The sequence below is a fragment of the Streptomyces sp. NPDC048504 genome (genome assembly GCF_043200035.1).
Lineage (GTDB): Bacteria > Actinomycetota > Actinomycetes > Streptomycetales > Streptomycetaceae > Streptomyces.
Genome location: NZ_JBICXA010000013.1, coordinates 228,267 through 284,656 on the forward strand (window position 1 = coordinate 228,267; position 56,390 = coordinate 284,656).

Consider the following 56,390-nt stretch of genomic DNA (forward strand, 5'->3'; position numbering starts at 1 on the left):
GGTCTTCGGCGACCTGGAGACCTCGGTCCTCGACCAACTCCCGGCCGGCCGCTCACCCATCGCCAGCCACGTGGTCCCCGCCGCCGACAAGCCCCACTTCCTGGCCCGCGCCTGGGAGCGCGTCCGCGAGGAGGTGGGCAACGGCCACCAGGCATACGTCGTCTGCCCCCGCATCGGCGACGAGGACGACGACCCCAAGAAGGCCGGCAAGACCAAGAAGAGGTCCCCCGAGGACGAGGCGGAGAAGCGCCCACCGCTCGCGGTCCTCGACATCGCGGCCCAGCTCGCCAAGGGCCCCCTCCAGGGCTTGAGGATCGAGGTGCTGCACGGCCGTATGCACCCCGACGACAAGGACGCCGTGATGCGCCGCTTCGCCGCCGGGGACACGGACGTCCTGGTCGCGACGACGGTCATCGAGGTCGGCGTCAACGTGCCCAACGCCACCGCCATGGTGATCATGGACGCCGATCGCTTCGGGGTCTCCCAGCTCCATCAGCTCCGTGGCCGAGTGGGCCGAGGCTCGGCGGCCGGTCTCTGCCTCCTGGTCTCCGAAATGCCCGAGGCCAGCCCCGCCCGCCAACGCCTCAACGCCGTCGCCTCCACCCTCGACGGCTTCGAACTCTCCCGCATCGACCTCGAACAGCGGCGCGAGGGCGATGTGTTGGGACAGGCGCAGTCCGGTGCCCGTACGTCCCTGCGGGTGCTGTCGGTCATCGAGGATGAGGAGGTCATCGCGGAGGCGAGGGAGGAGGCGACGAAGGTGGTGGAGTCCGACCCCGAGCTGGAGCACCTGCCGGGCCTGCGGACTGCCCTGGACGCGCTACTGGACGAGGAAAGGGAGCAGTACTTGGAAAAGGGCTGAGGCTGCCACACCCAGGGGCGCGGGGCTGTAATCCATATGCGGCTACCGCCGCGCAGGCGCGACCAGCCACACTGATACCTGAAGACGCCCACAAGCAAGGACCCCAGATGACCCGCGTGATCGCCGGCGAAGCCGGCGGACGTCGACTCGCCGTGCCACCCGGCACCGGCACCCGCCCCACCTCCGACCGCGCACGCGAGGGCCTCTTCTCCACCTGGCAGTCCCTCCTCGGCGCCCCCCTGAACGGCGAACGAGTCCTCGACCTGTACGCGGGCTCAGGCGCCATCGGCCTCGAAGCCCTCTCCCGCGGCGCGAGCCACACCCTCCTCGTGGAGGCCGACCCGAAGGCCGCCCGCGTCATCAGGGAGAACGTCAAGAACATCGGCCTCCCCGGCGCCGAGGTGAGGGCGGGCAAAGCGGAGCAGATCGTCCAGACACCGGCGCCGGCAGACCCGTACGACATCGTCTTCCTCGACCCGCCGTACGTTGTCCCAGATCACGATCTTCGGGAGATTCTCCTCACACTCCGGTCCGGGGGCTGGCTCGCGCCGGACGCCCTCGTCACCGTGGAGCGCAGCACCAGAGGCGGCGAATTCGGGTGGCCGGACGGATTCGACGCGATCCGGGCCCGTCGCTACGGCGAGGGGACCTTTTGGTACGGTCGCGCCGCCTCTACGTGCGAAGACGCACGATGACCGGACCGGAGAGCGAGGGAACTCAGTTGCGCCGCGCCGTTTGTCCGGGGTCGTTCGACCCCATCACCAATGGACACCTCGACATCATCGCCCGTGCCTCCCGGCTGTACGACGTCGTGCACGTCGTCGTGATGATCAACCAGTCGAAGAAGGGCATGTTCACCGTCGACGAGCGGATCGAGCTGATCCGCGAGGTCACCGCGGAGTTCGGCAACATCCAGGTCGAGGCCTACCACGGCCTGCTCGTCGACTTCTGCAAGCAGCGTGACATCCCGGCCATCGTCAAGGGCCTGCGCGCGGTCAGCGACTTCGACTACGAACTGCAGATGGCCCAGATGAACAACGGGCTGTCGGGTGTCGAAACCCTGTTCATCCCCACCAGCCCCACCTACAGCTTCCTGTCGTCCTCGCTGGTCAAGGAGGTCGCGCAGTGGGGCGGCGACATCTCCCACCTGGTGCCGGGCGTGGTCCTGGAGGCGCTCACGGAGCGGCTCGGCAAGGCCTGAGGGACTGACAGTGCGTCACCCGGTGTCGGGCGGGGCGGGAGTGGTCGTACAGTCGACCCGTCCGTCTCCAACACGTCGGTAGAGAGTGGCGAGCACACGGTGGACGTGCAGAAGAAGCTCGACGAGATCGTCGCCTCGGTCTCCAGCGCCCGGTCCATGCCCATGTCGGCCTCGTGCGTGGTCAACCGCGCCGAGCTGCTCACGCTGCTCGAAGAGGTGCGCGCGGCCCTGCCGGACTCGCTGGCGGAGGCGCAGGAGCTGATCGGCGGCCGGCACGAGATGGTCGAGCAGGCCCGCCAGGAGGCCGAGCGGATCATCCAGACCGCGCACGCCGAGCGCGGCTCGCTGATCTCCGACACCGAGGTCGCCCGCCGCTCGCAGAACGAGGCGGACCGCATCCTCGCCGAGGCCCGCCAGGAGGCCGAGGAGGTCCGCGCGGAGGCCGACGACTACGTCGACTCCAAGCTCGCCAACTTCGAGGTCGTCCTCACCAAGACCCTCGGCTCGGTCGGCCGCGGCCGCGAGAAGCTGCTCGGCACGGGCCCCGGCATCGACGACCAGGGCTACGAGGACGAGGACGCCCCCGAGCGCAGCCACGACCCCGAGACCCTGCGCCGCGACGCCGACGCGTACGTGGACGTCAAGCTCGGCGCCTTCGAGGCGGTCCTCGCCAAGACCCTGGAGGCCGTAGGAAAGGGCCGGCAGAAGCTGCACGGACGGATCGCCAGCGACGACCTCGGCGCCCTCTCCCTCGACGACGAGGGCAACCAGGTCCAGCACACCAGCGACGCCGACTACCTCGCCGACCTCGCGACCGTCACGGACACCCCGGTCTCGGCCACCCCGCTCCAGCCCGAGCAGCAGGACTACGCCCCGCAGGCGGCCTACGACTACCAGCAGACCGCCCAGCAGCAGGACCCGTACGGCTACCAGCAGCAGGGTTACGCCCAGCCCCAGCAGCAGGACCCCTACGGGTACCAGCAGGCCGACCCCTACGCCTACCAGGGCTACGACACCGGCCAGCAGCCCGTGTACGACCCGAACCAGATGCAGCAGGCCCAGCTCGACCAGCAGCAGAACCAGGCTCAACAGGGCTACGCGCTCGACGAGACCAGCCTCTTCGACACCGGCATGATCAGCGCGGAGCAGCTGCGGGCCTACGAGCAGGGTCGCGGCCTGTAGCGATCCGGCCCGGTGGCCGGGAGCGCACACCGGATTGGGCCGAGAGCGAAAGGTCCAGTATCCTGGCTCTTCGGTCGCGTGTACGTCCGCGATCACCGCTGCCCGGAAGCACCGAAGGGCAGCGCCCCATGAGCTCAGCAGACCGAAAGACAGGGATGGCTCTGAACGCCCGCCTCGACCACCGCAACCCTCTCGTGTTCGACACTCACGAGCTGGGTCGGCGTCCTGGTGCGCTGCAGCGCCTGAACCGTTCGATCGACGCTCCCAAGGATCTCGGGATCCAGGGAGTCATCGGAGTGCCGGAAGGCGCCCCGGTGGAGCTCGACCTCCGCCTTGAGTCGGTCATGGAAGGGGTGCTTGTCACAGGCACCGCCCGTGCAACGGCCAAGGGGGAGTGCGTAAGGTGTCTGGAGCCGCTTGAGCTGTCGCTCGAAGCGGACTTCCAGGAGATGTTCTCGTACCCTGACGCCGACGACCGTGGCCGTGTGAAAGCGGAACCGGTCGACGACGCCGAGGAAGACGAGGACAGGCTCTTCATCGAGGACGGCTTGTTCGACCTCGAACCCGTGCTGCGCGATGCGGTGGTGCTCGCACTGCCGATGCAGCCGGTGTGCCAGGACGACTGTCTGGGCCTGTGCTCCGAGTGCGGGGTACGGCTCACGGACGACCCGGACCACCACCATGACGCCGTCGACATCCGTTGGGCGGCACTGCAGGGACTCGCCGGTTCACTCGAAGACGGCGAGAAGGACGAGATCAGTGGCGAAGCGCCCCGACCGGCGCGCGCCAACGAGAAGCAGGAGAAGTAGCCGTGGCTGTTCCGAAGCGGAAGATGTCGCGCAGCAACACGCGCCACCGCCGGTCGCAGTGGAAGGCTGCGGTCACCCCTCTGGTTGCGTGCGAGCGCTGCCACGAGCCCAAGCAGCAGCACATCGCGTGCCCGTCTTGCGGCACGTACAACAAGCGCCAGGTCCTCGAGGTCTGAGCGGCTGGTGAGAGGCACCATGTCTGACGTCAAGGCGGACTCAGCCGCCAAGAAACACGCGGACACGGCCTCGTCCCACACGCTGTTGGAAGGGCGGCTCGGGTATCACCTCGAGTCCGCCCTTCTGGTGCGTGCGCTGACCCACCGTTCGTACGCGTACGAGAACGGCGGTCTGCCGACGAACGAGCGGCTGGAGTTCCTCGGGGACTCCGTGCTCGGCCTCGTCGTCACGGACACGCTGTACACCACCCACCCCGACCTGCCCGAAGGCCAACTGGCCAAGCTGCGGGCCGCGGTGGTCAACTCTCGTGCGCTGGCGGAGGTCGGTCGCGGTCTGGAACTCGGCTCCTTCATCCGGCTCGGCCGTGGTGAAGAGGGCACGGGAGGCCGGGACAAGGCGTCCATCCTCGCCGACACCCTGGAAGCGGTGATCGGCGCGGTCTATCTCGACCAGGGCCTCGATGCGGCCTCCGAACTGGTGCACCGCCTGTTCGACCCGCTCATCGAGAAGTCCTCGAACCTCGGTGCCGGCCTGGACTGGAAGACCAGTCTCCAGGAGCTCACCGCGACCGAAGGGCTCGGTGTCCCCGAGTACCTGGTCACGGAGACCGGCCCCGATCACGAGAAGACCTTCACTGCTGCCGCCCGCGTCGGAGGCGTCTCGTACGGCACCGGCACCGGCCGCAGCAAGAAGGAGGCGGAGCAGCAGGCCGCCGAGTCCGCCTGGCGGTCCATCCGGGCCGACGCGGACGAGCGAGCCGAGAAGGCGAAGGCGGCGGCCGAACAAAAGGCCGTCGAGACCGCCACCGAGGCCGCTGAGCAGCCTGCCGAGGGAAGCGCCGACACGTCGTCGGCGTCCGCCTGACCGAACAGCGCGACCCGAGCGCCCGTCCCCGAGTGGGGCGGGCGCTCGGCTCATTCACCCGTGACCACAGGGGATGCCATGCCCGAGTTGCCCGAGGTCGAGGTCGTCCGGCGCGGTCTGGAGCGCTGGGTCGCCCAGCGCACCGTCGCCGACGCCGAGGTACTGCATCCGCGTGCGGTACGGCGTCATGTCGCCGGGGCCGACGACTTCGCGCACCGGCTCAAAGGGCATCGGATCGGCACCCCGAGCCGGCGCGGCAAGTACCTGTGGCTGCCGCTGGAGGACACCCGTCAGGCGGTGCTCGCGCACCTCGGGATGAGTGGTCAACTCCTGGTCCAGCAGCACGAGTTCCCCGACGAGAAGCACCTGCGCATCCGGGTCCGCTTCGCCGACGGCCTGGGCACCGAACTCCGCTTCGTCGACCAACGCACCTTCGGTGGGCTGTCGTTGCACGACACCACCCCGGACGGGCTGCCGGACGTCATCGCGCACATCGCGCGTGACCCCCTGGACCCGTTGTTCGACGACGAGTTGTTCCACCAGTCCCTGCGGCGCAAGCGCACGACCATCAAACGGGCCCTGCTCGACCAGTCGTTGATCAGCGGAGTCGGCAACATCTATGCGGACGAGGCCCTTTGGCGGGCCCGCGTCCACTACGAGCGCCCGACCGCGACGTTCACGCGCCCGCGCACCGCCGAACTCCTGGGCCACGTACGGGATGTGATGAACGCGGCCCTCGATGTGGGCGGCACCAGCTTCGACAGCCTGTACGTCAACGTGAACGGGGAGTCGGGCTACTTCGACCGCTCGCTCGACGCGTACGGCCGCGAGGGTCTGCCGTGCCGGCGCTGCGGTACGCCGATGAGCCGGCGGGCGTGGATGAACCGGTCGAGCTACTTCTGCCCCAAGTGCCAGCGGGCGCCGCGGGTTTGAGGACCCAGCGGGTTCAGAGGCCGGCGCGCGTCTCGTCGTAGCGCGTGCGGGCCGCGAGGACGTCGTCCATGCGGGACTCCATGAAGTCGACGAGTCCCTTCAGACGTTCGGCGACGCCGTGTCCCAGCGGGGTCAACTCGTAGTCCACGCGCGGCGGGTTGGTCGGCTGGGCCTCGCGGTGGACCAGGCCGTCGCGCTCCAGGGCGTGCAGGGTCTGCGAGAGCATCTTCTCGCTGACGCCGTCGACGCGGCGCCGCAGTTCGTTGAAGCGCAGCGAGCCCTCGTGCAGCGCGCACAGGGTGAGTCCGCCCCAGCGGCCCGTGATGTGCTCCAGGGTGCCTCGGGAGGGGCAGGCCTTCGCGAAGACGTCGTACGGGAAGCTCTGCTCCTCCGTACGCTCCTGGGTCGTGTCCATTTCCTCAGAGTACGCGAACGCCGCGCTAACCAAAAGGGAGCACTAACCGTTGGTTAGCGCTCCCCATGGGTGTCCTGCGGCGTAGGGACTAGTACCCGAAGTCCTGCGTCCACCAGGGGCCGCCGGTGCCGAAGTGCACACCGACGCCCAGGGTCTTGAAGTCGCAGTTCAGGATGTTGGCCTTGTGGCCGGGGCTGTTCATCCAGGCGTCCATGACCGCGGCCGCGTCGGCCTGGCCGCGGGCGATGTTCTCGCCGCCGAGGTTGGTGATGCCGAGCGTCTCCGCCCGGTCCCACGGGGTGGCCCCGCTGGGATCGGTGTGGTCGAAGAAGTCCTCGTCGGCCATCTGCGCGCTGAATTTCTCGGCCAGCGTGGTCAGCGAGCTGTTGGCCGCCACCGGGCTGCAGCCGACGAGCGCCCGCTGCTCGTTGACGAGCTTGAGCACCTCGGCCTCGGCGGCTGCCTCCGTGGAGACGGTCACCGGTGCGTCGGCGGACTGCGTAGGCGTCGGAGTGGTGGGTTTCGCCGAGGGGGCCTTGGTCGTGGGCTCCTCTGTCGGGGTGGCCGCCGGCTTCTTCGTCGGGGCCTTGGTGGCGGGCGCGGTGGCGGACTTGGTCGGCGCCGCCGACGGGGAGGCCGCGCGGTTCGCGTCACGGCTCGTGGAGGAGCCGTCGTCGCGGGACTCCGCGCTGCCGGAGGTACCGCCCTGCTCGGTCGCGGAGTTGGACGGCGAACCGGCCGCCTGCACCTTGTCCGAGCCGCCACCGCCGCCGAGCTTGTAGTTCTCCAGCCCCGGCATCGCACCCGCGGCGACCGCGACCGTGCCGATGGCGACGGCGGCGGAGACCCCGAGCAGACCCGTCTTGACCGGCGTCACGCTCTTGCGCTTACGACGGCGACCGCGGCCCGGGCGTGAGCCGTCGCCCCGGGAGGAGGTGGCGCCCGCCGCCTCGGGGAAGACCACGGCGTAGTCCTCCTCGGTGGCGAACAGATAGGCCTCGCTCTTCCGGCGGGAGTCGGCCTTGAGCCGGCTCTCGGCCATCAGGCGGGCCTCGCTCTTCGGCGGGACCTCGTGGTTCGCGCGGCCCCGGTGGTCAGTGGAGGCCTGGTGGTTCGGATGGGGCTGGTGGAACTCGGCGGGACCCTCCGGGTGGAGATAGGGCGCCATGCCGATCGTCGAGCCGTCGGCCGGGTTCCAGGCGAAGCGGTCGTTCCGGTCGGAGCGGTCGTTCCAGTCGTACGAGTCATGCGGGTCGTAGCCGCTCGCGTATGAGCCGTGCGTCTCTGTGACCCCCGTGGCGCGGCTCGTGGCGGCGCGGCCGGCGGCGGAGCGTCGGTGGCGTCCCATGTCCTTGCCTTTCGTCCTTGCGGTCAACTCGTCCGTGCGGTGACCCAGCTCACTCGATCGAGTGAGTTTCATATGAGATTCATTGGGGCGGACGGTACCGCATGGCGGGAGGGGAGCAAGTGCCCAGAGAGACATTGGCCGGTTAGGTTGCAGCCATGAGCGAGGATGTGCGGATGGTCGCCTGGGTGCGAGGGCGTGTGCAAGGTGTGGGTTTTCGGTGGTTTACCCGTGCCAAGGCTCTGGAGATCGGCGGCCTGAGTGGTTTTGCTCTCAATTTGGGCGACGGACGCGTCCAAGTGGTCGCAGAGGGATCACGCGAGGGCTGCGAAGGACTCCTCGGCTGGCTCCGGGGGCACGACACGCCCGGGCGCGTGGATGGTGTGACCGAGATCTGGGACACACCTCGCGGCGGCTACGACGGCTTCGCGATCCGCTGAGCACAATCTGCGAAACGGTGTAAAGCAGCCCTGGCGGAAGCGGAGGGACATGCCACCGGCAGCTGCCCACAGCAGAAATTGCCTGGTGGTTGCCAAGAACGGCTCGCTCTGGCAGGCTCCGCACCTAAGGATGATCGCCACACCCAGCGAGGCCCCGTAGGAGTCGCAGCGCCGCCCGGTCAGGGCCGCGTGCCCCCGGGTCGCCCGCCAATACGGGGCGTGATCGTGTTGACCGTCAAACTTTTTGGTGAGACTCTGAAAGCCCCGCGCACCTTAGCTGTTTGGCATGGAAGAACAGCAGAGCAACACCCAAGACTGTCAAGCACCGCGGGTGCGATTCCCTCACGACCCACACCGCTTCGGTCGGTCACTCAGTGTGGAGGACCATCCATCATGGCAAAGGCGCTTCTCGGTTACGTCGGCGGCTCCGACCCGCGACTCCTCGCCGAGATGCGACGGCTCCAGCAGCGCGTCCAGGACCTGGAATCCGAGCTCGTTCGGATCCAGGAAGAGAACGACGCGCTGACGGCTGCCGCAACTCACGATTCGCTTATCGAGCTCGACGCACGCCAGGCGGAGCCCGCGCTCACCTGATCACTGCGACGCACCACATGACAAGCAGTGGTTGGGCGTCCTGCATCAACCGCTAAGTTGTCAGAGTTTGCAAGGGACGCTTCGGCGTCCCTTCTTTCTTTCCCCCGCAAGCCTCCACCCTCTTTAACGTTTGGTGTGCCCTGCACGTTCAAGGGCGAAACCGCGGGGAACCGGACGTTCATGGAGAGAGCGAGCAGCGGAAGGTAGAGTCCAGCGGCGTGCACCTCAAGGCCCTGACCCTGCGGGGGTTCAAGTCGTTCGCCTCGGCGACCACGCTCCGGTTCGAGCCGGGTATCACGTGTGTCGTCGGCCCCAACGGCTCGGGCAAGTCCAATGTGGTGGACGCGCTCAGCTGGGTCATGGGCGAGCAGGGTGCCAAGTCGTTGCGCGGCGGCAAGATGGAGGACGTCATCTTCGCCGGCACCACCGGCCGCCCCCCGCTGGGCCGCGCCGAGGTGTCCCTGACCATCGACAACTCCGACGGGGCACTGCCCATCGAGTACGCCGAGGTCACCATCACGCGGATCATGTTCCGCAACGGCGGCAGCGAGTACCAGATCAACGGCGACACGTGTCGCCTCCTCGACATCCAGGAACTCCTCTCCGACTCCGGCATCGGCCGCGAGATGCACGTCATCGTCGGCCAGGGCCAGCTCGACTCCGTGCTCCACGCCGACCCCATGGGCCGCCGCGCCTTCATCGAGGAGGCGGCCGGCGTCCTCAAGCACCGCAAGCGCAAGGAGAAGGCGCTCCGCAAGCTGGACGCGATGCAGGCCAACCTCGCGCGCGTGCAGGACCTGACGGACGAACTCCGCCGCCAGCTCAAGCCCCTGGGCCGCCAGGCCGCGGTCGCCCGCAGGGCGGCCGTCATCCAGGCGGACCTCCGCGACGCCCGCCTCCGTCTGCTGGCCGACGACCTCGTACGACTGCGGCAGGCGCTGAACACGGAGATCGCCGACGAGGCCGCGCTTAAGGAACGCAAGGAAGCCGCCGAACTGGAGCTGCGCAAGGCACTCCAGCGCGAGGGCCTCCTTGAGGACGAGGTACGGCAGCTCACCCCGCGCCTCCAGCGCGCCCAGCAGACCTGGTACGAGCTGTCCCAGCTGGCCGAGCGGGTACGCGGCACGATCTCGCTGGCCGACGCCCGGGTGAAGAGCGCGACCTCGGCGCCCCCCGAAGAACGGCGCGGCCGCGACCCCGAGGACATGGAGCGCGAGGCTGCCCGCATCCGCGAGCAGGAGGCGGAACTCGAAGCAGCCCTTGAGGCGGCCGAGCACGCCCTGGAGGACACGGTCGCCCATCGTTCCGAACTGGAGCGGGAGTTGACGGCCGAGGAGCGCCGCCTGAAGGACGTGGCCCGTTCCATCGCCGACCGCCGCGAGGGCCTCGCCCGGCTCAACGGCCAGGTCAACGCGGCCCGTTCACGCGCCGCCTCCGCCCAGGCCGAGATCGACCGCCTCGCCTCCGCCCGCGACGAGGCCCAGGAACGAGCGGTCACCGCGCAGGAGGAGTACGAGGCACTCCAGGCCGAGGTCGACGGCCTGGACGCAGGCGACGCGGAACTCTCCGAGCGGCACGAGGAGTTCAAGCGCCAACTGTCCGAGGCAGAGGCCGCGTTGACGGCAGCCCGCGAGGAATCCACAGCAGCAGAACGCAAACGAGCCGCCACCCAGGCCCGCCACGAGGCACTGGCCCTGGGCCTCAGGCGGAAGGACGGCACCGGGATACTGCTCGGCGCACGAGACCGCCTCACCGGAATCCTGGGGCCTGCGGCGGAACTGCTGACGGTCACCCCGGGCCACGAGGTAGCGCTGGCAGCGGCCTTCGGCGCGGCGGCGGACGCGATCGCGGTGACAACTCCGGCATCGGCGGCGGACGCAATCCGCCTGCTGCGCAAACAGGACGGGGGCAGGGCAGCGCTGCTGCTGGCAGGAGGCCCCGACCATTCAACCCCGGTGACCGAGACCCCCCAAAGGGGCGCGGGGAACTGCGCGACCAGCCACAACGTACCTGCAGACGCCCATCAACGTTTCGCGGCAGACCTGGTACGCGCCCCCAGCGACCTCATGCCCGCCATCCGCCGCCTCCTCCACAACATCGTGGTCGTGGACACCCTCGAAGCGGCCGAGCAACTCGTATACACCCACCCCGAGTTGACCGCGGTCACCGCCGAAGGCGACCTGCTCGGCGCCCACTTCGCCCACGGCGGCTCCGCAGGCGCCCCCAGCCTCCTCGAAGTCCAGGCCTCCGTAGACGAAGCCGCAGCCGAACTCGAAGAACTGGCCGTCCGCTGCGAGGAGTTGGCAGACGCACAGCAGACCGCAGGCGAGCGGCGTAAGGAAGTCGCCGCACTGGTCGAGGAGTTGGGGGAGCGCCGCCGAGCCGCAGAGCGCGAAAAGTCGGCCGTGGCACAGCAGTTGGGACGTCTGGCGGGCCAAGCGCGCGGGGCCGCCGGAGAAGCCGAGCGGTCGACCGCGGCGGCGGCACGAGCACAGGACGCACTCGACAAGGCCGTAGAAGAGGCTGAAGTCCTCGCTGAACGGCTCGCTGTCGCCGAGGAGATGCCGGTCGAGGAGGAGCCCGATACCTCCGTGCGGGATCGGTTGGCCGCCGACGGGGCCAATGCCCGGCAGACCGAGATGGAGGCGCGGCTTCAGGTCCGTACGCATGAGGAGCGGGTCAAGGGGCTTGCCGGGCGGGCCGATTCGCTGGACCGGGGGGCCCGGGCGGAGCGTGAGGCACGTGCGCGGGCCGAGCAGCGGTTGGCGCGGCTGAGGCATGAGGCCGCCGTCGCCGAAGCCGTCGCCTTCGGGGCGCGGCAACTGCTCGCGCACGTCGAGGTGTCACTGCACCGCGCCGACGAGGAGCGCACCGCCGCCGACGCCGCCAAGGCGCGCCGCGAGCAGGAGTTGGCCGCCGCCCGGAACCAGGGGCGTGACCTCAAGGGCGAGCTCGACAAGCTCACCGACTCCGTGCACCGAGGGGAAGTGCTCGGTGCCGAGAAGCGGATGCGGATCGAGCAGCTGGAGACCAAGGCGCTGGAGGAGTTGGGGGTGGAGCCCGCGGGGCTCGTCGAGGAGTACGGGCCGCATCAGCTCGTGCCGCCCTCGCTCGCCGCCGAGGGCGAGGTGCTCCCGGAGGACCCGGAGGATCCGCGCAACCAGCCCCGTACGTTCCACCGCGCCGAGCAGGAGAAGCGGCTCAAGTCGGCCGAACGGGCGTACCAGCAGCTCGGGAAGGTGAACCCGCTCGCGCTGGAGGAGTTCGCGGCGCTGGAGGAGCGGCACAAGTTCCTCAGCGAGCAGCTGGAGGACCTGAAGAAGACCCGCGCCGACCTGCTTCAAGTGGTGAAGGAGGTCGACGAGCGCGTCGAGCAGGTCTTCACCGAGGCCTACCGGGACACGGCCCTGCAGTTCGAGGGTGTCTTCAGCCGGTTGTTCCCCGGTGGCGAGGGGCGGCTGATCCTGACCGATCCCGACAACATGCTCACCACGGGTGTGGATGTCGAGGCCCGTCCGCCCGGCAAGAAGGTCAAGCGGCTCTCGCTGCTCTCCGGCGGGGAGCGGTCCCTCACCGCCGTAGCCCTGCTGGTGTCGATCTTCAAGGCACGGCCCAGCCCGTTCTATGTGATGGACGAGGTCGAGGCGGCGCTCGACGACACCAACCTCCAGCGGCTGATCCGGATCATGCAGGAGCTGCAGGAGGCCTCGCAGCTGATCGTGATCACCCACCAGAAGCGCACGATGGAGGTCGCCGACGCGTTGTACGGCGTCTCCATGCAGGGCGACGGGGTGTCGAAGGTCATCTCACAGCGTCTCCGCTAGACCTTCATCGCGCGTTCAAGTTCTGAACGCATCGCGGTGACCTGTGGGGTTGGATTTCACAGCAGGCCCCCTATTGACTTCGAAACTTGAAGGCATAGTCTCTGCAACGTTGCTTTTACCTTCAGGTGGTGGGCAGCGGGAAGCTGTGCGCCACTGGAAGGGTCGCCCCCCACCCCCGGCAGCGACGCCGGTGGCCTCAGGAGTTACTCGTGACCAGCACCGCGCAGACATCACAGTCAGGAGCCGGGTCGGCTCATCCCGAACATCTCGCGCACGTCATCTTCATCGCGGCGGCGGCCGCGATGGGCGGCTTCCTCTTCGGCTACGACAGTTCCGTGATCAACGGTGCCGTCGAGGCGATCCGCGACCGCTATGACGTGGGCTCGACGGTCCTGGCGCAGGTCATCGCCATCGCGCTGATCGGCTGTGCCATCGGCGCGGCGACCGCCGGCCGGATAGCCGACCGCATCGGCCGTATCCGCTGTATGCAGATCTCCGCCGTGCTGTTCACCGTGAGTGCCGTCGGTTCGGCGCTGCCCTTCGCGCTCTGGGACCTCGCCTTCTGGCGGGTCATCGGCGGTTTCGCCATCGGTATGGCCTCCGTCATCGGCCCCGCCTACATCGCCGAGGTCTCGCCGCCCGCCTACCGCGGCCGGCTCGGCTCCTTCCAGCAGGCCGCGATCGTCATCGGCATCGCGATCTCGCAGCTGGTCAACTGGGGCCTGCTGAACGCCGCCGACGGCGACCAGCGCGGCAAGCTCATGGGCCTGGAGGCCTGGCAGGTCATGCTCGGCGTGATGGTGATCCCGGCCGTCCTCTACGGCCTGCTCTCCTTCGCCATCCCCGAGTCCCCGCGCTTCCTGATCTCCGCGGGCAAGCTGAGCCGCGCCCACGACGTGCTGCGTGAGGTCGAGGGCGACGACGTCGACCTGGACGCCCGGGTCGCCGAGATCGAGCACGCGATGAAGAGCGAGCACAAGTCGACCTTCAAGGACCTGCTCGGCGGTGGCGGTTTCTTCTTCAAGCCGATCGTCTGGGTCGGCATCGGCCTCTCGGCCTTCCAGCAGCTCGTCGGCATCAACGTCGCGTTCTACTACTCCTCGACGCTCTGGCAGTCCGTCGGCGTCGACCCCACGGAGTCGTTCTTCTACTCCTTCACGACGTCGATCGTGAACATCATCGGCACCGTGATCGCCATGATCTTCGTGGACCGCATCGGCCGTAAGCCGCTGGCCCTCATCGGCTCGGTCGGCATGGTCGTCGGTCTCGCGCTGGAGGCCTGGGCCTTCTCCTACGACCTCGTCGACGGCAAGCTGCCCTCCGCGCAGGGCTGGACCGCGCTGATCGCGGCCCACGTGTTCGTCCTGTTCTTCGCCCTGTCCTGGGGTGTGGTGGTCTGGGTCTTCCTGGGCGAGATGTTCCCGAACCGGATCCGCGCCGCCGCCCTCGGTGTCGCCGCCTCCGCGCAGTGGATCGCCAACTGGGCCATCACCGCGAGCTTCCCGTCGCTGGCCGACTGGAACCTCTCCGCGACCTACGTGATCTACACGGTCTTCGCCGCGCTCTCCATCCCGTTCGTCCTGAAGTTCGTGAAGGAGACGAAGGGCAAGAAGCTGGAGGACATGGGCTGACCCGGCCCTCCCCACAAGCTCGGGGAGACGGGCTCAATCCCCCGCCGCCCGTCTCCCCGAAACCGCTCATCGGTCACCAGATGAGGACGCCGCCGCCGATCTCCCGGGCCCGGAGAGCGGCGGCCTCGATGTTGTCCAGGCGGCTCTCCACGAGGTCGGTGCGCTCCCCGACCGCCGCGGCGACAGCTTCCAGATGCTCCCGCAGCAACGCGAGCTCGCGCAGGAACTCCGGTACGTCCGAGGCCTCGACGTACAGGTCGCTGGAGGCCAGCACGGGAAGGTACACGCAGCCCAGCGAGCGCACGGGCGCAGAACCCCACACGGTCTCGCGCCAGTTCTCGAAGCCGGCCGAGTCGTTGCACCCCTCCGGAACGTCGAGCACGTTCCACTGGCCGTCCGCGTCACGCAGGAACACATCCACAGCCAAGGTCATGACCGCAGTGGACCACCGGTCGGCCGGCCGGTCCACCGGTTGCGGGTAAAGGTCACTCTCCGGATCGGGGTCACTCCCCGAGCCGCGGCAGCACCCGCTCCGTGAACAGCCGCAGGCTGCGCCATCCCTCGTCCACCGGCATCCCGCCCGACAGCGGATGCAGGACGAGGTTGTCGAGCCCCAGCGCCACGCACTCGTCCGGCGTGAGGATGCGGTAGACGCCCTCCGCGCGCAGCTCCGCCACGGTCGTGGCCCCCGACTTCACCGCCGAGCGGATGTCCCCGGACTGCCAGGAGGCATACGTCCGCGCCTCGTGCAGGAAGTGCGCCCCGTACTCGGCCCAGGCCCGGTCCGGGTCCTCGGCGATGTGCAGCAGCGGGGTCTCCGCCCCCGGCATCATGGTCCAGCCCTCGGTGCCGTACTCGACGAGCCGGTCCTTGTAGTACGCCTCCAGGTCGGGCAGGTGCGCGCTGGGGAAGAAGGGCAGACCGAGCCGGGCGGCCCGGCGTGCGGCGGCCTTCGAGGAGCCGCCGACCAGCAGCAGGGGGTGCGGGTCGGAGAAGGGGCGCGGGGTGACCCGTACCGTACGGCCGCGGTACTCGAACTCCTCGCCGGACCACGCCTTCAGGACCGTCTCCAGCAGCTCGTCCTGGAGCCTGCCCCGGCGTTTCCAGTCCACGTCGAACTGGGCGTACTCCTCGGGCCGGTAGCCGATCCCGGCCACGGTCACCAGCCGGCCGCCGCTCAGCAGATCGAGTACGGCGATGTCCTCGGCCAGCCGCAGCGGGTCGTGCAGCGGGCCGATCACCGCCGAGACGGTCACCGCGATGTGCCGGGTCGCGCCGAACACCGCGCCCGCGAAGGCGAAGGGCGACGGCAGCCAGTTGTTGGCGACACCGTGGTGCTCCTCCGTCTGCACGGTGGTGATGCCGTGCTCGTCGGCGTACGCGGCCATCTCCAGGGCGGCCCGGTAGCGGGCGCTCAGCGAGGCGGGGGTGGCGCCGGGTTCGACGAGGTTGAAGCGTACGACCGAGACGGGCATGGGAGGTCCCCCTTCGTGTGTGGCGGGGTCGTGCGTGGTGGGGGACGGTAGCTGACGGTACGTCAGATCGCCATGGGCGTGACTACGGGCTTCCGGGTCTCCGGGCTTCCCGGCGCGTGCGGGACCGGTACGGGATCTGGTGGCGTCGACGCCCCGGCCACGCCCGCGCTGGGCCCCGGCGAGACCCATGGCTGATACTGGGTGGGTTATGGAAACCGTCATCCTTGCTGTAGTCATCGCCGTGGTCGTGCTCGGTGCGCTCGGCGGGCTCGTCGTCGGCAGCCGGCGCAAGAAGCCGCTGCCCCCGCCGCCCACCTCCGTGCCCGACATCACCGCCCCGCCGGCCGAGCCGCACGTCGGCGACGAGGCCGAGACGCCGCGCGACGAAGCGCGCCGGACGATAGAGGAGGTGGATCTTCCGGACGGCTCGGCTCCGGTCGCAGTCGAGGAGCCGCCCGCCGCACTCGATGTTCCCGAGCCGACCGCCGGACGGCTCGTCCGGCTGCGGTCCCGGCTCTCCCGCTCGCAGAACGCGCTCGGCAAGGGGCTGCTCACGCTCCTGTCGCGCGAGCACCTCGACGAGGACACGTGGGAGGAGATCGAGGACATCCTCCTCACCGCCGACGTCGGCGTGGCCCCCACCCAGGAACTGGTCGACGGTCTGCGCGAGCGCGTGAAGGTGCTCGGCACCCGCACCCCGCAGGAGCTGCGAACGCTGCTCCGCGAGGAGCTGCTCAAGCTGGTCGGCACCGATGTCGACCGCACGGTCAAGACCGAGCCCGAGGACCGCAAGCCCGGCATCGTGATGGTCGTCGGGGTCAACGGCACCGGCAAGACCACCACCACCGGCAAGCTCGCGCGTGTCCTCGTGGCCGACGGGCGGACCGTCGTGCTCGGCGCCGCCGACACCTTCCGTGCCGCCGCCGCGGATCAGTTGCAGACCTGGGGTGAGCGGGTCGGTGCCCACACTGTGCGCGGGCCCGAGGCCGGTGACCCTGCCTCCGTCGCGTTCGACGCGGTGAAGGAGGGCAAGGAGATGGGGGTCGATGTCGTCCTCATCGACACAGCCGGGCGGTTGCACACGAAGACCGGGCTCATGGATGAGCTGGGCAAGGTGAAGCGGGTTGTCGAGAAGCATGCGCCGCTCGACGAGATCCTGCTCGTGCTCGACGCCACCACCGGGCAGAACGGGCTGGTGCAGGCGCGGGTCTTTGCCGAGGTTGTCGACATCACCGGCATTGTGCTGACCAAGCTGGATGGCACGGCCAAGGGGGGCATCGTGATCGCCGTGCAGCGTGAACTGGGAGTGCCGGTGAAGTTGATCGGGCTCGGTGAGGGTGCGGATGATCTGGCGCCGTTCGAGCCGGAGGCGTTTGTTGACGCCCTTATCGGCGAGTGACGCTTCGCGGGTTGGGCGGTTCTTTGGCTGCCGGCTGGTGGGGGCTGGTCGCGCCCACGCGGCGGAGCCGCAAATGTCACAGCCCCGCGCCCCTTTGGGGCGCGTTGTAGTCAGCCTCGTTCGCAGAAGTGCCCTTCCTCAACCTGCCGTTGAGGAAGGGCACTTCGTCGTCTCTACGGCTACGCGCGCGACCTGTGTGCCACGTACGCCAGCGTGCCCAACAGCAGCCGTGCGGCCGGTGGTTTGGTGGCCGAGTCCAGGGCGGGGGAGCGGAGCCAGTGGACCGGGCCCAGGCCGCCTCGGTCGGAGGGTGGGGCGGTGATGTGGGTGCCGGGGCCGAGGCCGCGGAGGTCGAGGGAGGTGGGGTCGTCCCAGCCCATGCGGTAGAGGAGGGCGGGGAGTTCGGCGGCGGCGCCGGGGGCGACGAAGAAGTGGGCGCGGTGGTCGGGGGTCGCCGCGACCGGGCCGAGCGGGAGGCCCATCCGCTCCAGGCGGGCCAGCGCGCGGCGGCCGGCGGGCTCGGCCACCTCGATCACGTCGAACGCGCGCCCCACCGGCAGCATGATCGCGGCGCCGGGCAACTCGGCCCAGGCGTCGGTGACTTCGTCGAGGGTCGCGCCGGCCCGTACTTCCGGAGCGAAGGCCAGTGGATGTGCGCCCGGCGTGGGGCACTTGGTGTCGCCGCAGGAACACGCGCCGCCCGCGGCCCGTGCGCCCGCGACCACGTCCCAGCCCCACAGACCGGTGAACTCGGCCACCGTTGTGCACTCCGACGCGCGGCCGCGGCGGCGCGTGCCGGACCGGATGTCGCGGATACCCCGGCTGCTGCCGATCGTGAAGCCCATGCCCCCTCCAACGGGTCCAACGCACCGGTGGTTACGAGACGGATGCGTGTCGTCACTCTGTGTTCACGCCTGCCCCGTGCCGCGTGGTCCAGGCAGCGTCCGGGAGTGCCTCGGGTGGTGCGCTGGACAGTGCGCGCCCCTGCGTGCACCGCTACGCCCACCTTCGGCCGTCCTATGTCAAGTGAATCGTGCGCGGGCAACCGTAGGTTCATTCGAAGGGGTGGCGAATGGTGGCGTTTCCGGGATCGCCGTGGCTGGACGGGTGATCGTAGGATTACTTTGAGTGCACAAGTCCTCGGGGCACATGCGCTTGTGGGTATGCCGGAGGCAACTCGTCATCTCGTTCGAAGGGTGACAAGTGCGGGACGGGAAGCCGTATTTACCGGCATTCTGATAGGGCTTGGCGCACAGCGGCGACAAGTGGTTCCAGGGATGGGGGCGTTCCAGTGGGCGGCAACGGCGGAAGCGCGACAACCGCGGCCAGTACGGACAAGCGCCCCAATGAGCTGCTCGGCTCGTGGTTCGTGCGCAGCGGCTGGTCCAAGGGTGAGCTGGCGCGTCAAGTGAACCGCCGGGCGCGGCAGTTGGGGGCCAACCACATCTCCACGGACACCTCGCGGGTGCGCCGCTGGCTGGACGGCGAGAACCCGCGCGAGCCGATCCCGAGGATCCTCTCGGAGCTGTTCTCGGAGCGCTTCGGCTGTGTCGTCTCGGTCGAGGACCTGGGCCTGCGCGCGGCCCGCCAGGCACCCTCCGTGTCCGGCGTCGACCTGCCGTGGACGGCCCCGCAGACGGTGGCCCTGCTCAGCGAGTTCTCCCGCAGCGACCTCATGCTGGCCCGCCGCGGCTTCCTCGGGGCCTCGCTGGCCCTGTCCGCGGGACCGTCCCTCATCGAGCCCATGCAGCGCTGGCTGGTCCCCGGCCCCTCCGCCCACCAGCCGGAGCCCGAGCCCGCGAGTGCCTCCCGGCATCAAGGGCGGCTCTCCCGGCCCGAGTTGGAGCTGCTGGAGTCCACCACGGCGATGTTCCGCAAGTGGGACGCCCAGTGCGGCGGCGGCCTGCGCCGCAAGGCGGTCGTAGGGCAGCTGCACGAGGTGACCGACCTGCTCCAGGAGCCCCAACCGGAGTCCACCAACCGCAAGTTGTTCAAGGTCGCCGCCGAACTCGCCGAGCTGGCCGGGTGGATGTCGTACGACGTGGGGCTCCAGCCCACCGCCCAGAAGTACTTCGTCCTCGCCCTGCACGCCGCCAAGGAGGCGGGCGACAAGCCGCTCGGGTCGTACGTCCTGTCCAGCATGAGCCGGCAGATGATCCACCTCGGGCGGCCCGACGACGCGCTGGAGCTGATCCACCTCGCGCAGTACGGCAGCCGGGACTGCGCGAGCCCGCGCACCCAGTCGATGCTGTATGCGATGGAGGCCCGCGCGTACGCCAACATGGGGCAGCCCGGTAAGTGCAAGCGGGCCGTCCGGATGGCCGAGGACACCTTCGGGGACGTACACGACTGGGACGACCCGGACCCGGACTGGATCCGTTTCTTCTCCGAGGCCGAGCTGTACGGCGAGAACTCGCACTCCTATCGCGACCTCGCCTACGTCGCCGGCCGCAGCCCCGCCTACGCCTCGCTGGCCGAGCCCGTCATGCAGCGGGCGGTGGACCTCTTCGCCAAGGACGAGGTGCACCAGCGGTCGTACGCACTCAATCTCATCGGCATGGCCACCGTGCACCTCCTGCAGCGGGAGCCCGAGCAGAGCGCGGTGCTGGCGACGGAGGCGATGACCGTCGCCAAGAAGGTGCGCTCCGAGCGCGTCAACACTCGTATTCGAAAGACCGTCGACACGGCGGTCCGTGACTTCGGGGATCTGGCCGAAGTCGTCGACCTCACCGACCGGCTCGCGATCGAGCTGCCGGAGACCGCCGAAGCGGTCTGATCACCCCAAGCCCCGGCCGCGGCCGGCCCTCCCGAACCGCCCGACTCGGCTCCCCCATGCCAGGTCATTCGGAGGGCCGACCGCGGCCGGTCCCGTCCTTGGGACTCGTATTCGAAAGACCGGCCGCGCGACGGTGCGCGGTGCCGGCGGGACGGCCGGAAACGTCGGCCTCGCCGCGAGGCTGCCGAGCGGGCCGCGGGAGAGCGCCGAAGGGGGCTGGGCCCCGTGCCCCGGCGCCCCCGTGCCAGGTCGGCGGAGGGCGGGGCCCGGCCGGTTTCCGGCCGTCGGAAAAGGTTGCGCCACGATAACGATCGCGCGGCCGGAGATCCGGCGGTTCATCGACGCGTAACACGCACGGCGCCTTCGTCACCCCGGTGAAACATCGAGGGGCTTCGACGGAAACCGCGCTGCGCCAATCTCAGGGCGCATAACCGGACCCCCCGCCTTGACCGGACCGCATCCAGGCTTCGCCCGCACGGGGCCGTACAACCGACGAGGAGACGCCGATGGCATCAGCCGCCATCACGCTTGCCGCTGAGGCACCCAAACTGTCCTCCGCGAACACAGGCTTCATGCTGATCTGTTCTGCCCTGGTGCTGCTCATGACACCGGGACTCGCCTTCTTCTATGGAGGCATGGTCCGCGTCAAGAGCACCCTGAACATGCTGATGATGAGCTTCATCAGCATCGGGATCGTCACCATCCTGTGGGTGCTGTACGGCTTCTCGCTCGCCTTCGGTTCGAGCAACGGCTTCATCGGCTACGACTCCCACTGGCTGGGCATGAGCGACGTCGGACTGACTGACCTCTGGCCCGGCTACACCATCCCGATCTTCGTGTTCATGGTCTTCCAGATGATGTTCGCCGTCATCACGCCCGCCCTGATAAGCGGTGCCATCGCCGACCGCGTCAAGTTCTCCGCCTGGGCGCTCTTCGTCGCCCTGTGGCTCACGGTCGTCTACGTCCCGGTCGCCCACTGGGTATGGGGCGCCGACGGCTGGGCCTACAAGCTCGGTGTGATCGACTTCGCCGGCGGTACGGCGGTCCACATCAACGCCGGTGCCGGCGCCCTCGGCGTCATCCTGGTCATCGGCAAGCGCGTCGGCTTCAAGCGTGACCCCATGCGTCCGCACAGCCTTCCGCTGGTCATGCTCGGCTGCGGTCTGCTGTGGTTCGGCTGGTTCGGCTTCAACGCCGGTTCGTGGCTCGGCAACGACGACGGCGTCGGCGCGCTGATGTTCGTCAACACCCAGGTCGCCACCGCCGCCGCCATGCTCGCCTGGCTCGCCTACGAGAAGATCCGGCACGGCGCGTTCACCACGCTCGGCGCGGCCTCGGGTGCCGTCGCCGGTCTGGTCGCGATCACCCCGTCCGGTGGTGCGGTCTCCCCGCTCGGCGCGATCGCCGTCGGCGCCATCGCCGGTGTCGGCTGCGCCGCGGCCGTCGGCCTGAAGTACCGGTTCAACATCGACGACTCCCTCGACGTCGTCGGCGTCCACATGGTCGGCGGTATCCTCGGCTCCCTGCTCATCGGCTTCTTCGCCACCGGCAAGGGCCAGTCCGCCGCGACCGGCGTCTTCTACGGCGACCACTCCTTCACCCAGCTGTGGAAGCAGTTCGCCGGTGTCGGCGCGGTCCTCGGCTACTCCCTGGTCGCCTCCGCGGTCCTCGCCTTCCTCATCGACAAGACCATCGGTATGCGGGTCACCGAGGACGAAGAGGTCGCCGGCATCGACCAGGCCGAGCACGCCGAGACCGCATACGACTTCAGCGGCGCCGGCGGTGGCATCGGCAGCTCCGCCCTGGCCGCCCCGGAGACGAAGAAGGTGGACGCATGAAGCTCATCACCGCCGTCGTGAAGCCCCACCGGCTCGACGAGATCAAGGAAGCCCTGCAGGCCTTCGGGGTCCACGGTCTGACGGTCACCGAAGCGAGCGGCTACGGTCGTCAGCGGGGACACACCGAGGTCTACCGGGGCGCCGAGTACACGGTCGACCTGGTCCCCAAGATCCGCATCGAGGTGCTTGCCGAGGACGACGACGCCGAGCAGCTGATCGACGTCATCGTGAAGGCCGCCCGCACCGGCAAGATCGGTGACGGCAAGGTCTGGTCCCTCCCGGTCGAAACGGCCGTCCGGGTCAGGACCGGCGAGCGCGGTCCGGACGCGCTCTAAAAAGAAACGAACAGGAGTCGCTGGGTGACGAGTACGGACGTGCGCAAGGATGCAGAGGACTCCGGACCCAGCGGCTACGCGGCGGCCCGGCTGCGCCTCCTCACTGAGGGGGTGCGGTCCGGGCCGCCGCGCCGTGCTGCCCTCGCCGAACTGACCGACGACTGGCTGACCGGCCTCTTCACGGCCGGCTCCGAGGCACTCAAGGGCGTCTCCCTGGTCGCGGTCGGCGGCTACGGCCGCGGCGAACTCTCCCCGCGCAGCGACCTCGACCTGCTCCTCCTGCACGACGGCAGCGACTCCGGCGCGGTCGCCGCGCTGGCCGACCGCATCTGGTACCCGGTCTGGGACCTCGGCCTCGCCCTCGACCACTCCGTCCGTACGCCAGCGGAGGCCCGCAAGACCGCCGGCGAGGACCTCAAGGTCCAGCTCGGTCTCCTCGACGCCCGCCACATCGCCGGCGACCTCGGCCTCACCGCCTCCCTGCGGACGGCCGTCCTCGCCGACTGGCGCAACCAGGCGCCCAAGCGCCTCCCCGAACTCCAGGAACTCTGCGCCGAACGCGCTGAGCGCCAGGGCGAGTTGCAGTACCTCCTCGAACCCGACCTCAAGGAGGCCCGCGGCGGCCTCCGCGACGCCACCGCCCTGCGCGCCGTAGCCGCCTCCTGGCTCGCCGACGCCCCGCGCGAAGGCCTCGCCGACGCCCGCCGCCGGCTCCTCGACGTGCGCGACGCCCTGCACCTCACCACCGGCCGCGCGACCGACCGGCTCGCACTCCAGGAGCAGGACCAGGTCGCCGCCGAGCTGGGCCTCCTCGACGCGGACACCCTGCTCCGGCAGGTCTACGAAGCGGCACGCGTCGTGTCGTACGCCAGTGATGTCACCTGGCGTGAAGTGGGGCGCGTGCTGCGGTCCCGCGCCGTGCGGCCGAGGCTGCGCGCCATGCTCGGCGGGGGCGCGAAACCCGCCACCGAGCGCTCCCCGCTCGCCGAAGGGGTCGTAGAACAGGACGGCGAGGTGGTGCTCGCCCGCGCCGCGCGCCCCGAGCGCGACCCCGTCCTCCCGCTGCGCGCCGCCGCTGCCGCCGCGCAGGCTGGGCTTCCGCTCTCGCTGCACGCCGTACGGCGCCTCGCCGCGACCGTGCGCCCGCTGCCCACGCCCTGGCCCGCCGAGGCGCGCGAGCAGCTCGTGACGCTGCTCGGTTCCGGGCAGCCCACGGTGGACGTGTGGGAGGCGCTGGAGGCCGAGGGCCTGATCACGCGCCTTCTCCCCGACTGGGAGCGGGTGCGCTGCCGCCCGCAGCGCAACGCCGTGCACATCTGGACCGTCGACCGGCACCTCATCGAAACCGCCGTCCGCGCCTCGGAGTTCGCCCGCCGCGTCAGCCGCCCCGACCTGCTGCTGGTCGCCGCGCTGCTGCACGACATCGGCAAGGGCTGGCCCGGCGACCACTCCGTGGCCGGCGAGATCATCGCCAAGGACGTGGCCGCCCGCATCGGCTTCGACCGCGCGGAGGTCGCCGTACTCGCGACCCTCGTACGTCATCACCTGCTGCTCATCGAGACGGCCACCCGGCGTGACCTGGAGGACCCGGCGACGGTCCGCTCGGTCGCCGAGGCGGTCGGGACGACGAGCACCCTGGAGCTGCTGCACGCGCTGACCGAGGCGGACGCGCTGGCCACCGGACCGGCCGCCTGGTCGTCCTGGCGGGCCGGTCTCGTCACCGACCTGGTGAAGCGGGTCGCCGCCGTCCTCTCCGGGGACGCCCCCGAGGAGCCCGAGGCGGGCGCGGCCACCGCCGAACAGGAACGACTCGCGATCGAGGCGGTGGCGACCGGTGGCCCGGTCCTCGCCCTGCGCGCCCAGACCGAACCCCCGACCGAGGACGAGCCCGCGGGCGACCCCGAACCGCTCGGTGTGGAACTCCTGATCGCCGTCCCCGACCAGCCGGGCGTGCTCCCCGCGGTGGCCGGCGTCCTGGCGATGCACCGCCTGACGGTCCGCACGGCGGAGCTGCGCGCGCTCGACCTGCCGGACGGCGTGGAGGGCTCGGTGCTCCTGCTCAACTGGCGGGTCGCCGCCGAGTACGGCTCCCTGCCCCAGGCCGCCCGGCTGCGCGCCGATCTCGTACGCGCCCTGGACGGTTCGCTGGACATCGCGGGCCGCCTCGCCGAGCGCGACGCCGCGTATCCGCGCCGCCGGGGTGTCGTGGCCCCGCCGGCCCGGGTGACGGTCGCCCCGGCCGCCTCCCGGCACGCGACGGTCATCGAAGTGCGCGCGCATGACGCCCCCGGGCTGCTGCACCGGATCGGGCGGGCCCTCGACGACGTGGGGGTGCGGGTGCGGAGCATGCACGTCTCGACCCTGGGGTCCAACGCGGTCGACGCCTTTTACGTGACCACCGCCGAGGGCGTGCCCCTGCCGACGGACGAGGCGGCCGCGGCGGCGCGGAAGCTGGAGGAGACCTTGCGGGCGTGAGCCCGTTCCGGCTTTCCGACCCCGCAGGCGGGGACGATTCGCTTGCGCGGCCGGATACCCTGGAAGACGCTCACACTGCCCCCGACTCCGAGGACCGACGCCGCCGTGTTCGATACTCTCTCCGACCGCCTCTCAGCGACCTTCAAGAATTTGCGTGGCAAGGGGCGTCTGAGCGAGGCGGACATCGACGCCACCGCGCGCGAGATCCGGATCGCCCTCCTCGAAGCGGACGTGGCCCTGCCCGTCGTCCGTACGTTCATCAAGAACGTCAAGGAGCGCGCCCTCGGCGCCGACGTCAACAAGGCACTGAACCCGGCCCAGCAGGTCCTGAAGATCGTCAACGACGAACTCGTCACGATCCTCGGCGGCGAGACCCGGCGCCTGCGCTTCGCCAAGAACCCGCCGACCGTGATCATGCTCGCGGGTCTGCAGGGTGCCGGTAAGACGACCCTCGCGGGCAAGCTCGGCAAGTGGCTCAAGGACCAGGGGCACTCGCCGCTGCTCGTCGCCGCCGACCTCCAGCGCCCGAACGCGGTGAACCAGCTGAGCGTCGTCGCCGAGCGCGCCGGAGTCGCGGTCTACGCGCCTGAGCCGGGCAACGGCGTCGGTGATCCGGTCAAGGTCGCCAAGGACTCCATCGAGTTCGCCAAGTCCAAGGTCCACGACATCGTGATCGTGGACACCGCGGGGCGCCTCGGCATCGACCAGGAGCTGATGCAGCAGGCCGCGGACATCCGTGACGCGGTCTCGCCGGACGAGATCCTCTTCGTCGTCGACGCGATGATCGGCCAGGACGCGGTCAACACCGCCGAGTCCTTCCGCGACGGCGTTGGCTTCGACGGTGTGGTGCTCTCCAAGCTCGACGGCGACGCCCGCGGTGGTGCGGCCCTGTCGATCGCGTCCGTCACCGGCAAGCCGATCATGTTCGCGTCGAACGGCGAGAAGCTCGACGACTTCGACGCCTTCCACCCGGACCGGATGGCCTCCCGCATCCTCGACATGGGTGACCTGCTCACCCTGATCGAGCAGGCGGAGAAGACGTTCAGCCAAGAAGAGGCCGAGAAGATGGCCTCGAAGCTGGCGTCCAAGAAGGGCCAGGACTTCACCCTCGACGACTTCCTGTCCCAGATGGAACAGGTCAGGAAGATGGGCAGCATCAGCAAGCTGCTCGGCATGCTCCCCGGCATGGGCCAGATCAAGGACCAGATCAACAACCTGGACGAGCGGGACGTCGACCGTACGGCCGCGATCATCAAGTCGATGACCCCGGCCGAGCGCGCCGAGCCGACCATCATCAACGGCTCGCGCCGCGCCCGTATCGCCAAGGGCTCCGGCGTCGAGGTCAGCGCCGTGAAGGGCCTGGTCGAGCGGTTCTTCGAGGCTCGCAAGATGATGTCCCGTATGGCGCAGGGCGGCGGGATGCCCGGCATGCCGGGGATGCCGGGTATGGGCGGCGGCCCCGGCCGCACCAAGAAGCAGCCCAAGCAGGCCAAGGGCAAGCAGCGCTCCGGCAACCCGATGAAGCGCAAGCAGCAGGAGCTGGAAGAGGCCAAGCGCCGCGAGGCCGGCGCGGCCCAGGGCGGCAACGCGTTCGGACTGCCCGAGCAGGGCGGCAAGGACTTCGAGCTGCCGGACGAGTTCAAGAAGTTCATGGGCTGAGCTTGAGAAGGTTCATGGGCTGACAGCCCGTCTTCTACGTCGCCGAGGGCGCCCTTCTTTGGAGGGGCGCCCTCGGCGCATGCTGGGCGTGCCGACGCCTGGCGCGTGTCGTAACTTGCCGGTATGACCAACCCCGCGCCGCCGCGCAAGTCCCCCGATCAGCCCTGGCGTACCGAGGGCACCCCCGACGAGCCCCCGAAGCCGTCGCCGGGCGGGAAGAAGATGCGCGGCGGCTGGTGGAGCCTGATCCTCACCGCGCTGGTCGTGTACCTGGTCGCGAACCTCATCCTGTCGTTCTTCAACGAGGGCGACGAACCGACCATCTCCTACACGGAGTTCAGCAAGCAGGTCGACGCGGGCAACGTCACCAAGATCTACGCCAAGGGCAACGCGATCCAGGGCCAGCTCAAGAAGGAGCAGAAGAACCCGGGCGGCGACGGCAAGTACACCAAGTTCGACACCGAGCGGCCGACCTTCGCGGACGACCAGCTCTGGGAGGACCTGACCAAGCACAACGTCACCGTCACGGCGGAACCGGTCGTCCAGCACCGCAGCTTTCTGGCCAATCTTCTGATCTCGCTGGCCCCGATGCTGCTCCTGGTCGTCCTCTGGCTCTTCATCGCGCGCCGGATGAGCTCGGGACTCGGCGGCGCGGGCGGCATGCTCGGCCGCAAGGCCCCGCCGAAGCCGGTCGAGCTGGAGCCGGGCAAGCAGCGCACGACGTTCGAGGACGTCGCCGGCATCGACGAGGTCGAGGGTGAGCTGAACGACGTCGTCGACTTCCTCAAGAACCCCGACGAATACCGCAAGATGGGCGCCAAGATGCCCCGGGGGGTGCTGCTCGCGGGCCCGCCCGGCACCGGAAAGACGCTGCTCGCGCGAGCTGTCGCGGGGGAGGCGGGGGTGCCGTTCTTCTCGGCCTCGGCCTCCGAGTTCATCGAGATGATCGTCGGTGTCGGTGCCTCACGCGTGCGTGAACTGTTCGCGGAGGCCCGCAAGGTGGCCCCCTCGATCATCTTCATCGACGAGATCGACACCATCGGCCGGGCCCGCGGCGGCGGCTCCGGCATGGGCGGTCACGACGAGCGCGAGCAGACCCTGAACCAGATCCTCACCGAGATGGACGGCTTCTCCGGCTCCGAGGGCGTCATCGTCATCGCGGCCACCAACCGCGCCGACGTCCTGGACCCAGCCCTCACCCGCCCCGGCCGCTTCGACCGGGTGGTCGTGGTCTCGCCCCCGGACCGGGGTGGCCGCGAGGCGATCCTGGAGATCCACACCCGCGAGATCCCGCTCGCGAAGGACGTGAACCTCGCCCAGGTCGCCCGGACGACGCCGGGCATGACCGGCGCCGAACTCGCCAACCTCGCCAACGAAGCGGCCCTCCTCGCGGTCAAGCGCAAGCAGAGCGAGGTCACCCAGTCCGACCTCTCGGAGGCCCTGGAGAAGGTCCAACTGGGCGCGGAACGCCCGCTGGTGATGCCCGAGGAGGAACGCCGCCGCACCGCCTACCACGAGAGCGGCCACGCCCTCCTCGGCATGCTCCAGCCCGGCGCCGACCCCGTCCGCAAGATCACCATCGTCCCGCGCGGAAGGGCCCTCGGCGTCACGCTCTCGACGCCGGACGCGGACAGGTACGCGTACACCGAGGAGTACCTGCGCGGCCGCATCATCGGCGCCCTAGGCGGCATGGCCGCGGAACAGGTCGTCTACGGCGTGATCACCACCGGCGCCGAGAACGACCTCGAACAGGTCACCAACATCGCGCGCGGCATGGTCGCCCGCTGGGGCATGAGCGAACGCGTCGGCCGCCTCTCCGCCCTCCCGGGCGACGCCCAGCAGGCCTACGGCCTCTCGGCGGCACCGCAGACCCTGGACGTGATCGACCACGAGATGCGCCGCATCGTCGACGAGTGCTACGACGAGGCCATCAGCAAACTCCGCGACCACCGCGGCCAGTTGGACGCGCTCGCCGAGGCACTCCTGGAGAACGAGACGCTGGAGGAGACGGACGCGTACCGGATCGCGGGCGTCACGCGCCTCTTCAAGGAAGAGCCGTAGTCATCCTGAGGTCGTAGGCGCGCTGAGTCATCCTCAGGTCGTACGCGCGATCAGATACCGGAAGACGTTCGGCATCCACACCGTGCCGTCCTGCCGACGATACGGATGCAACGCCTCCGTCAACTCCTTGTCGACCTGCGCCTGGTCCGTCGCGACGATCGCCGCGTCGAAGAGCCCGGTCGACAGCAGCCCCCGTACGGCACTCTCGACGTCGGCGTACCCGAAGGGGCAGGCCACCCTCCCCGAGCCGTCCGGCCTGAGGCCCGCGCGGTGGGCGACCTCCTCCAGGTCGTCGCGCAGGACCGGGCGCGGGCTGCCCGTGCCGCGCAGCGGGTCCGCCAGCCGGGTGGCCACCCGCAGCACGGACGAGGTCGCGCAGCGCTCCGGCGGACCCCAGCCCACCAGCACCACGGGCGTCCCGCGCGCGGCGAGCGGTGTCGCGGCGGTCAGCGTGTCGCCGAGCCCCTCCGAGTCGCCCGCGAGACACCCGATGGGCTCGAAGGCGGTCACCAGGGTGTACGGGGGCGTCTCCGCGTCGGCCGCGTCCCTGGGGGAGCCGTAGACGAGCCGGGTGTGCGCACGCGCGCGTGGGCTCCATGCGGTCGGCAGGAGCCTCTCGCGGGCGAGGGCCAGGCGTTCGGGGGAGAAGCGCTCGACACCGGTGACCGTCGCGCCTCTGGAGGCCGCCATCAGCAGGGCGAGCCCGGAACCGCAGCCGAGGCCGAGCAGCCGGGTGCCGGATCCCACTTCCAGTCGCTCGTAGACCGCTTCGTAGAGCGGCACCAGCATCCGCTCCTGGATCTCGGACCAGTCACGCGCGCGTGCACCCAGGTCCACACGGGGCACGGGCCCCGTATGTGGCAGGTACTGCCGCACGAGCGTAGGTGTCATCGAAAGCGCCCCAATCCGCCGAGAGTTGTGGCCGTGCCCGTTTCCGAGGCCCCCGTGATGTGCGCCCGCACTTCCCCCGTATGCCAGCAAACTCCGCACTCGCTACGGCGTCCAGGGGTTGTGGGGCCCGGCTTGTGGCTTCCCTGTGGGAGTGGCGAGAATTCACATGACGGCAATGTGGGCCCGTACGATCTCGCCATGGCCAAGGCACCCGTACTCACACCGCGGGCGGACGATTTCCCCCGCTGGTACCAGGATCTGATCAGCAAGGCCGAGCTGGCCGACAACGGCCCGGTGCGCGGCTCCATGGTGATCCGACCGTACGGGTACGGCCTCTGGGAGCGGATGCAGGCCGAGATGGACGCCCGCATCAAGGACACGGGCACCGAGAACGCCTACTTCCCGCTGCTGATCCCGCAGTCCTACCTCGCCCGCGAGGCCGACCATGTCGAGGGCTTCGCGCCCGAGTTGGCCGTGGTCACGCACGGCGGCGGCAAGGAGCTGGAGGAGCCCGCGGTCGTCCGGCCCACCTCCGAGATGATCATCAACGAGTACTTCTCGAAGTGGGTGCAGAGCTACCGCGACCTGCCCCTGCTGATCAACCAGTGGGCGAACGTGGTCCGTTGGGAGCTGCGCCCCCGCCTGTTCCTGCGCACGAGCGAGTTCCTCTGGCAGGAGGGCCACACGGCGCACGCGACCTACGAGGAGGCGCGCGACTTCGCCGCGCACATCCACCGTCAGGTCTACGAGGACTTCATGGTCAACGTCCTCGCGATGGACGTCATCCCGGGCCGCAAGACGGTCAAGGAGCGGTTCGCGGGCGCGATCAACACCCTCACCCTGGAAGGGATGATGGGCGACGGCAAGGCGCTGCAGATGGCGACCAGTCACGAGCTGGGCCAGAACTTCGCGAAGGCCTTCAACACGCAGTACCTGTCCAAGGAAGGCAAGCAGGAGCTGGTCTGGCAGACCTCCTGGGGCTCCACCACGCGCATGATCGGCGCTCTGGTGATGATGCACGGCGACGACGACGGACTCCGGGTGCCGCCGCGGCTGGCGCACATCCAGGTCGTCGTCCTCGCGATCAAGGGCGACGAGGCGGTTCTGGCCAAGGTCCGCGAGATCGGCGCCCGGCTGAAGGCGGCGGGTGTGCGCGTCCGCGTCGACGACCGCACGGACGTTCCCTTCGGGCGCCGCGCCGTCGACTGGGAGCTGAAGGGCGTCCCCGTACGAATCGAGGTCGGACCCCGTGACCTGGAGAACGGCACGGCGATGCTGGCCCGCCGCATCCCCGGAGGCAAGGAGCCGGTGGCGATCGACTCCCTCGTAGAGCTGCTCCCCGTAGTCCTGGAGGAGGATCAGGCGCTGCTGCTGAGGCAGTCCCGCGAGCGCCGCGAGTCCCGCACCTCCGAGGTGTCGACGATCGCGGAGGCCGTCGAGGCCGCGACCGCCGGCGGCTGGGCGCGCATCCCGTGGGCCACGCTCGGTGAGGAAGGCGAGGCCGAGCTGGCCGAGCACGCGGTGACCGTACGGTGTCTGGTCGCGGAGGACGGGTCGGTGCCGGACGACGACAAGGCGCCCGGTAACGTCGCGGTCGTCGCGCGCGCCTACTGAGGAGCGCCCCTCCGGCGGGAGAGCGACCGAAACGCCTCTTGCGCAACGGCGGAGTGCGGCTACCCCGGCGTGCGGACACCGTCTACGCGCCGGGTCGTACGGAGGACTACGCACCAGCTTGGTATGAGCTGTGAGGCTTCTCCGCAGATCAGCGCACCCGCCCTCCTCCGGACGCATCAGCGGCAACTGACGGGTACGTGCAAATTATTTGGGATGCCCCGGAATCGGAACACAGAGGCACTCCGGCTCGTTGTCATTACGTGAGCACGACACAGACACCACCTGTTCTCGCCGCAGAGCTGGCAGAGGCGTGGGCCGATATTCAGCGGTACCACCCCGAACTGCCCGATCTGGCCGCGCCCGAGTCCCTGATCGGAGAGTCGTCGTCCGCCTGCGGACACGAGCTCTCCTTCGAGCGACTGCTCCATGAGGCAGTCCATGGCATCGCCGCTTCGCGCGGCGTGCGTGACACGTCCCGCGCCGGCCGCTACCACAACCGCAGATTCCTTGCGATCGCCGAGGAGCTGGGCCTGGACCACCCCGACGAACCGCATCCCAGCAGCGGTTTCTCACTGGTCCAGCTCAACCCCGAGGCGAAGCGGCGCTACCGGCCGACGATCGAGCGCCTCCAGCGCGCGCTCAAGGCCCACACCGTCGCCACCTCGGCCGACACCTCCCGTACCTTCCGCGGCCCGGCCGCCCGCCACGGCTCGTCCGGTGGCGGCGTCCGCGTCAAGGCGGTGTGCGACTGCGGCCGTAACGTACGGGTCGTCCCGTCGGTGCTGGCCCAGGCGCCGATCGTGTGCGGGGGCTGCGGCAAGCCCTTCCGCATCCCGGAGGTCGTGGGCGCGGCCTGAGGACGCGGCTGCTCGTGGCAGCCGCATCCCGCAGGCCGCGGGTTGCGCACACCCGCGCCGGTCACCTCCCGGCGCCGGGTGTCGCTTCCGCGTGGGCGGGAGCACGTCGGGGACATGCTCCCCGGTCGGACGAGCCGCCTGGGTGTGGCACAATGGCTAGCTGTACTCGACAGCCGCACAGGAACCCTCTCGCCTCCGGCTGACGCGTCCATCGGGCACTCGGGTACCGCAACCCCACGCGGCCATCTCGCCGTGCCCAACCACGTCAAAACCAGGAGAACCCACTCCCGTGGCAGTCAAGATCAAGCTGAAGCGTCTGGGCAAGATCCGTTCGCCTCACTACCGCATCGTCGTCGCCGACTCCCGTACCCGCCGTGATGGCCGGGCCATCGAGGAGATCGGTCTGTACCACCCGGTGCAGAACCCCTCGCGCATCGAGGTCGACACGGACCGTGCGCAGTACTGGCTGAGTGTCGGCGCGCAGCCGACCGAGCCCGTGCTCGCCATCCTGAAGCTCACCGGCGACTGGCAGAAGTTCAAGGGCCTGCCGGCCCCGGCTCCGCTGCTCGTGGCCGAGCCGAAGGCCGCGCGTCCGGTGTTCGACGCCCTCGGTGGCGACGACGCGAGCAAGGGTGAGGCGATCACCCAGAAGAAGAAGGCTGAGAAGAAGGACGAGGCTGCGGCCGAGTCCGAGTCGACCGAGGCCTGAGCATGCTCGAGGAGGCTCTTGAGCACCTCGTGAAGGGCATCGTCGACAACCCTGACGATGTGCAGGTCGCCTCGCGCGACCTGCGTCGCGGGCGCGTGCTGGAGGTCCGGGTGCACCCCGACGACCTCGGCAAGGTGATCGGCCGCAACGGCCGCACCGCTCGCGCTCTGCGCACCGTCGTGGGTGCCATCGGCGGCCGAGGTGTCCGCGTCGACCTTGTCGACGTGGACCACGTCCGCTGACGTTTATCGCACACCGGCTCGGGCCGGGGAGGGCCTGCGGGCCGTCCCCGGCCCGTCGTCGTACTACAGGAGATCAAGCACAGTGCAGCTGGTAGTCGCTCGTATCGGCCGTGCCCACGGCATCAAGGGCGAGGTCACCGTCGAGGTACGCACCGACGAGCCGGAGCTCAGGCTCGCGCCCGGCGCCGTCCTGGCCACCGAACCCGCCTCCACCGGCCCCCTGACCATCGAGACGGGCCGCGTCCACAGTGGCCGTCTCCTCCTGCGCTTCGAGGGCGTCAGCGACCGCACCGGCGCCGAGGCCCTGCGCAACACCCTCCTGATCGCCGAGATCGATCCCGAGGAGCTGCCCGAGGAGGAGGACGAGTACTACGACCACCAACTGATGGACCTCGACGTCGTCACCAAGGACGGCGAGGAGGTCGGCCGGATCACCGAGATCTCGCACCTGCCCTCCCAGGACCTCTTCATCGTGGAGCGTCCCGACGGCAGCGAGGTGATGATCCCGTTCGTCGAGTCGATCGTCGTCGAGATCGACCTGGAGGAGCAGCGCGCGGTCATCGACCCGCCGCCCGGACTGATCGACGACCGGGCCGAGGTCGTGTCCTCCCGGGAGGAGGAGGCGTGATGAGGCTCGACGTCGTCACGATCTTCCCCGAGTACCTCGAACCGCTGAACGTCTCCCTCGTCGGCAAGGCACGCGCGCGTGGGCAGCTGAATGTGCACGTGCATGATCTGCGTTCCTGGACCTATGACCGCCACAACACGGTCGACGACACCCCCTACGGCGGCGGCCCCGGCATGGTCATGAAGACCGAGCCCTGGGGCGACGCCCTGGACTCCGTCCTGGCCGACGGCTACGAGACGGGCTCCGGTACGCCCGCGCTCGTCGTGCCCACGCCCAGCGGCCGGCCCTTCACCCAGGAACTCGCCGTAGAACTCTCCGAGCGGCCGTGGCTGGTCTTCACGCCCGCCCGCTACGAAGGCATCGACCGGCGGGTCATCGACGAGTACGCGACGCGGATGCCGGTCTACGAGGTGTCCATCGGCGACTACGTGCTCGCCGGCGGCGAGGCGGCCGTCCTGGTCGTCACGGAGGCCGTGGCGCGGCTGCTGCCGGGTGTCCTGGGCAACGCCGAGTCCCACCGCGACGACTCCTTCGCGCCCGGCGCCATGGCCAACCTCCTGGAGGGGCCGATTTATACCAAGCCGCCCCAGTGGCGCGGCCAGGGGATTCCGGACGTGCTGCTCAGCGGCCACCACGGCAAGATCGCCCGCTGGCGGCGCGACGAGGCGCTGAAGCGCACGGCCGCCCACCGCCCGGACCTGATCGAGCGCTGCGAGCCCAAGACCTTCGACAAGAAGGACCGCGAGATGCTCTCGATCCTGGGCTGGTCACCGGACCCGGCGGGGGAGCCGTACGGCCGATTTTGGCGCAGGCCGGACGGCGTGGAAGAATAGGTCGCTGTTGTGCGTCGTCCGGCGTGCGCCCCTGCCACAGGGGGACATGACGCGCGCCCCGACACGGACAGCATCCTTCTCCACACCTATCTCCCGTCGGTGACCTGTGGCATCGATGAAGAAAGCAGACGAAATGTCCCACCTGCTCGACATCGTCGACGGCGCCTCGCTGCGCACCGACATCCCGGCCTTCCGCCCGGGTGACACCGTCAACGTCCACGTCCGCGTCATCGAGGGCAACCGCTCCCGTGTGCAGCAGTTCAAGGGCGTAGTCATCCGTCGCCAGGGCGCCGGTGTCCGCGAGACCTTCACGGTCCGCAAGGTCTCGTTCTCCGTCGGCGTCGAGCGCACCTTCCCGGTGCACACCCCGATCGTCGAGAAGATCGAGCTCGTGACCCGTGGTGACGTCCGTCGCGCGAAGCTGTACTACCTCCGTGACCTGCGCGGCAAGGCCGCGAAGATCAAGGAGAAGCGCGACAACTGAGCTTGATACGGGGTTCATATCGGGGCCGGATAACATCTGGCTCCGATGGACACCGAAGCACAGCACACGGAGCGCGACCGCTCCTCCCGCCCTTCCGGCTCCGAGCATCCCTCGGACACCGGAGGGCCGGAGGACCGGTCGCGCTTCGCGTTGGTGTCGCGGGTCGCCGAGTGGCTGCCCGGCGGCCGGATCACCCTGACTGCCCTGGTCTGTCTGGTGTTCCTGCTGCTGCTCAACACCTTCTTGCTGCAGCCTTTCCAGATTCCCAGCGGATCCATGGAATCCGGATTGAGGATCGGCGACCGCGTTCTCGTAAATAAGTTGGCGTACCGTTTCGGTGCTCATCCGCGGCGCGGCGACATCGTCGTGTTCGATGGAACCGGCTATTTCGGGGACGCCGACTACATCAAGCGCGTTGTGGGTGTGGGGGGAGACCGCGTGGTCTGCTGCGACGAGAAGGGGAGGCTCCAGGTGAACGGGCGGTCGGTCGACGAGACGGCGTTCCTGTACCCCGGCGACGCTCCGTCCACCGTGGCTTTCGACGTGGTCGTGCCCGACGGCACGCTGTTCGTCCTCGGTGACCACCGCGGCGACTCAAGTGACTCCCGGGACCACCTGGGCGACCCGGGCGGAGGCATGATTCCTGTTGGTGACGTCATCGGGCGAGCCGACTGGGTCGTCTGGCCCGCCGGGCACTGGACCCACCTCGTCCGACCCGACGCCTACGCGCGCGTACCCGCCGGGGACGGCGCCCATGGGTAACCGCGGCAGGCCGCGCGGTGCGACGCCGCCGGGCGGCTCCTTCGGGAACGAGAACCTGCTGCCGACCGGTTTCCGGCGCGCGGGCGCGCTGGCCCCGGCCGGGGGTGCCGGCCGCAGCCGGGCCGAGCGGCGCAAGCTCCAGCGCAAGGTCAAGCGGCGCCGACGGCGCTCCGCGGTCCGGGAGATACCTCTCCTGGTCGGTGTCGCGGTCCTCATAGCCCTCGTCCTGAAGACCTTCCTCCTCCAGGCGTTCGTGATCCCGTCGGGCTCCATGGAGCAGACGATCCGCATCGGCGACCGTGTCCTGGTCGACAAGTTCACCCCGTGGTTCGGCTCCGAGCCCAAGCGCGGCGACGTCGTCGTCTTCCACGACCCGGGCGGCTGGCTCGCGGACGAGCAGACCACCAAGAAGAACGACCCGATCGTGGTCAAGCAGGTCAAGGAAGGCCTCCAGTTCATCGGCCTGCTGCCGTCCGACAACGAGAAGGACCTCATCAAGCGGGTCATCGGCGTCGGCGGCGACCACGTCAAGTGCTGTGACGCGCAGGGGCGGGTGACCGTCAACGGCGTCCCCCTGACCGAGGGCGACTACCTGTATCCCGGGAACGCACCGTCCGAAACGGCGTTCGACATCACCGTCCCCAAGGGACGGTTGTGGGTGATGGGCGACCACCGCGGCAACTCTGCGGACTCCCGCGCACACCAGAACACCAGCTACGGAGGCACGGTCGCGCTCAGTTCGGTGGTGGGGCGGGCGAAGGTGATCGCCTGGCCCATGGGCCACTGGACCAGCCTGAACGAACCTAAAACCTTCGCATCGGTTTCCAACTCCGTGTCGGGGACGACCGCCGGTCCCGAACTGTCGCATAGGGTTGCCCCGGTCGATCCGAACGGATCGGTCCAACTCCCGAGCCCTGCGGAACTCCCGCTCGTTATGGGAGTGGTGGGCCTGCGCCGAGGATGGGGCAGGCGGCGGCACAGAGTAAGGAGTTGGCGTGGGGGATGTGGCGGTTGGCGCACGGTCCGGACACGACGGCGAGGAGCACCACGGACGTCCCGTGGGAGCACCCGCCCCGGCCGCGGACAGCGCCGTGACCTCAGGGAGTGACTCCGGCCCGGACGAGGACGGTACGGCGCCGGGTGACGCGACCCGCACCGAGGAGCAGGGGCCGGGCGACTCGACCCCGCAGCCGAGGAAGCCGCGCTCCTTCTGGAAGGAGCTGCCGATCCTGGTCGTCATCGCGCTCGTCCTCGCGCTGCTGATCAAGACGTTCCTGGTGCAGGCGTTCTCCATCCCCTCGGACTCGATGCAGAACACCCTCCAGCAGGGTGACCGCGTCCTGGTCGACAAGCTCACCCCGTGGTTCGGCTCCGAGCCGGAGCGCGGCGAGGTCGTCGTCTTCCACGACCCGGACGACTGGCTGGCGGGCGAGCCGGCGGCGAACCCCAACGCCCTGCAGACCGTGCTCAGTTGGATCGGTCTGATGCCGTCCGCCCAGGAGAAGGACCTCATCAAGCGGGTCATCGGCGTCGGCGGAGACACCGTCTCCTGCAGTGGCACCGGCCCGCTGATGGTCAACGGCAAGGCGCTGAACGAGCCGTACGTCTACCCCGGCAACACCCCGTGCACCAACGACGACCAAGGCGGCCAGTTCACCGTCAAGGTCCCCAAGGGCGACATCTGGGTGATGGGCGACCACCGGCAGAACTCGCGGGACTCGCGCTACAACCAGTCCGACAAGCACCACGGCATGGTCCCGGTGAAGGAGGTCGTCGGCCGCGCGATCGTCAAGGCCTGGCCCATCAACCGCTGGGGCACGCTGCCGATCCCGGACACCTTCGACCAGGCGGGCATCAACACCCAGGCCTCGGCCTCGCGTCTCCTGACGGCCGCTCCGGAAGGCCTCGCCCTCGTCGGTGTCCTGCCGTTGGTCCTGTGGCGTCGCAAGCGGTCGGGCAAGGACGAGTAAAGGCCTTGTAGAGCTTGTGACCTTGGTCCCGGAGGAAGGGCTGACCACCCTCGGTACCGCCGGGTAGGGTGCGGACCCATGGGTGGCGAGAGCGCAACACGTACGGCCCCGCGTACCGGCGGTGGCACAGGCAAGGGCCCGGTGGGCAGCCGGACCGGACAGCGGTTGTCCGGACTGGCCGTCGCGCTGGGCCTTGTGCTGTTCCTCGGAGGATTCGGCTGGGGAGCGGTGGTCTACCGGCCGTACACGGTGCCGACCAGTTCGATGACGCCGACGATCGACGCGGGCGACCGGGTGCTGGCCCAGCGGGTCGACGGCGACGAGGTGCGCCGCGGCGACGTCGTGGTCTTCACGGACAAGACCTGGGTGACGAACGCGCCCGTGGTCAAGCGGGTGGTCGCCGTCGGCGGGGACACCGTCTCCTGCTGCACGAACGGCAAGCTGGTCGTCAACGGCAAGCAGATCGCCGAGGACTACCTCAAGGGCGGCGCGGCCGAGGACAAGACGATCCCCACGGTGAAGGTTCCCAAGGGCCGCCTCTTCCTCCTCGGTGACGAACGCCAGGGCTCCCTGGACTCCAGCGCGCACCTCACGGACGTCGCCGGCGGCACCGTCGCGAGCAGCGCCGTGAGCGCCCGCGTGGACGCCGTCGTCTGGCCCATGAAGGGCACGCTGGAGCGGCCCACCGGCTTCGAGCCGCTCGGCAGCCTCTCCCACCCCGGCCCGCTGGGCACGATCCTCGCCGTCATCGTCGCGGGCGCCGTGCTCGTCCTCGGCGGCGGCGCCTACGGCCCGATCGCCAAGCTGGCGGCCGGCCGCCGCGCCCGCGCCCGGACGGAGCCCGCCGGTGCCCGCTGAGGCCACCGAGGAGGGCGCGTACGGCGACTCGTACGAGGGCGGCCTGCGCAAGGTCGCCCGGGTCGTCCTGCTCGACCCGCAGGACCGCATCCTGCTGCTCCACGGCCATGAGCCGGACGATCCGGCCGACGACTGGTGGTTCACACCGGGCGGCGGCCTGGAGGGCGACGAGACCCACGAGGAGGCCGCCCTACGGGAACTCGCGGAGGAGACCGGCATCACCCAGGTCGAACTCGGCCCGGTGCTGTGGACGCGGACGTGTTCCTTCCCGTTCGCGGGCCGCCGCTGGGACCAGGACGAGTGGTACTACCTGGCCAGGACGTCCGCCACGGCCGAGGGCGTGCCCGGCGCCACGGCCCTCACCGAGCTGGAGCGACGCAGCGTCTCCGGAGCACGTTGGTGGACGTACCGGGAACTGGACCGGGCGCATGAGACGGTGTATCCGACCAGACTCGCCGAGCTGCTCCGCAGGCTGCTCGACGAAGGTCCCCCGGCCGGGCCCGTGACCCTTGACACCGAAATCGTCTAGGGGCTTACGGGACTGGCGCACAATGGTGGGATCGCACGGGTGAAGGGGAACATGCCATGAGCGCCGAGGACCTCGAAAAGTACGAGACCGAGATGGAGCTGAAGCTCTACCGGGAGTACCGAGATGTCGTCGGTCTGTTCAAATATGTGATCGAGACCGAACGGCGCTTCTACCTCACCAACGACTACGAGATGCAGGTGCACTCGGTCCAGGGCGAGGTGTTCTTCGAGGTGTCCATGGCGGATGCCTGGGTGTGGGACATGTACCGACCGGCTCGCTTCGTCAAACAGGTCCGCGTGCTCACGTTCAAGGACGTGAACATCGAGGAGCTGAACAAGAGCGATCTGGAGCTGCCGGGCGGGTGACGGCGGATACCCGCGGGGTGGGTTTCACCCGTGTGGGTGACGGAGTTCTCCACAATCACTGAACGGTCCACCAAGATCCACTTGGTGGACCGTTCCGCGTGACGGTTGGTGCCGGAGGTGGTGCCGACATGAACGCACGGAGTGCACTCGGCAAGTACGGCGAGACGGTGGCCGCACGACGGCTGGCCGAGGCCGGCATGACGGTCCTTGAGCGCAACTGGCGCTGTGGCAGGACCGGCGAGATCGACATCGTGGCGCGGGACGGGGACACCCTCGTCGTCTGCGAGGTCAAGACCCGGCGGGCCGGTGCCTTCCAGCACCCGATGGCCGCCGTCACACCCGAGAAGGCGGAGCGCCTACGAGGCCTCGCCGCCCGGTGGATCCACGCGCACGGCGGAGCCCCGCCGGGAGGGGTCCGCATCGACCTGGTGGGCGTCGTCGTGCCCCCGCGCGGCGCGGCCGTGGTCGAGCACGCTCGGGGGGTGGCCTGAGATGGGGTTCGCTCGAACGTGTTCGGTGGCGCTGGTGGGCGTCGAAGGTGTTGTGGTCGAGGTCCAGGCGGATCTCGAACCCGGCGTCGCCGCGTTCACGCTGGTGGGGCTGCCCGACAAGAGCCTGACGGAGAGCAAGGACCGGGTGCGGGCCGCGGTCGTCAACTCGGGCGCTCCCTGGCCGCAGAAGAAGCTGACCGTCGGGCTCAGTCCGGCGTCGGTGCCGAAGAGCGGCAGCGGGTTCGACCTCGCCGTGGCGGCGGCCGTCCTCGGCGCGGCCGAGCGGATCGATCCGCGCGTGCTCGCCGACATCGTGATGATCGGCGAACTCGGCCTGGACGGACGGGTCCGGCCGGTCCGCGGCATCCTGCCCGCCGTACTCGCCGCAGCGGACTCCGGATACGAGCAGGTCGTCGTCCCGGAGTGCGCCGCCGCCGAGGCGTCCCTCGTGCCCGGGGTGTCCGTGCTGGGCGTCCGCACCCTGCGGCAGCTGATCGCCGTACTCGCCGACGAACCCGTACCCAATGAGGATCCGGACGAGCTGGGACGCCCGGACCCGCTGCTCGCCGGACTGCGCATGCCCGGCACGGGCGCTGCCACCGGGATGCACAGCGTGGGCGCGTCCCAGCACGACCCGGGGCACGATCTCGCCGATGTCGTCGGCCAGTTCTCGGCGCGGACGGCGGTGGAGGTCTCGGCGGCCGGCGGCCATCACCTGTTCCTCGAAGGCCCACCGGGGGCCGGGAAGACGATGCTCGCGGAGCGGCTGCCCGCCGTCCTGCCCCGGCTCGACCGGCAGGAGTCGCTGGAGGTCACGGCGGTCCACTCGGTGGCGGGCCTGCTGCCCCCGGGCAAACCCCTGATCGACGTCGCTCCGTACTGCGCCCCGCACCACTCGGCGACGATGCAGGCCCTCGTCGGGGGCGGGCAGGGGATCGCACGGCCCGGGGCGGTGTCGCTGTCCCATCGAGGTGTTCTCTTTCTGGATGAAACCCCCGAATTCAGCGGTCAGGCCCTCGACGCGCTACGGCAGCCGCTGGAGGCCGGGTATGTGGTGATCGCGCGCAGTGCGGGCGTCGTCCGGTTCCCGGCGAGGTTTCTGATGGTGCTCGCGGCCAACCCCTGTCCGTGCGGGCGTTTCTCGCAGACCGACGACCTGTGCGAGTGCGCGCCGATGTCGATCCGGAGGTACCAGGCCAGGCTCTCCGGGCCGCTGCTCGACCGGGTGGACCTGCGGGTGGAGGTGGACCGGGTCACGCGTGACCAGCTCACCGGGCGCGGCTCGCGGGGCGAGTCCACGGCGACGGTCGCGGACCGGGTGCGGGCGGCCAGGGAGCGGGCGGCGGCGCGGCTCGCGGACACCCCCTGGCGGACCAACAGTGAGGTGCCCGGCCGCGAACTGCGCAGCCGCTGGCACGCCGAGCGCGGGGCGATGGACGAGGCCGAGCGCAGTCTGGAGCGCGGTGCGCTCACCGCGCGCGGTCTCGACCGGGTGCTGCGCGTCGCCTGGACGGTCGCGGATCTGGTCGGCCACGACCGACCCGGGGCGACCGATGTCGCCCTCGCCCTCCAACTGCGCACGGGCGTACCGCGAGGCGTGCCGATGGCCATCGGGGCGATGACATGACCCGGGCCGATGACAAGGACGGGGCCAATGGCCGGACGGGGGGCGATGGCTGGGCCGGGAGTCATGATCGGGCCGGGACTGATGACACGGGCGGGGCCGATGACCGGACCCGGACCGATGACCCGACGAGGGCTCATGACCCGACCGGTGCCCAAGACTCGACCGGGACTCATGACGCGACCGGGACCCATGACGCGGGCGACGACCTGCTCGCCCGCGTCTTCCTCGCCCGGGTCGTCGAACCCGGTGACGAAGTCGCCGGCCGGTGGATCCGGGAGCTGGGGGCCGTGGAAGTGGCCCGGCGGCTGCGGAACGGAGGGCCACAGCTCACCGGGGTGACCGACAAGCGGTGGGCCGGGCTGTGCGCACGGGCCGGACTGGTCGAGCCCGACCGGGACTTGGCCGTCGCGCAGGATGCAGGCGTCCGGTTCGTGTGTCCCGGAGACGTCGAGTGGCCCGCCCAGCTCGACGATCTCGGGGACGCGCGGCCGATCGGACTGTGGGTGCGCGGGCATTCCAACCTGCGGATGTGGGCACTCAAGTCGGTTGCTGTCGTCGGCGCCCGCGCCTGCACCCAGTACGGCGCGCACATGGCGGCCACCCTCGCCGCCGGACTGGCCGAACGCGGCTGGGTGGTCGTGTCCGGCGGTGCCTACGGAGTCGACGGTGCCGCTCATCGCGGCGCCCTCGGCGCGACCGGCGTCACCGTCGCCGTCCTCGCGTGCGGCGTCGACCAGCCCTATCCGCGCGGGCACACCGAGTTGATCCGCAGGATCGCCGAACAGGGGCTCGTGGTGGGCGAGTTGCCGCCCGGCGAGCATCCGACGCCGAGCAGGTTCATCCTCCGGAACCGGGTGATCGCCGCGCTCACACGGGGCACCGTGGTGGTCGAGGCCGCATACCGGAGCGGGTCGCTCGTCACGGCGCGGGCCGCGCAGCGGTTGGGGCGCCACACGATAGGGGTGCCCGGCCCGGCCACGAGCGCGCTGTCCTCCGGTGTGCACGAACTCCTGCGCGGGGACGCGGTGCTGGTCACCGACGCGGCGGAGATCGTCGAACTGGTCGGCGGCATGGGCGAACTGGCCCCGGACCGACGTGGACCGGTGCTCCCTCGCGACCTGTTGGAGCCGGCCGCCCGGCGCATCCTCGCCGCACTGCCCGGCAACAGGGTCGCGCCGCCGCGGGAGATCGCGCGCGGTGCGCAGACCACGGAGGACGACGCGGTCGCGAGACTGTACGAACTCCGAGCACTTGGTTACGTCGAACGACACGGCGACGGCTGGAAGTTGACACGCCAGGCGGTGATCTCGGTCCGGCCTGATCGGGGGCGCCGCTGACCGAGCGTGTTCGGCCGTCCGGGGGAACCCCGACACCCTTGGGAATTCCCGCAGTTGGCGGATTCCGATGATCACGCAGAGCAATCGGAGCGACCCGTTCCGGCACCCCGTCGAGCGCGTCCGCGCCCGGCCCGAGCTGTGCCCTTCGCACACCGCGACACTCCAGTCACGCTACGCTCACGGGGATTCCGGCGCAGACCGGCATCTCCCCATCACTCCGACAGCTCACCCAGGCACCCCCACTTCACGGCAGAACGGCACAAGGCGACGAATGCCCCAGCACACCTCCGGGTCCGACCGGGCGGCGATCCCCCCAGCCGCCCGCGACGGTGGCAGCGTCCGGCCGCCCGCTCCCTCGACGCTCGACGAGCTGTGGCGGTCGTACAAGACGACGGGCGACGAGCGGCTGCGTGAGCAGCTGATCCTGCACTACTCGCCGCTCGTGAAGTACGTCGCGGGACGGGTGAGCGTCGGGCTGCCGCCCAATGTGGAGCAGGCGGACTTCGTGTCGTCGGGGGTGTTCGGACTGATCGACGCGATCGAGAAGTTCGACATCGAGCGGGAGATCAAGTTCGAGACGTACGCGATCACCCGCATCCGGGGCGCGATGATCGACGAACTGCGCGCGCTGGACTGGATCCCGCGCTCGGTACGGCAGAAGGCGCGGAACGTGGAACGGGCGTACGCCACGCTGGAGGCGCGGCTGAGGCGCACGCCCAGCGAGGGCGAGGTGGCCGCCGAGATGGGCATCGCGGTGGAGGAACTCCACGCCGTCTTCAGCCAGTTGTCTCTGGCGAACGTGGTCGCCCTGGAGGAGCTGCTGCACGCCGGCGGCGAGGGTGGCGACCGGCTCAGCCTGATGGACACCCTGGAGGACACCGCCGCCGACAATCCGGTGGAGGTGGCCGAGGGGCGGGAGCTGCGGCGGTTCCTGGCGCGGGCGATCAACACGCTGCCCGAGCGCGAGAAGACCGTCGTCACGCTGTACTACTACGAGGGCCTCACCCTGGCCGAGATCGGCAACGTGCTCGGGGTGACCGAGAGCAGGGTCAGCCAGATCCACACCAAGTCCGTGCTGCAGCTGCGCGCCAAGCTGGCGAGTTTCGGCCGTTGAGTGAAAGCCGTACAGCGTTCGTGACCTCGCAGAATCGTGCCTGCATGGCCTGGGTCACTCCCGCCGGGGGTGCGCCGTCCGTAGAGTGGTTGACGTGCCTAGGATTCGAGCGGCCTCCGTGGCCGAGCACCGGTCGATGCAGCGAGCCGCCCTGCTGGACGCGGCTCGTTCCCTGCTGTCCGAGGGCGGGACGGAGGCGCTGACGTTCCCGGCCCTGGCCGAGCGGACGGGGCTCGCGCGGTCGTCCGTGTACGAGTACTTCCGTTCTAGGGCCGCTGTCGTCGAGGAGCTGTGCGAGGTCGACTTTCCCGTGTGGGCGGCGGATGTGTCGGCGGCGATGGAGGGGGCCGGCTCCGCCGAGGGCAAGGTTGAGGCGTACGTACGGCAGCAGCTTGCCCTGGTCGGGGATCGGCGGCATCGGGCTGTGGTGGCCATCTCCGCGAGCGAACTCGATGCGGGGGCTCGGGAGAAGATCCGTGCCGCGCACGGGGGGTTGGTGGCGATGATCGTCTCGGCGCTCGGGGATATGGGGCATGGGGAGCCTCGGCTGGCGGCGATGTTGGTTCAGGGGGTTGTCGATGCGGCTGTGCGGCGCATTGAGTTGGGGGCGGCTGAGGATCCTTCGGTGATTACTGAGGCCGCGGTGAGTATGGCTTTGCGGGGGGTTCTGGGTTGAGTTTCGGCTGCCCGGCCGGTGGGGGCTGGTCGCGCAGTTCCCCGCGCCCCTAAAGGGGCGCTCCTAGCACTGGCAACAAGCGTGACGGGCCCCGATTCAGTAGCCATGGGGGCAGCAACGCCAGCGGGTCCAAGTACGTCTCTCCTCTCAGCAAGCCCCAGTGCACGCACGTTGTCGTGCAGTGGGAGTCGGTGATCTCCACCGTTCCCACCACCTCGCCCGCCGTTACCTCGTCGCCCTTCTTCACGGTCGCGCTCACCGGCTCGTACGTCGTGCGGAGATCCGTCCCTGTCAGTTCCACCGACACCACGCCCCTCCCCGCCACCCGGCCCGCGAAGGACACCCGGCCCGGTGCCACCGCTCGTACCTGAGCGCCCGCCGGGGTGGCCAGGTCCACGCCTCGGTGGCCCCGGCCGTAGACCGTCGCCGGGGGCTCCCAGCCCCGTAGGACCAAGGGGTGGGAACCGACGGGCCAGGCGCGGGCGATGGCCGGTACCGAGGGGCCCGGGACTCCGGGTACGGGTGGTGGGCTGTCGTTCGCCCGGGCCGTGCAGGTCAGCAGGGTCAGGAGGAGGGCCAGTAGTAAGGCGAGGCCCATACGCACAGGTCGGTCATCTCGTCGCATCCGCATGGCACAGACCGTGCCGTACCCGTGCCGATCATGGCCGGGACCTGTGGACCAGTGTGGGGTTGTGGACAACGGCGTCACCCGGTGCCTCGCGGGTCCCGTACACTTCCTTTGGCGATCCGGGTCACCGGGTCGACTTCGCACGCCCCGGCATCTGGTCCTCCGTCGCACGACGAAACCGGTGTCAGCGCTCCTCGGTCCTCTGGGCTCGCGCACGTGGGCGTCAGGCGCGAGTGCCGTCCGGTGCTCGCGGCACAACCGAGTAAATCAAGGAGAACGGCCATGGCCGTCGTCACGATGCGGGAGCTGCTGGAAAGCGGCGTCCACTTCGGTCACCAGACCCGTCGTTGGAACCCGAAGATGAAGCGCTTCATCTTCACGGAGCGCAACGGCATCTACATCATCGACCTGCTCCAGTCGCTGTCGTACATCGACCGCGCCTACGAGTTCGTCAAGGAGACCGTCGCCCACGGCGGCACGGTCATGTTCGTCGGTACGAAGAAGCAGGCGCAGGAGGCCATCGCCGAGCAGGCCACCCGCGTCGGCATGCCCTACGTCAACCAGCGCTGGCTGGGCGGCATGCTCACCAACTTCTCCACCGTCTACAAGCGTCTGCAGCGCCTCAAGGAGCTTGAGCAGATCGACTTCGAGGACGTCGCCGCGTCCGGTCTCACCAAGAAGGAGCTTCTCGTGCTCTCGCGCGAGAAGGCCAAGCTGGAGAAGACCCTCGGTGGTATCCGCGAGATGTCCAAGGTTCCCAGCGCCGTCTGGATCGTGGACACCAAGAAGGAGCACATCGCGGTCGGTGAGGCCCGGAAGCTCAACATCCCGGTCGTCGCCATCCTCGACACGAACTGCGACCCCGACGAGGTCGACTACAAGATCCCGGGCAACGACGACGCGATCCGCTCCGTCACCCTGCTCACCCGCGTGATCGCCGACGCCGTCGCCGAGGGCCTCATCAGCCGCTCCGGTGTCGCCGCCGAGGCCAAGGGTGACAAGGCCGCCGGAGAGCCGCTCGCCGCGTGGGAGCGCGACCTGCTCGAAGGTGAGAAGAAGGCCGACGAGGCCCCCGCCGCCGAGGCCGAGGTGCAGACCTCCGCCGAGACGGAGAAGGTCGCCGACGCCGAGCAGGCCGACGAGGCCCCGGTTGCCGCCGAGGCCGCTGCCGAGGTCGTCGAGGCCCCCGCCGCCGGGGTCGAGGCCGCTCCGGCCGCCGAGGCCGAGCAGGCCTGACCTTCCGGGCCAAAGGGCTGACAGGAAGACGGCGGGTGGTGCGGACCGCGCCACCCGCCGTTCATCCACAGCCCCTAGATCTTCGTAGCCCGTAGATCCTTGGCGGAAGCCCGCGCTACCCGCGGCCGCCGCCGACTTCGAGACTTCGAACTCCGAGAAGAGATTCACAGATCATGGCGAACTACACCGCCGCCGACGTCAAGAAGCTCCGCGAGCTCACCGGCGCCGGCATGATGGACTGCAAGAAGGCGCTGGACGAGGCCGACGGCAACGTCGAGAAGGCCGTCGAGGCGCTCCGTATCAAGGGCCAGAAGGGCGTCGCCAAGCGCGAGGGCCGCTCCGCCGAGAACGGCGCCGTGGTCTCCGTCATCGCCGACGACAACACCTCCGGTGTCCTGGTCGAGCTGAAGTGCGAGACGGACTTCGTCGCCAAGGGCGAGAAGTTCCAGGCCGTCGCCAACCAGATCGCCCAGCACGTCGCCGCGAGTGCCCCGGCCGACATCGAGGCGCTCCTCGCCTCCGAGATCGAGCCCGGCAAGACGGTTCAGGCGTTCGTGGACGAGGCCAACGCGAACCTGGGCGAGAAGATCGTCCTGGACCGCTTCGCCCAGTACGCCGACGGCTACGTCTCCGCGTACATGCACCGCACGATGCCGGACCTGCCCCCGCAGATCGGTGTCCTCGTCGAGCTGGACAAGCCGAACGCCGAGGTCGCCCGCGGTGTCGCCCAGCACATCGCCGCCTTCGCGCCGAAGTACCTGGCCAAGGACGACGTGCCGGCCGAGGTCGTCGAGTCCGAGCGCCGTATCGCCGAGGAGACCACCCGCGCCGAGGGCAAGCCCGAGGCCGCGATCGCCAAGATCGTCGAGGGTCGCGTGGGCGGCTTCTTCAAGGACGCGACGCTGCTCGGTCAGCCGTACGCGCTCGACCCCAAGAAGTCCGTCCAGAAGGTTCTGGACGAGGCGGGTGTCACCCTGAAGCGCTTCACGCGCATCAAGGTCGGCATCTGAGTCCGTACCGCGATCGACGCGCGGCGCCCGGCGGAATCCCGCTAGGGTCGTCAGCAGTCGGCTGTATTGCTGGCGTATCCCGCCGCACACACGCGCGTGGCGGACGACAGCAGATCTGACGAGGAGGCCATTGCCGAGCATGGGATGCGACAGACACCCCACCGGCAGTGGCCTTCTTCGTATGTGCGACCACGTTGAAGAGGCGAGAACTCCATGACCACCAAGCCCCAGAAGAGCGACGACGGCAAGGTACGCGGCCGGTTCATGCTGAAGCTGTCCGGAGAGGCCTTCTCCGGAGGCGGCGGCCTGGGCGTGGATCCCGACGTGGTGCACAAGATCGCCCGTGAGATCGCGGCCGTCGTGCGGGACGGCGCGGAGGTCGCCGTCGTCATCGGCGGCGGCAACTTCTTCCGCGGCGCCGAACTCCAGCAGCGCGGCATGGACCGGGCCCGCTCCGACTACATGGGCATGCTCGGCACGGTGATGAACTGCCTCGCGCTCCAGGACTTCCTGGAGAAGGAAGGCATCGACAGCCGCGTCCAGACCGCCATCACCATGGGCCAGGTCGCCGAGCCGTACATCCCGCTGCGCGCCGTGCGCCACCTGGAGAAGGGCCGCGTGGTCATCTTCGGCGCCGGTATGGGCATGCCCTACTTCTCCACCGACACCACCGCCGCCCAGCGCGCCCTGGAGATCAACGCCGAGGCGCTGCTGATGGGCAAGAACGGTGTGGACGGGGTCTACGACTCCGACCCGAAGACGAACTCCGAAGCCGTCAAGTTCGACTCGCTCAGCTACGGCGAGGTCATCACCCAGGACCTCAAGGTCGCGGACATGACCGCCATCACGCTGTGCCGCGACAACAAGCTTCCGATCCTGGTCTTCGAGCTGCTGGCGGAGGGCAATATCGCCCGCGCCGTCAAGGGTGAGAAGATCGGCACGCTTGTGGGTGACCAAGGCAGCCAGGGCTGATGACCCTGACCGGGGGATGGACAATGTCCTGCCGGTCGGGAACCGTGCAGGAAGAAGACGCGACGCAGCCGGCCGCCGACGCCGACACAGCACAGCAGCCGGGCCTACTCAAGACACGCAGGAGCAAGTGGTGATCGAAGAGACCCTCCTTGAAGCCGAGGAGAAGATGGAGAAGGCCGTCGTGGTCGCCAAGGAGGACTTCGCCGCGATCCGCACCGGCCGTGCGCACCCGGCGATGTTCAACAAGATCGTGGCCGACTACTACGGTGCGTTGACGCCGATCAACCAGCTGGCCTCGTTCTCCGTACCGGAGCCGCGGATGGCCGTGGTGACCCCGTTCGACAAGACCGCGATGCGGAACATCGAGCAGGCGATCCGCGACTCGGACCTGGGCGTCAATCCCAGCAACGACGGAAACATCATCCGGGTGACGTTCCCCGAGCTGACCGAGGAGCGCCGCAAGGACTACATCAAGGTCGCCCGGGCCAAGGCCGAGGACTCGAAGGTGTCCATCCGCGCCGTCCGCCGCAAGGCGAAGGACGCCCTGGACAAGCTCGTCAAGGACAAGGAGTCCGGCGAGGACGAGGTCCGTCGTGCGGAGAAGGAGCTCGACGACACCACGGCGAAGTACGTCGCCCAGGTGGACGAACTCCTCAAGCACAAGGAAGCGGAGCTGCTAGAGGTCTGATGAACGACTCTTCCTGGGGGGCGCCGCCACAAGCCGGGTACTGGGGGCCGTCCGACCAGGGGCCTGTCCAGGGGGCTGCCCCGGCGGGTCCCACGTACGATGCGCCTGAGGCGCAGCAGACTCGCCCCATGCCCATCGTGCCCGACGAGCCCGCATACGGCGGACACCAGGATGACGACCGGGGGGCCGCTCGGCTGAGCGGTCCCTTGTTCCGCGACGAGACGCAGCAACCGCCGTACGACGTACGGCAGCCGCAGCCGTACGACCCGCGGACGCAGCCGACCGACATGCCGTCGGCGCAGCCCTACGGGGCGGTGCCGCAGAATCCGGAGCCCATGCCCGACGTCCCGCCACCGGCACCCGCCCCGCAGAAGAAGAGCGCGGGCCGGGACCTGGGTGCGGCCATAGGGGTCGGCGTCGGGCTCGCCGTGGTGATCGTCGCGTCCCTCTTCGTGGTGAAGGCCGCGTTCGTCGGAGTGATAGCGGTCGCCGTCGTGGTCGGCCTGTGGGAGCTCACCTCGCGGCTGCAGGAGCGCAAGGGCATCAAGGCGCCCCTCGTGCCCCTCGCGGTCGGCGGTGCGGCGATGGTCGTCGCCGGTTACGTCCGGGGCGCAGAGGGCGCCTGGGTCGCCATGGCGCTCACGGCGCTCGCCGTCCTCGTCTGGCGGATGACGGAGCCGCCGGAGGGCTACCTCAGGGACGTCACGGCGGGCGTCTTCGCGGCGTTCTACGTGCCGTTCCTGGCCACGTTCGTCGCCATGATGCTCACCGCGCACGACGGCGCCTGGCGGGTCCTGACGTTCCTGCTGCTGACCGTGGTCAGCGACACCGGGGCGTACGCCATCGGCTGGCGCTTCGGCACGCACAAGCTCGCTCCGCGCATCAGCCCCGGGAAGACCCGCGAGGGCCTGTTCGGGGCGGTGTCCTTCGCGATGGTGGCGGGCGCGCTGTGCATGCAGTTCCTGATCGACGACGGCAGCTGGTGGCAGGGCCTGATCCTGGGCCTCGCGGTCGCGGCCAGCGCCACGCTGGGCGACCTCGGCGAGTCCATGATCAAGCGCGACCTGGGCATCAAGGACATGGGCACCCTGCTGCCGGGCCATGGCGGCATCATGGACCGGCTCGACTCCCTGCTGCCGACCGCTCCAGTGGTGTGGCTGCTGTTGGTGTTGTTCGTGGGCTCCGGCTGAAACATGGTCTGACCTGCTGTTCTGTACGTGAGGGGCTCGTTGTCCACAGGGCGGCGAGTCCCTCTTCGTATGTCTGCGACACTGGTAGGGCCATGCCTAAGCCCGGAGAACTCACATTCGTCGCCCCCCGCGGAGCCCAGAAGCCGCCGCGGCACCTTGCCGATCTCACGCCCGCCGAGCGCAAGGAAGTCGTCGCCGCGATCGGGGAGAAGCCGTTTCGCGCCAAGCAGCTCTCGCAGCACTACTTCGCGCGGTTCGCGCACGATCCGGCGGAGTGGACCGACATCCCCGCCGGTTCGCGCGCCAAGCTGCAGGAGGCGCTGCTTCCTGAGCTGATGACCGTCGTGCGGCATCTGTCGACCGACCAGGACACCACCCGCAAGACGCTGTGGCGGCTGTTCGACGGGACGCTCGTCGAGTCGGTGCTGATGCGGTACCCGGACCGGGTCACCATGTGCATCAGCTCGCAGGCCGGGTGTGGCATGAACTGCCCGTTCTGCGCGACCGGACAGGCCGGCCTCGACCGCAATCTGTCGACCGGTGAGATCGTGCACCAGATCGTCGACGGCATGCGGGCGTTGAGGGACGGCGAGATTCCCGGCGGGCCCGCGCGGCTCTCCAACATCGTCTTCATGGGCATGGGCGAGCCCCTCGCCAACTACAAGCGGGTCGTGCAGTCGATCCGCGCCCTCACCGACCCCGAGCCGGACGGCCTCGGCCTCTCGCAGCGCGGGATCACCGTCTCGACGGTCGGACTGGTCCCGGCGATCCACCGCTTCGCGGACGAGGGCTTCAAGTGCCGGCTCGCGATCTCGCTGCACGCGCCCGACGACGACCTGCGCGACACCCTGGTCCCCGTGAACACGCGGTGGAAGGTGCGCGAGGTTCTCGACGCGGGCTGGGAGTACGCGGCGAAGTCGGGGCGCCGGCTGTCCATCGAGTACGCGCTGATCCGTGACATCAACGACCAGGCGTGGCGCGGCGACCGGCTCGGCCGCCTCCTCAAGGGCAAGCCCGTGCACGTCAACCTGATCCCGCTGAACCCGACGCCCGGCTCGAAGTGGACCGCCTCCCGTCCCGAGGACGAGAAGGCGTTCGTCGAGGCCATCGCGGCCCACGGGGTGCCGGTCACCGTCCGGGACACCCGGGGCCAGGAGATCGACGGAGCGTGCGGCCAGCTCGCCGCCACCGAGCGGTAACCCGGTAACCTGTTCCGCGTAGTACACGCAGGTACATCTTCATATTCCGACAGGGGAGCGCCACAGCGCTGAGAGTGCGGGATTGTCCGCAGACCCTCTGAACCTCGCCCAGGTCATTCTGGGTAGGAAGTTCGGTCACCACTCTTGCTGTTGCGCCCTGCCCACGTCCTGTGGGCGGGGCCGCGTCTCTTCCTGGACACCCCAGGAGGAAAACACCCATGCACCACACCAGGACCTTCGTGGCCGCGGCCGTCGGGCTCGGCCTCGTCACGCTCTCCGCGTGCGGCTCGTCCGACAGCGGCAGCGGAGGCGACTCCAAGACCGTCACCCTCGTCAGCCACGACTCGTGGGCCGTCTCGAAGAGCGTCCTCAAGGACTTCGAGAAGCAGTCCGGCTACACCGTCAAGGTCCTCAAGGACGGCGACGCCGGCCAGGCCGTCAACAAGGCGATCCTGACCAAGGACAACCCCCAGGGCGACGTCTTCTTCGGCGTCGACAACACCCTGCTCTCCCGCGCGCTCGACAACGGCCTCTTCCAGTCCTACGACGCGAAGGGCTCCGCCACCGTCAAGCCCGCGTACCGCGTCGACGAGGCCAAGCACCGGGTCACGCCCATCGACACCGGCGACATCTGCGTCAACTACGACAAGGCGTACTTCAGCGAGCACAAGCTGACCCCGCCGACCTCCTTCGCGGATCTGGTCAAGCCCGCGTACAAGAACCTCCTCGTCACCGAGAACGCGGCCACCTCCTCGCCCGGCCTCGGCTTCCTGCTCGGCAGCGCCGCGCAGTACGGCGATGGGGGCACCTCCCGCTCGAGCGAAGCCGAGAGTGGGGGAGGCTGGCAGGCGTACTGGAAGAAGCTCAAGGCCAACGGCGTCAAGGTCGTCGACGGCTGGGAGCAGGCCTACGACCAGGAGTTCTCCGGTTCCGCCGGCGGCAAGAAGGCGGGCGGCGACCGGCCCCTCGTCGTCTCGTACGCCTCCTCGCCGCCCGCCGAGGTCATCTACGCCGACCCGAAGCCGACCACCGCGCCCACCGGGGTGTCGTACGGCACCTGCTTCCGGCAGACCGAGTACGCGGGGCTGCTCAGCAACGCCAAGAACACCAAGGGCGGCAAGGCGTTCCTCGACTTCCTGCTCACCAAGGAGTTCCAGCAGGACATGCCGCTCAACATGTTCGTCTACCCGGTGATCCAAGGCGCCCAGGTGCCGCAGGAGTTCGTGAAGTACGGCCGCCAGGCCCCGGACCCCGAGACCATGGCGCCCGCGAAGATCGCCGCCGACCGGGACCAGTGGGTCAAGTCGTGGACCTCGCTCGTACTGAAGTAGCCCCGGGGCGGACCCGTACGGGGAACGTGACGCGGCTCGGTCTCATGGCCCTGCCCGTCGCGTTCTTCGCGGTGTTCTTCGCCTACCCGGTCGCCGCGATCGTCGCGCGCGGCCTCAAGGTGGACGGCGCCTGGCAGTTGGGCCGTATCTGGGACGTGCTCGCGCAGTCCGACATCCGGCACGTCCTGTGGTTCACCACCTGGCAGGCGCTCGCGTCCACCGCGCTCACGCTGCTGATCGCACTCCCCGGCGCGTATGTCTTCGCGCGCTTCGACTTCCCGGGCCGGCACGTCCTGCGGGCCGTCGTGACGGTCCCGTTCGTGCTGCCGACGGTCGTCGTCGGTACGGCGTTCCTCGCGCTCGTCGGCCGGGGTGGACTCCTCGACGAGCTGTGGGGCGTACGGCTGGACACCACCGTGTGGGCGATCCTGCTCGCGCACGTCTTCTTCAACTACGCGGTCGTCGTACGGACGGTGGGCGGCCTGTGGGCCCAGCTCGACCCGCGTCAGGAGGAGGCCGCGCGGATGCTCGGCGCGTCCCGGCTCCGGGCCTGGCGGACGGTGACGCTGCCCGCGCTCGGGCCCGCCGTGGCCGCCGCCGCGCTCATGGTCTTCCTCTTCACCTTCACCTCCTTCGGCGTGGTCCAGATCCTCGGCGGCCCGACCTTCTCGACCCTCGAAGTGGAGATCTACCGTCAGACTTCGGAGGTCTTCGACCTGTCCACGGCGGCTGTACTGACTATCGTCCAGTTCGTCGCGGTCGGCGCGATCCTCGCCGTCCACTCCTGGACGGTACGACGACGGGAGAGTGCCCTACGGCTCGTGGACCCGTCGGTGACCGCTCGGCGCCCGCGCGGGGCCGGCCAGTGGACCCTGCTGGCCGGAGTCGTCGCGTCCATCGCGGTGCTGCTTCTGCTGCCGCTCGCCGTGCTGGTCCAACGGTCGCTCGACACACCGGACTTCGGCTACTACCGGGCGCTGACCCACGACGACGGCGGCACCTTCCTCGTCCCGCCGATCGCCGCGATCGGCAACTCGCTGGAGTACGCCGTCGCCGCCACCGCCATCGCCGTGGTGATCGGTGGTCTCGCCGCCGCTGCCCTCACCCGGCGCGACGCCGGGCGGCTGGTGCGGGGCTTCGACGCGCTGCTGATGCTGCCGCTCGGGGTGTCCGCGGTGACGGTCGGCTTCGGGTTCCTGATCTCGCTCGACAAACCCCCGGTGGATCTGCGGAGTTCGTGGATCCTGGTGCCGCTCGCGCAGGCGCTGGTGGGCGTTCCCTTCGTCGTACGGACGATGCTGCCTGTGCTGCGGGCGGTGGACGGGCGGCTGCGGGAGGCGGCGGCCGTGCTCGGGGCGTCGCCGTGGCGGGTGTGGCGGGAGGTCGATCTGCCGCTGGTGCGGCGGGCGTTGCTGATCGCCGCCGGGTTCGCGTTCGCGGTGTCGCTGGGCGAGTTCGGGGCGACCGTGTTCATCGCGCGGCCCGACAACCCGACGCTGCCGGTCGCGGTGGCCCGGCTGCTGTCCCGGCCCGGTGATCTCAACTACGGCCAGGCGATGGCCCTTTCGACGATTCTGATGGTGGTGTGCGCGGTGGCCCTGCTGGTCCTTGAGCGGCTGCGCACCGACCGGACGGGGGAGTTCTAGATGCCGCCGAACATGCCGCCGAGCGTGCCGCGGAACAGGCTGCTGCTGAGCCTTGAGGGCGCGACCGTACGGTTCGGCGGGCGCCCGGTGCTGGACGCCGTCGATCTCGGGGTCGTCGAGCACGAGATCGTGTGTGTGCTCGGGCCCAGCGGCAGCGGCAAGTCGACGCTGTTGCGGGCGGTCGCCGGGCTCCAACCCCTGGACTCCGGGCGGGTGTTGCTGGACGACCGGGACCAGTCGGGCGTGCCCGCGCACAAGCGCGGGGTGGGTCTGATGTTCCAGGACCACCAGCTGTTCCCGCAGCGGGACGTGGCCGGCAACGTCGCCTTCGGGCTGCGTATGCACGGGGCGTCGAAGAGGCAACAGGACGACCGGGTGGGCGAGTTGCTCGACCTCGTCGGACTGCCGGGTGCCGCCCGTCGTGCCGTGGCAGGGCTGTCCGGCGGAGAGCAGCAACGGGTGGCGCTCGCCCGGGCGTTGGCGCCCCAACCCCGTCTCCTCATGCTCGACGAACCGCTCGGTCAGCTCGACCGGTCACTGCGGGAGCGGCTGGTCGTCGAACTCCGGGAACTGTTCGGCACGTTGGGGACGACCGTGCTCGCGGTCACGCACGACCAGGGTGAGGCGTTCGCGCTGGCCGACCGGGTCGTGGTGATGCGGGACGGGCGGATCGCCCAGTCCGGTACGCCACTTGAGGTCTGGCAGCACCCCGCCGACGAGTTCGTGGCCCGCTTCCTGGGCTTCGACAACGTGGTCGAGGCCACGGTCGTGGGGGAAGCCGCCGACACCCCCTGGGGCAAGGTCCCGGTCCCCGAGGACGCCCCCCAGGGCACCCGCACCCTCCTCGTACGCCCCGCGGGCGTACGCCTGTTGTCCGCCGACGAGGGCCTGCGCTGCACGGTCGCCGCCCGCACCTTCAAGGGCACGCATGTCGCCGTACAGCTCCAGCCGGAGGACGCGCCACGCCTGGAGGCGGCCTGCGCGTTGCGGGAGGCGCCGGAGGTCGGGGGCGCGGTCGGGGTGGAGTTCGACGCGGCCGAGATCGTCGTGCTCGGCGGCCGGTAGACATGTGTGTGGCCCGTCCCCACGAACCGGACGGGCCACAACAGCGGGTTGTTCAGCGGCCGTTGGATCAGCTGCCGTTGCTCGCACCGCGACGGCGCATGCCGAAGTAGACGGCTCCGCCGCCCACGACGACGAGGGCGCCCGCGATACCGGCGATCATGCCGGTGTTGGAGTTGGCACCGGTCTCGGCGAGGTTCGAGGAACCGGCCGCCGGGGACGGCGCGTTGTCCGTCGTCGTGGCGGGAGCGGTGCTGCTGCTCTCCGAGGCCGACGGGGTCGGGGTGTCGGACTCGGCCGGGGTCGAGGCGGTCTCCGACGGCGTCGGGGAAGCCTCCGTCGGGGTCGGGCTGGGCGACTCCGTCTCGCAGGCCTTGGACGGGGTGGTCAGGAGTTCCTTGAGGTCCTCGTCGACCTGGTTTCCGGCCTTGACGTGGACGCGGTACGAGGCGTTCGGCTTCCAGGCCTCGGGGAAGGAGGCGGTGACTCCTTCGCGCGAGCCCTTGACCGTCTGCTCGCCGACCTTCTGCACGTCGGCACCGTTGCTCTCCAGGAACACCGTGATGGTCGCCTCGGTGGCCGAGGCGTCCTTGTCGGTGACGGTGATGACACCGTTGGCGCCGTCACACGTGGCTTCGGCGGAGAACTCGCTGATGTTGCAGGCGAGCGCGTTGCCCGCGAATCCGAGTGCGAGTGCGGCCGAGGCGGACGCGACACCGAGGATGCGTACGGAACGTCGAGATATGGACACGTTTGCCCTTCACGGGATGTGCAACTGCGGGGGGTTTAGGGGGAGATGGAGCGGCAATGAGGTGAGGCACCACTGCCCCCAGGAGTCTCACTGGTCTATAAGTGCTGCGTAAGCAGTGTCAATGCATATGCGGTGTACAGCAGTTGCCTTTACCTGCACTTTAATCAGCGAGACGTTTCAGTGCCTCCGGAGCCTCCTCGATCCGGTCAACGAGGGCGATACGGGCCTCCATTGGCCGTTCCCGGGCAAGTGCACGCAGCAGCGGCCAGGTCGGCAGCCGCTCCGTCCAGTGCTCCCGGTCCACGAGCACCATCGGCGTGGGCTCGCCGCGCGACTCGTAGTAGTTCGGCGTCGCGTTGTCGAAGATCTCCTGTACGGTCCCGGCCGCGCCCGGC

55 protein-coding genes and 1 riboswitch (2 of these 56 cut by a window edge) are annotated in these 56,390 nt (G+C 69.7%); of the genes, 46 read left to right on the top strand and 9 right to left on the bottom strand.

The genetic code is table 11. The annotated features are described in order from the left end of the window. From ACGFY9_RS30330 to mutM, 8 genes are all read left to right on the top strand, one after another. Nucleotides 1-862, top strand: the end of a protein-coding gene (locus ACGFY9_RS30330; protein WP_393759389.1) for a helicase-related protein. Its footprint begins 2,366 nt before the window's first position; the window shows 862 of its 3,228 coding nt (coding positions 2,367-3,228); its start codon lies beyond the left edge, outside the window; it ends in the stop codon at nt 860-862. Nucleotides 863-969: 107 nt separating this feature from the next. Beyond that, nucleotides 970-1,557, top strand: coding sequence for a 16S rRNA (guanine(966)-N(2))-methyltransferase RsmD (rsmD, locus tag ACGFY9_RS30335; RefSeq protein WP_393759391.1), 588 nt, complete (start codon nt 970-972; stop codon nt 1,555-1,557). Then, nucleotides 1,554-2,063 (top strand): pantetheine-phosphate adenylyltransferase, encoded by a 510-nt coding sequence (gene coaD / locus ACGFY9_RS30340; protein ID WP_019058670.1) that lies wholly within the window; start codon nt 1,554-1,556, stop codon nt 2,061-2,063. Before rsmD ends, coaD begins: the two co-directional genes overlap by 4 nt. A 99-nt stretch (nt 2,064-2,162) precedes the next feature. Beyond that, nucleotides 2,163-3,245 carry an ATP synthase F0 subunit B gene (locus ACGFY9_RS30345; RefSeq protein WP_393759393.1) on the top strand — a complete coding sequence of 361 codons (1,083 nt, stop codon included), beginning with the start codon at nt 2,163-2,165 and terminating at the stop codon, nt 3,243-3,245. Nucleotides 3,246-3,400: 155 nt separating this feature from the next. After that, the gene (locus tag ACGFY9_RS30350; protein WP_393759395.1) at nt 3,401-4,054 is read left to right on the top strand and encodes a YceD family protein; all 654 of its coding nucleotides are present in this window, start codon (nt 3,401-3,403) and stop codon (nt 4,052-4,054) included. Nucleotides 4,055-4,056: 2 nt separating this feature from the next. After that, complete coding sequence (gene rpmF / locus ACGFY9_RS30355; protein WP_015657589.1) at nt 4,057-4,230, top strand: 50S ribosomal protein L32; 174 nt, start codon at nt 4,057-4,059, stop codon at nt 4,228-4,230. A gap of 19 nt (nt 4,231-4,249) precedes the next feature. Further along, nucleotides 4,250-5,095 (top strand): ribonuclease III, encoded by an 846-nt coding sequence (rnc, locus tag ACGFY9_RS30360; RefSeq protein ID WP_393759397.1) that lies wholly within the window; start codon nt 4,250-4,252, stop codon nt 5,093-5,095. 78 nt (nt 5,096-5,173) lie between these two features. Next, nucleotides 5,174-6,028: a bifunctional DNA-formamidopyrimidine glycosylase/DNA-(apurinic or apyrimidinic site) lyase gene (mutM, locus tag ACGFY9_RS30365; RefSeq protein WP_393759399.1), complete on the top strand. Its 855-nt coding sequence runs from the start codon at nt 5,174-5,176 to the stop codon at nt 6,026-6,028. A gap of 13 nt (nt 6,029-6,041) precedes the next feature. On the opposite strand, the gene ACGFY9_RS30370 is transcribed toward mutM, so the two are convergent. After that, a complete protein-coding gene (locus ACGFY9_RS30370; RefSeq protein WP_393759401.1) occupies nt 6,042-6,443 on the bottom strand; it encodes a winged helix-turn-helix transcriptional regulator in 402 nt (133 codons plus the stop codon). A gap of 88 nt (nt 6,444-6,531) precedes the next feature. Continuing rightward, on the bottom strand, nt 6,532-7,791 hold the full coding sequence (locus ACGFY9_RS30375; protein WP_393759402.1) for a CAP domain-containing protein: 1,260 nt from the start codon (nt 7,789-7,791) through the stop codon (nt 6,532-6,534). A gap of 155 nt (nt 7,792-7,946) precedes the next feature. On the opposite strand from ACGFY9_RS30375, the gene ACGFY9_RS30380 reads away from it, so the two are divergent. From ACGFY9_RS30380 to ACGFY9_RS30395, 4 genes are all read left to right on the top strand, one after another. Further along, on the top strand, nt 7,947-8,228 hold the full coding sequence (locus ACGFY9_RS30380) for an acylphosphatase (protein WP_328678639.1): 282 nt from the start codon (nt 7,947-7,949) through the stop codon (nt 8,226-8,228). 393 nt (nt 8,229-8,621) lie between these two features. Further along, complete coding sequence (locus ACGFY9_RS30385) at nt 8,622-8,822, top strand: hypothetical protein (RefSeq protein ID WP_093629369.1); 201 nt, start codon at nt 8,622-8,624, stop codon at nt 8,820-8,822. Between the two features lie 218 nt (nt 8,823-9,040). Next, a complete protein-coding gene (gene smc, locus ACGFY9_RS30390; RefSeq protein ID WP_393759405.1) occupies nt 9,041-12,646 on the top strand; it encodes a chromosome segregation protein SMC in 3,606 nt (1,201 codons plus the stop codon). Nucleotides 12,647-12,855: 209 nt separating this feature from the next. Further along, nucleotides 12,856-14,277 carry a sugar porter family MFS transporter gene (locus ACGFY9_RS30395; protein ID WP_393759407.1) on the top strand — a complete coding sequence of 474 codons (1,422 nt, stop codon included), beginning with the start codon at nt 12,856-12,858 and terminating at the stop codon, nt 14,275-14,277. Nucleotides 14,278-14,350: 73 nt separating this feature from the next. Here ACGFY9_RS30395 and ACGFY9_RS30400 read toward each other — a convergent pair whose 3' ends face one another. After that, complete coding sequence (locus tag ACGFY9_RS30400) at nt 14,351-14,710, bottom strand: hypothetical protein (RefSeq protein ID WP_327401041.1); 360 nt, start codon at nt 14,708-14,710, stop codon at nt 14,351-14,353. 70 nt (nt 14,711-14,780) lie between these two features. After that, entirely contained in the window at nt 14,781-15,752 is a 972-nt protein-coding gene (locus tag ACGFY9_RS30405) for an LLM class flavin-dependent oxidoreductase (RefSeq protein WP_393759409.1), read from the bottom strand. 208 nt (nt 15,753-15,960) lie between these two features. Here ACGFY9_RS30405 and ftsY point away from each other — a divergent pair, with 208 nt between their 5' ends. Continuing rightward, complete coding sequence (gene ftsY / locus ACGFY9_RS30410) at nt 15,961-17,151, top strand: signal recognition particle-docking protein FtsY (protein ID WP_393759410.1); 1,191 nt, start codon at nt 15,961-15,963, stop codon at nt 17,149-17,151. Between the two features lie 179 nt (nt 17,152-17,330). On the opposite strand, the gene ACGFY9_RS30415 is transcribed toward ftsY, so the two are convergent. Next, nucleotides 17,331-17,996: a bifunctional DNA primase/polymerase gene (locus ACGFY9_RS30415; RefSeq protein WP_393759412.1), complete on the bottom strand. Its 666-nt coding sequence runs from the start codon at nt 17,994-17,996 to the stop codon at nt 17,331-17,333. Between the two features lie 446 nt (nt 17,997-18,442). Between ACGFY9_RS30415 and ACGFY9_RS30420 the strand changes: the two genes are divergently transcribed. From ACGFY9_RS30420 to ftsH, 6 genes are all read left to right on the top strand, one after another. Then, nucleotides 18,443-19,927 carry a hypothetical protein gene (locus ACGFY9_RS30420; protein WP_393759414.1) on the top strand — a complete coding sequence of 495 codons (1,485 nt, stop codon included), beginning with the start codon at nt 18,443-18,445 and terminating at the stop codon, nt 19,925-19,927. A gap of 506 nt (nt 19,928-20,433) precedes the next feature. Further along, complete coding sequence (locus ACGFY9_RS30425; RefSeq protein WP_393759416.1) at nt 20,434-21,765, top strand: ammonium transporter; 1,332 nt, start codon at nt 20,434-20,436, stop codon at nt 21,763-21,765. Further along, a complete protein-coding gene (locus tag ACGFY9_RS30430) occupies nt 21,762-22,100 on the top strand; it encodes a P-II family nitrogen regulator (RefSeq protein WP_003997576.1) in 339 nt (112 codons plus the stop codon). Before ACGFY9_RS30425 ends, ACGFY9_RS30430 begins: the two co-directional genes overlap by 4 nt. Nucleotides 22,101-22,124: 24 nt before the next feature. Next, nucleotides 22,125-24,575: a [protein-PII] uridylyltransferase gene (locus ACGFY9_RS30435; protein WP_393759418.1), complete on the top strand. Its 2,451-nt coding sequence runs from the start codon at nt 22,125-22,127 to the stop codon at nt 24,573-24,575. Between the two features lie 105 nt (nt 24,576-24,680). After that, complete coding sequence (ffh, locus tag ACGFY9_RS30440) at nt 24,681-26,234, top strand: signal recognition particle protein (protein ID WP_393759420.1); 1,554 nt, start codon at nt 24,681-24,683, stop codon at nt 26,232-26,234. A 123-nt stretch (nt 26,235-26,357) separates the two neighbouring features. After that, complete coding sequence (gene ftsH, locus ACGFY9_RS30445) at nt 26,358-28,295, top strand: ATP-dependent zinc metalloprotease FtsH (protein ID WP_393759422.1); 1,938 nt, start codon at nt 26,358-26,360, stop codon at nt 28,293-28,295. Nucleotides 28,296-28,328: 33 nt separating this feature from the next. Here the strand turns inward: ftsH and ACGFY9_RS30450 are convergent, their stop codons facing one another. Continuing rightward, nucleotides 28,329-29,186 carry an SAM-dependent methyltransferase gene (locus tag ACGFY9_RS30450; protein ID WP_393759424.1) on the bottom strand — a complete coding sequence of 286 codons (858 nt, stop codon included), beginning with the start codon at nt 29,184-29,186 and terminating at the stop codon, nt 28,329-28,331. A gap of 198 nt (nt 29,187-29,384) precedes the next feature. On the opposite strand from ACGFY9_RS30450, the gene proS reads away from it, so the two are divergent. The 18 genes from proS (at nt 29,385) to ACGFY9_RS30540 (ending at nt 44,282) form a co-directional block, all read left to right on the top strand. After that, nucleotides 29,385-30,800: a proline--tRNA ligase gene (proS, locus tag ACGFY9_RS30455; RefSeq protein WP_393759426.1), complete on the top strand. Its 1,416-nt coding sequence runs from the start codon at nt 29,385-29,387 to the stop codon at nt 30,798-30,800. Nucleotides 30,801-31,060: 260 nt separating this feature from the next. After that, on the top strand, nt 31,061-31,657 hold the full coding sequence (locus ACGFY9_RS30460) for a hypothetical protein (RefSeq protein WP_019058697.1): 597 nt from the start codon (nt 31,061-31,063) through the stop codon (nt 31,655-31,657). Between the two features lie 289 nt (nt 31,658-31,946). After that, a complete protein-coding gene (gene rpsP / locus ACGFY9_RS30465; protein ID WP_393759428.1) occupies nt 31,947-32,366 on the top strand; it encodes a 30S ribosomal protein S16 in 420 nt (139 codons plus the stop codon). Between the two features lie 2 nt (nt 32,367-32,368). Continuing rightward, nucleotides 32,369-32,608 (top strand): RNA-binding protein, encoded by a 240-nt coding sequence (locus tag ACGFY9_RS30470; protein WP_005479813.1) that lies wholly within the window; start codon nt 32,369-32,371, stop codon nt 32,606-32,608. Between the two features lie 82 nt (nt 32,609-32,690). After that, nucleotides 32,691-33,236 carry a ribosome maturation factor RimM gene (gene rimM, locus ACGFY9_RS30475; RefSeq protein WP_393759430.1) on the top strand — a complete coding sequence of 182 codons (546 nt, stop codon included), beginning with the start codon at nt 32,691-32,693 and terminating at the stop codon, nt 33,234-33,236. Continuing rightward, on the top strand, nt 33,236-34,069 hold the full coding sequence (gene trmD / locus ACGFY9_RS30480; protein WP_393759431.1) for a tRNA (guanosine(37)-N1)-methyltransferase TrmD: 834 nt from the start codon (nt 33,236-33,238) through the stop codon (nt 34,067-34,069). The genes rimM and trmD overlap by 1 nt, the downstream gene beginning before the upstream one ends. A gap of 133 nt (nt 34,070-34,202) precedes the next feature. Continuing rightward, nucleotides 34,203-34,553, top strand: a complete 351-nt coding sequence (gene rplS / locus ACGFY9_RS30485) for a 50S ribosomal protein L19 (protein ID WP_019058701.1) — start codon at nt 34,203-34,205, stop codon at nt 34,551-34,553. A 45-nt stretch (nt 34,554-34,598) separates the two neighbouring features. Then, on the top strand, nt 34,599-35,315 hold the full coding sequence (gene lepB, locus ACGFY9_RS30490) for a signal peptidase I (RefSeq protein ID WP_393759433.1): 717 nt from the start codon (nt 34,599-34,601) through the stop codon (nt 35,313-35,315). Next, the gene (gene lepB, locus ACGFY9_RS30495) at nt 35,308-36,423 is read left to right on the top strand and encodes a signal peptidase I (protein WP_393759434.1); all 1,116 of its coding nucleotides are present in this window, start codon (nt 35,308-35,310) and stop codon (nt 36,421-36,423) included. Before lepB (ACGFY9_RS30490) ends, lepB (ACGFY9_RS30495) begins: the two co-directional genes overlap by 8 nt. After that, nucleotides 36,311-37,285 (top strand): signal peptidase I, encoded by a 975-nt coding sequence (gene lepB, locus ACGFY9_RS30500; RefSeq protein ID WP_393759436.1) that lies wholly within the window; start codon nt 36,311-36,313, stop codon nt 37,283-37,285. The genes lepB (ACGFY9_RS30495) and lepB (ACGFY9_RS30500) overlap by 113 nt, the downstream gene beginning before the upstream one ends. Nucleotides 37,286-37,363: 78 nt before the next feature. Further along, nucleotides 37,364-38,143 (top strand): signal peptidase I, encoded by a 780-nt coding sequence (gene lepB / locus ACGFY9_RS30505; protein WP_393759438.1) that lies wholly within the window; start codon nt 37,364-37,366, stop codon nt 38,141-38,143. Continuing rightward, nucleotides 38,133-38,672, top strand: coding sequence for an NUDIX hydrolase (locus ACGFY9_RS30510; RefSeq protein WP_393759440.1), 540 nt, complete (start codon nt 38,133-38,135; stop codon nt 38,670-38,672). The genes lepB (ACGFY9_RS30505) and ACGFY9_RS30510 overlap by 11 nt, the downstream gene beginning before the upstream one ends. 56 nt (nt 38,673-38,728) lie before the next feature. Continuing rightward, complete coding sequence (locus ACGFY9_RS30515) at nt 38,729-39,037, top strand: DUF2469 domain-containing protein (RefSeq protein WP_003965949.1); 309 nt, start codon at nt 38,729-38,731, stop codon at nt 39,035-39,037. A 128-nt stretch (nt 39,038-39,165) separates the two neighbouring features. Further along, complete coding sequence (locus ACGFY9_RS30520; RefSeq protein WP_393759441.1) at nt 39,166-39,528, top strand: YraN family protein; 363 nt, start codon at nt 39,166-39,168, stop codon at nt 39,526-39,528. A gap of 1 nt (nt 39,529) precedes the next feature. Then, entirely contained in the window at nt 39,530-41,155 is a 1,626-nt protein-coding gene (locus tag ACGFY9_RS30525; protein ID WP_393759443.1) for a YifB family Mg chelatase-like AAA ATPase, read from the top strand. Continuing rightward, nucleotides 41,152-42,492: a DNA-processing protein DprA gene (dprA, locus tag ACGFY9_RS30530; RefSeq protein WP_393759445.1), complete on the top strand. Its 1,341-nt coding sequence runs from the start codon at nt 41,152-41,154 to the stop codon at nt 42,490-42,492. The genes ACGFY9_RS30525 and dprA overlap by 4 nt, the downstream gene beginning before the upstream one ends. A gap of 271 nt (nt 42,493-42,763) precedes the next feature. After that, a complete protein-coding gene (gene whiG, locus ACGFY9_RS30535) occupies nt 42,764-43,606 on the top strand; it encodes an RNA polymerase sigma factor WhiG (RefSeq protein ID WP_019058710.1) in 843 nt (280 codons plus the stop codon). A gap of 118 nt (nt 43,607-43,724) precedes the next feature. Further along, nucleotides 43,725-44,282, top strand: coding sequence for a TetR/AcrR family transcriptional regulator (locus tag ACGFY9_RS30540; protein WP_393759447.1), 558 nt, complete (start codon nt 43,725-43,727; stop codon nt 44,280-44,282). Between the two features lie 49 nt (nt 44,283-44,331). Here ACGFY9_RS30540 and ACGFY9_RS30545 read toward each other — a convergent pair whose 3' ends face one another. Beyond that, complete coding sequence (locus ACGFY9_RS30545) at nt 44,332-44,913, bottom strand: murein hydrolase activator EnvC family protein (RefSeq protein ID WP_393759449.1); 582 nt, start codon at nt 44,911-44,913, stop codon at nt 44,332-44,334. A 279-nt stretch (nt 44,914-45,192) separates the two neighbouring features. Between ACGFY9_RS30545 and rpsB the strand changes: the two genes are divergently transcribed. From rpsB to ACGFY9_RS30590, 9 genes are all read left to right on the top strand, one after another. Beyond that, a complete protein-coding gene (rpsB, locus tag ACGFY9_RS30550; RefSeq protein ID WP_393759451.1) occupies nt 45,193-46,146 on the top strand; it encodes a 30S ribosomal protein S2 in 954 nt (317 codons plus the stop codon). A gap of 173 nt (nt 46,147-46,319) precedes the next feature. After that, entirely contained in the window at nt 46,320-47,156 is an 837-nt protein-coding gene (gene tsf, locus ACGFY9_RS30555) for a translation elongation factor Ts (protein ID WP_393759453.1), read from the top strand. Between the two features lie 213 nt (nt 47,157-47,369). Beyond that, on the top strand, nt 47,370-48,128 hold the full coding sequence (gene pyrH / locus ACGFY9_RS30560; RefSeq protein ID WP_033282640.1) for a UMP kinase: 759 nt from the start codon (nt 47,370-47,372) through the stop codon (nt 48,126-48,128). 130 nt (nt 48,129-48,258) lie between these two features. Continuing rightward, nucleotides 48,259-48,816 (top strand): ribosome recycling factor, encoded by a 558-nt coding sequence (gene frr, locus ACGFY9_RS30565; RefSeq protein WP_327401013.1) that lies wholly within the window; start codon nt 48,259-48,261, stop codon nt 48,814-48,816. Then, nucleotides 48,816-50,006 (top strand): phosphatidate cytidylyltransferase, encoded by a 1,191-nt coding sequence (locus ACGFY9_RS30570; protein WP_393759456.1) that lies wholly within the window; start codon nt 48,816-48,818, stop codon nt 50,004-50,006. The genes frr and ACGFY9_RS30570 overlap by 1 nt, the downstream gene beginning before the upstream one ends. Nucleotides 50,007-50,098: 92 nt before the next feature. Beyond that, nucleotides 50,099-51,205: a 23S rRNA (adenine(2503)-C(2))-methyltransferase RlmN gene (rlmN, locus tag ACGFY9_RS30575; RefSeq protein ID WP_393759457.1), complete on the top strand. Its 1,107-nt coding sequence runs from the start codon at nt 50,099-50,101 to the stop codon at nt 51,203-51,205. Between the two features lie 41 nt (nt 51,206-51,246). After that, nucleotides 51,247-51,352, top strand: a riboswitch (TPP riboswitch). 71 nt (nt 51,353-51,423) lie between these two features. Beyond that, on the top strand, nt 51,424-52,536 hold the full coding sequence (locus ACGFY9_RS30580; protein ID WP_393759459.1) for a thiamine ABC transporter substrate binding subunit: 1,113 nt from the start codon (nt 51,424-51,426) through the stop codon (nt 52,534-52,536). A 44-nt stretch (nt 52,537-52,580) separates the two neighbouring features. Then, complete coding sequence (locus ACGFY9_RS30585; protein WP_393759461.1) at nt 52,581-54,182, top strand: ABC transporter permease; 1,602 nt, start codon at nt 52,581-52,583, stop codon at nt 54,180-54,182. Then, nucleotides 54,183-55,247, top strand: a complete 1,065-nt coding sequence (locus tag ACGFY9_RS30590) for an ABC transporter ATP-binding protein (protein WP_393759463.1) — start codon at nt 54,183-54,185, stop codon at nt 55,245-55,247. It begins immediately after the preceding gene. A gap of 67 nt (nt 55,248-55,314) precedes the next feature. Here the strand turns inward: ACGFY9_RS30590 and ACGFY9_RS30595 are convergent, their stop codons facing one another. Beyond that, entirely contained in the window at nt 55,315-55,995 is a 681-nt protein-coding gene (locus ACGFY9_RS30595) for an LAETG motif-containing sortase-dependent surface protein (protein ID WP_393759464.1), read from the bottom strand. 160 nt (nt 55,996-56,155) lie between these two features. Further along, nucleotides 56,156-56,390 carry the final stretch of an LOG family protein gene (locus ACGFY9_RS30600; RefSeq protein WP_393759466.1) on the bottom strand. The gene runs 887 nt beyond the window's last position, so 235 of the gene's 1,122 nt are visible here — the last part of the coding sequence; the start codon falls outside the window, past its right edge; the stop codon is at nt 56,156-56,158.

What these genes read in the sequence shown, in the direction of transcription:
- ACGFY9_RS30380 (WP_328678639.1), top strand. Translation starts at nt 7,947, where the DNA reads ATGAGCGAGGATGTGCGGATGGTCGCCTGGGTGCGAGGGCGTGTGCAA.
- rplS (WP_019058701.1), top strand. Translation starts at nt 34,203, where the DNA reads ATGTCCCACCTGCTCGACATCGTCGACGGCGCCTCGCTGCGCACCGAC.
- ACGFY9_RS30580 (WP_393759459.1), top strand. Translation starts at nt 51,424, where the DNA reads ATGCACCACACCAGGACCTTCGTGGCCGCGGCCGTCGGGCTCGGCCTC.
- ACGFY9_RS30350 (WP_393759395.1), top strand. Translation starts at nt 3,401, where the DNA reads ATGGCTCTGAACGCCCGCCTCGACCACCGCAACCCTCTCGTGTTCGAC.
- ACGFY9_RS30370 (WP_393759401.1), bottom strand. Translation starts at nt 6,443, where the DNA reads ATGGACACGACCCAGGAGCGTACGGAGGAGCAGAGCTTCCCGTACGAC.
- ACGFY9_RS30520 (WP_393759441.1), top strand. Translation starts at nt 39,166, where the DNA reads ATGAACGCACGGAGTGCACTCGGCAAGTACGGCGAGACGGTGGCCGCA.
- trmD (WP_393759431.1), top strand. Translation starts at nt 33,236, where the DNA reads ATGAGGCTCGACGTCGTCACGATCTTCCCCGAGTACCTCGAACCGCTG.
- ACGFY9_RS30545 (WP_393759449.1), bottom strand. Translation starts at nt 44,913, where the DNA reads ATGCGGATGCGACGAGATGACCGACCTGTGCGTATGGGCCTCGCCTTA.
- ACGFY9_RS30525 (WP_393759443.1), top strand. Translation starts at nt 39,530, where the DNA reads ATGGGGTTCGCTCGAACGTGTTCGGTGGCGCTGGTGGGCGTCGAAGGT.
- rsmD (WP_393759391.1), top strand. Translation starts at nt 970, where the DNA reads ATGACCCGCGTGATCGCCGGCGAAGCCGGCGGACGTCGACTCGCCGTG.
- lepB (WP_393759438.1), top strand. Translation starts at nt 37,364, where the DNA reads ATGGGTGGCGAGAGCGCAACACGTACGGCCCCGCGTACCGGCGGTGGC.
- coaD (WP_019058670.1), top strand. Translation starts at nt 1,554, where the DNA reads ATGACCGGACCGGAGAGCGAGGGAACTCAGTTGCGCCGCGCCGTTTGT.
- ACGFY9_RS30425 (WP_393759416.1), top strand. Translation starts at nt 20,434, where the DNA reads ATGGCATCAGCCGCCATCACGCTTGCCGCTGAGGCACCCAAACTGTCC.
- ACGFY9_RS30515 (WP_003965949.1), top strand. Translation starts at nt 38,729, where the DNA reads ATGAGCGCCGAGGACCTCGAAAAGTACGAGACCGAGATGGAGCTGAAG.
- proS (WP_393759426.1), top strand. Translation starts at nt 29,385, where the DNA reads ATGGCCAAGGCACCCGTACTCACACCGCGGGCGGACGATTTCCCCCGC.
- ACGFY9_RS30450 (WP_393759424.1), bottom strand. Translation starts at nt 29,186, where the DNA reads ATGACACCTACGCTCGTGCGGCAGTACCTGCCACATACGGGGCCCGTG.
- pyrH (WP_033282640.1), top strand. Translation starts at nt 47,370, where the DNA reads ATGACCACCAAGCCCCAGAAGAGCGACGACGGCAAGGTACGCGGCCGG.
- ACGFY9_RS30400 (WP_327401041.1), bottom strand. Translation starts at nt 14,710, where the DNA reads ATGACCTTGGCTGTGGATGTGTTCCTGCGTGACGCGGACGGCCAGTGG.
- ftsY (WP_393759410.1), top strand. Translation starts at nt 15,961, where the DNA reads ATGGAAACCGTCATCCTTGCTGTAGTCATCGCCGTGGTCGTGCTCGGT.
- whiG (WP_019058710.1), top strand. Translation starts at nt 42,764, where the DNA reads ATGCCCCAGCACACCTCCGGGTCCGACCGGGCGGCGATCCCCCCAGCC.
- rlmN (WP_393759457.1), top strand. Translation starts at nt 50,099, where the DNA reads ATGCCTAAGCCCGGAGAACTCACATTCGTCGCCCCCCGCGGAGCCCAG.
- rpsB (WP_393759451.1), top strand. Translation starts at nt 45,193, where the DNA reads ATGGCCGTCGTCACGATGCGGGAGCTGCTGGAAAGCGGCGTCCACTTC.
- ACGFY9_RS30590 (WP_393759463.1), top strand. Translation starts at nt 54,183, where the DNA reads ATGCCGCCGAACATGCCGCCGAGCGTGCCGCGGAACAGGCTGCTGCTG.
- lepB (WP_393759434.1), top strand. Translation starts at nt 35,308, where the DNA reads ATGGGTAACCGCGGCAGGCCGCGCGGTGCGACGCCGCCGGGCGGCTCC.
- ACGFY9_RS30385 (WP_093629369.1), top strand. Translation starts at nt 8,622, where the DNA reads ATGGCAAAGGCGCTTCTCGGTTACGTCGGCGGCTCCGACCCGCGACTC.
- ACGFY9_RS30405 (WP_393759409.1), bottom strand. Translation starts at nt 15,752, where the DNA reads ATGCCCGTCTCGGTCGTACGCTTCAACCTCGTCGAACCCGGCGCCACC.
- ftsH (WP_393759422.1), top strand. Translation starts at nt 26,358, where the DNA reads ATGACCAACCCCGCGCCGCCGCGCAAGTCCCCCGATCAGCCCTGGCGT.
- rnc (WP_393759397.1), top strand. Translation starts at nt 4,250, where the DNA reads ATGTCTGACGTCAAGGCGGACTCAGCCGCCAAGAAACACGCGGACACG.
- ACGFY9_RS30470 (WP_005479813.1), top strand. Translation starts at nt 32,369, where the DNA reads ATGCTCGAGGAGGCTCTTGAGCACCTCGTGAAGGGCATCGTCGACAAC.
- mutM (WP_393759399.1), top strand. Translation starts at nt 5,174, where the DNA reads ATGCCCGAGTTGCCCGAGGTCGAGGTCGTCCGGCGCGGTCTGGAGCGC.
- ACGFY9_RS30415 (WP_393759412.1), bottom strand. Translation starts at nt 17,996, where the DNA reads ATGGGCTTCACGATCGGCAGCAGCCGGGGTATCCGCGACATCCGGTCC.
- ACGFY9_RS30585 (WP_393759461.1), top strand. Translation starts at nt 52,581, where the DNA reads ATGGCCCTGCCCGTCGCGTTCTTCGCGGTGTTCTTCGCCTACCCGGTC.
- lepB (WP_393759433.1), top strand. Translation starts at nt 34,599, where the DNA reads ATGGACACCGAAGCACAGCACACGGAGCGCGACCGCTCCTCCCGCCCT.
- ACGFY9_RS30430 (WP_003997576.1), top strand. Translation starts at nt 21,762, where the DNA reads ATGAAGCTCATCACCGCCGTCGTGAAGCCCCACCGGCTCGACGAGATC.
- tsf (WP_393759453.1), top strand. Translation starts at nt 46,320, where the DNA reads ATGGCGAACTACACCGCCGCCGACGTCAAGAAGCTCCGCGAGCTCACC.
- dprA (WP_393759445.1), top strand. Translation starts at nt 41,152, where the DNA reads ATGACCCGGGCCGATGACAAGGACGGGGCCAATGGCCGGACGGGGGGC.
- ACGFY9_RS30375 (WP_393759402.1), bottom strand. Translation starts at nt 7,791, where the DNA reads ATGGGACGCCACCGACGCTCCGCCGCCGGCCGCGCCGCCACGAGCCGC.
- ACGFY9_RS30570 (WP_393759456.1), top strand. Translation starts at nt 48,816, where the DNA reads ATGAACGACTCTTCCTGGGGGGCGCCGCCACAAGCCGGGTACTGGGGG.